The sequence below is a fragment of the Cupriavidus pampae genome (assembly GCF_914271485.1).
GTDB lineage: Bacteria > Pseudomonadota > Gammaproteobacteria > Burkholderiales > Burkholderiaceae > Cupriavidus > Cupriavidus pampae.
Window position 1 is genome coordinate 458,410 of the sequence record NZ_CAJZAG010000003.1, and the last position, 56,283, is coordinate 514,692.

Here is a 56,283-nt window from a genome sequence, read left to right on the forward strand (position 1 = left end):
CGTGGCGCTGGCCAAGATTGGCGCCAACGGCAAGATCGATACTGTGACCGCCGCGCAGCCCGTGATCGGCTTCGTGCAGACCAATGCGGGGCTGATGTTCGATGTCTCGCTCGACGGCTCGAAGATCAGCAAGCTGTCGATCTGACCCGCCAGCTACACCGCCAGCACCAACGGTGTTCCCCTCTCCCTCCGGGGAGAGGGCGGTTCTTCGAGCGCCAGCCGAAGGCCCCCTCCTTCGCAGTTCCGGCATAATCGCGCGAACGTCCCCCGGACCGGACCCCGAAGATGCCCGCACCCGTCATCGCCCCGCCTGAACCTGCTGAACCCGCGGCACCCGCCTCCCCCACGCCATCCACGCCGCATACCGGACGCGTCTATCGTTACTACGACCTGGTCATGGTGGCGTTCGTCACGGTGCTGCTGTGCTCGAATCTGATCGGCGCGGCCAAGGCGGCGCAGATGACGCTGCCGATTATCGGCACGGTCACGTTCGGCGCGGGCGTGTTGTTCTTCCCGATCTCGTACATCTTTGGCGACGTGCTCACGGAGGTCTACGGCTACGGCCGCGACCGTCGCGTGGTGTGGGCCGGCTTTGCCGCCCTGGCCTTCGCAACCTTCATGAGCCTCGTGGTGCTGAAGATGCCAGTGGCGCCATTCATGGCCGACTATCAGAAGAGCCTGCAGGACGTGTTCGGCAATACGTGGCGCATCGCGCTCGGCTCGCTGATCGCCTTCTGCTGCGGTAGCTTCACCAACAGCTTCGTGCTCGCCAAGATGAAGCTGTGGACCGGCGGTCGCTGGCTATGGTCGCGCACGATCGGCTCGACGCTCGCGGGGGAGCTGGTCGACTCGTCGCTGTTCTACGTTATTGCGTTCTATGGCATCTGGCCGCTGCACGAGGTCGTGCAGGTCGCGATCGCGCAGTATGTGCTGAAGACCGCGTGGGAAGTCGTGATGACACCAGTGACGTACAAGGTGGTCAACTTCCTGAAACGCGCGGAGAACGAGGATTGGTATGATCACCACACCGACTTCACGCCGTTCCGCCTGCGCGTCTGAACTGAGGGCGCCCTCAGGGCACGCGCCGATCCACCTCGTCGAGCGTCATCGCCGCCAGATGGCTCACATCGCCCCACTGCAACAGCGTCAGGTGCGCGCTGTCGCAACGCAGCCGGTTGACGCTCGCATTGAGGAGCTCGTGCTGGCGTGGCGCCTCGAGCGTCATGCCGGTGGCCTCGCGATACAGGCAATCGAGCACACCGCCATGCGCGACCAGCGCGATGCGTTCCCCCGGATGACGCCGCGACAGCGATAACGCGATTTCCACCGCGCGGTCCTGGAACTTGCGCAGCGACTCGCCGCGCTCGGGCGCGTAGTCGGGCACGCGCGCCTGCCAGCGCGCAAAATCCTCGGGCCGCTGCTCCGACACCTCGGCATAGGTCATGCCTTCGAGCACGCCATAGCAGCGCTCGCGCAAGCGCGGCTCGGCGCGCACGCTCAGGCCGAGCGCCTCGGCCAGCGGCGCCGCGGTCTGCATCGCGCGGCCCAGATCGCTCGAGTACACGGCATCGATCGGCTCGCCCGTGAGCGCCTCCGCCAACGCGCGCGCCTGCGCGCGGCCTGTATCGTTCAGCGGCACGTCGAGCTGCCCCTGCAGGCGCCGATCGCGGTTCCAGGCCGTCTCGCCATGACGAATCACGATCAGATGGGTAAAGGCCAGCGCATGGGGCCCGGTGCTTAACGACATGCCAGTTTCCTTGGGGGCGGCTTCTTGGGGTGGTGTTCCACTGCGGATGAGCGTATCGCGCGGATCAGCCAATCAGCTTCGGGTTCAGCGAGTAGGTGCCGGTATAGCTGGCATATCCGAGCACGTGACCCTGGATCGCATCCAGCACCTGCGCGCCGGTGAAGCGGCCCTCGATCGGCAGGCGATCGATGTCGAGCGCGTAGACCGTGAACACGTAGCGATGCGGAATGGTGTCGTTCCACGGCGGGCAGGGACCGTCGTAGCCGTAGTAGTCGCCCTTCATGTCCGGGTCGTTGGCGAACCGGCCCGTGTAGTCGTTGACCCCATGGCGCAGCCCGCCGGCGGTCGCGGTACCCGCCAGCGCCTCGGGGCCCGGCTTGCCGCGCGCGATCACGCCGTCGCTGTGCGTGCCGGCGGATATCGTGTTGAGGCCGGGCGGAATATCGATGAGCACCCAGTGATAGAAGTCCACGCGCGGCAGCGAGGCCGGCACCTCGCGGCCCTCCTGATTCACGTCGCCGGCCTGGCTCGGCATGTCGGGATCGTGCGCGATCAGCACGAACGAGAGCGTGCCATGCGGCACGTCGTCCCAGTGCAGATCGGGGTTGCGGTTGGTGGACAGCGTCACGTGCGTGGCCGCGTCGGGCACGCAGAAGGCGAACTCGCCGGGCATCGGCGCGTTGTCGGCAAAAGCCTTGCTCCAGAGTTTCATCGGGTGCTCCTTCCGAGTTTCAACGTTCACTACCAGCTTAGCCACGGACAGCGGCGCCCGGGGGCACACGCAGCCAGAATGTCACAGGGCCGTCGTTGATCAGGCTCACCTGCATCATCGCGCCGAACTCGCCGGTCTCGACCGTGGGATGCGCGACGCGTGCGCGGCCCACGAAATGCTCGTAGAGCCGCCGGCCGTCTTCGGGCGAGGCCGCCGGCGTGAAGCTCGGCCGCGTACCGCTATTGGTGTCCGCCGCGAGCGTGAATTGCGATACCACCAGCAGTCCGCCCGCGTTGCCCTGCCCGTCGATGTTCTGCACGGACAGGTTCATCTTGCCCGCCTCGTCGGAAAACACGCGATACGCGAGCAGCTTGGCGAGCAGACGCTCCGCCTGGCTCTCGGTGTCGCCGCGCTCGGCGCAGACCAGCGCCAGCAGGCCCGCGCCGATCTCGCCGGTAGTGCGATCGCCAACGGTGACACGCGCCTGCGAGACGCGCTGGATCAGCGCGATCATGCGAGCGTGACGCGCGCGAACCGGCGCTTGCCGACCTGTACCACGAACGTGCCGGCTTCGACCTTGGTGGCCTTGTCGCTCACGGTGGCGCCGTCGATCTTGACGCCACCCTGCTCGATATTGCGGTTGGCTTCCGACGTCGACGGCACCAGGTTCGCCTGCTTCAGCAGCTGCGCGATACCGAGCGGCGCGCCGGACAGCTGGACTTCCGGAATGTCGTCGGGAATGCCACCACGCGCGCGGTGGTTGAAGTCCTCGAGCGCGCGGTCGGCCGCCTCCGCGCTATGGAAACGCGTGACGATTTCCTGCGCGAGCGCCACCTTGCAGTCGCGCGGATTACGGCCCAGCGCGATCTCCTGCTTCATCAGGTCGATCTCGCTCAGCGGGCGGAACGACAGCAGCGTGAAGTACTGCCACATCAGATCGTCCGAGATGCTCATCAGCTTGCCGAACATGTCGTTCGGCGCCTCGGTCACGCCAATGTAGTTGTTCTTGGACTTCGACATCTTCTCCACGCCGTCGAGCCCAACGAGCAGCGGCATGGTCAGGATGCATTGCGGCTCCTGCCCGTACTCCTTCTGGAGCTCGCGGCCCACCAGCAGGTTGAACTTCTGGTCGGTGCCGCCGAGCTCGATATCGGCCTTGAGCGCGACCGAATCGTAGCCCTGCATCAGCGGGTAGAGGAACTCATGCACCGAAATCGGAATCCCAGACCGGAACCGTTTGGTGAAGTCGTCGCGCTCCATCATCCGCGCCACGGTGTACTTGGCGGCCAGCTGGATCATGCCGCGCGCGCCAAGCGGGTCGCACCACTCGCTGTTGTAGCGAATCTCGGTGCGGTCCGGGTCGAGCACGAGGCTCGCCTGGCGATAGTAGGTCTGGGCGTTGGCTTCGATCTGTTCGCGCGTGAGCGGCGGACGCGTGGAATTGCGCCCGGACGGATCGCCGATGGTCGAGGTGAAATCGCCGATCAGGAAGATGACCTGATGGCCGAGGTCCTGCAGCTGGCGCAGTTTGTTCAGCACCACGGTGTGGCCGATGTGGATATCGGGCGCGGTGGGGTCCAGTCCGAGCTTGATGCGCAGCGGCACGCCCGTCGCCTCGCTGCGCGCCAGCTTCTGCGCCCATTCGGCCTCGATCAGCAGTTCGTCGCAGCCGCGCTTGGAGATTTCCAGCGCCTGCATCACCGACGGTGTCAGGGGATATTTGGCCGCGACGGCCGGGGAAACATCAGTCATGACGTAAGTCGTTGAAATACATGGGAAAACCGCGCTGGCAACCAATTTTATCTCTGGTATAATCCGCGCTTTCGATGGTCGCCGATCAGGAGGTGCCCGGGGCATACCGCAGGCAGTGTCTGCAGCCACCGTGCACACATCACTGGTCAGGCGCCAAACCGCCATTGTAGGGTAGGCGGCAAACAATCAAGGCCGTGCCGCACCTCGGGGGAGGAAGGCAGACGACACACATCGTTGCGGACGCGTGCCCGATACAAAGAGTGAATTTTACGTGATGTGGTCCAGACTCCGCGAAGTTTTCGCGCGCGAGCTGGTGGTGCTCGTCGACCCCACCAATCCTCTGCATGCGCGCAGGCGCAAGCAGCTGACGGCCTCCGTCGGTACGATGTTCACGCTCGGCATGGCCGCGGCGATGGGCGTCGCGCCGCGCAATGCCTATGACGACCCCGATGCCCCGCGCGTCCAGGAATCGATGCGCCTGCCCGATCTGCGCCAGCAGCTCGCCCAACTGACCGACGCCGAGGCCGGCGTCTACATCCGACAGGAACACATGCAGCGCGGCGACACCATCGCCGCCCTGCTGCGCCGCCTTGGCGTGGACGATCCCGACGCGCAGGCCTTCATCGTCAAGAACCGCACCGCGCGCGCGCTGTTCGACCTCGCACCCGGCCAGATCGTGCAGGCCGAGGTCGATGAGGACAACCTGCTCGTGTCGCTGCAGGTCAACCTCGGCGGCGACGCCGCCGCCTCGCGCGAACTCGTGATCGAGCGCGTGGCCTCCGCCACCGCGGCAGGCGACTTCAGCTACAAGGCACGCGTCAACACCGTCGATAACGACCTGCGCTACGAGATGGCGTCGGGCGCGATCGACGGGCGCGGCTTCTTCAAGGCGATGGACGCGGCCAACGTGCCCGACGAAGTGGTCGCGCAGATGATCTCGATCTTCTCGGGCGTGATCGACTTCCACCACGACATTGCCAGCGGCGACCGCTTCCGCATCATCTTCGAGGCCGGCTTCCGCGACGGTACGTTCGTGCGCAATGGCCGCGTGATCGCGGTCGAGCTGATCAATCGGAATTCGCTGCATCAGGCGCTGTGGTTCGCGCCCGAGGGCGGCCCGGGCGGGTACTACACATTCGACGGCCGCAGCATGAAGCGTCCGTTCCTGCGTTCGCCGGTCGAGTTCTCGCGCGTGTCGTCGGGCTTCGGCGGCCGCGACCATCCACTGCATCACCAGTGGGCCCAGCACAAGGGCGTGGACTTCGCGGCGCCGATGGGCACCAAGGTGTTCGCGGCCGGCGACGGCACCGTGGACTTCGTGGGCCAGCAGAACGGCTACGGCAACATCGTCGTGCTCGAGCATGCGGGTGGCTACTCCACCTACTACGCGCATCTGTCGCGCTTCGCCACGCTGCGTCAGGGCCAGCATGTGTCGCAGGGCGAGGTCATCGGCTTTGTCGGGCAGACCGGCTGGGCCACGGGACCGCACCTGCACTACGAGTTCCGCTACAACGACGTGCCGCAGAATCCGCTGACCATCACCCTGATGGAAGCCCCGACGCTGACCGGCAAGTCGCGCCAGGAATTCCTGAGCTACACCAGCAGCATGCTGGGCCGCATCAACGCCCTGCGCACCTACAACGTCCTGACCGCCGCCAACTGATATGACCGCACCGTCCGTCGCCGTGCCCACCGATTGCTATATCGGCCTGATGTCGGGTACCAGCATGGACGGCGCGGACGGCGTGCTCGTGGACCTGTCCGGCCCGCGACCGGTCGTGCTCGCGGCCGCGCACGAACCCTTTCCGAGCGAACTGCGTGAAGCGTTTGGCGCGCTCCAGCAACCCGGCGACGACGAGATTCATCGCGAGGCCATGGCCGCGAACGCGCTGGCGCGCGTGTACGCAGCCTGCGTGGCAACGTTGCTGCGCATGACACCGGTCAGCGCCGATGCGGTGACCGCGATCGGTGCGCATGGCCAGACCGTGCGTCATCGCCCGGGGCAATACGACGGCATCGGCTACACGCGCCAGAGCCAGCATCCCGCGCTCCTGGCGGAGTTGAGTGGCATCGACGTGATCGCCGATTTCCGCAGTCGCGATATCGCCGCGGGAGGCCAGGGTGCTCCCCTCGTGCCCGCGCTGCATGCGGCCCTGTTTGGCGCGCCCGATGAAACGCGCGTGATCTGCAATATCGGCGGCATTTCCAACATCAGCATCGTTCCCGCGGCCGCGAGCGGCCGTCCGGTCTCGGGTTTCGATTGCGGACCCGGCAATGCGCTGCTCGACGACTGGATCCAACGTCATCGCGGCGTGCCGTACGACGAGGATGGCCGATGGGCCGCCAGCGGGCAGGTGGATACCGCGCTGCTGGCACGCTGCCTCGACGACCCCTACTTCCGCATGCCACCGCCCAAGAGCACGGGCCGTGACTTGTTCCACCGGCTTTGGCTGCAGGACTGCCTCGATGCCGGCGACCCGCGCGTGCCCGCGCCCGCCGACGTCCAGACCACACTGGCCGTGTTGACTGCTGAGGCCATCGCGCGCGACGTACGGCGCCATGCCGAGGACGCGCGCCGGCTGATCGTCTGCGGCGGCGGCGCGCGTAACGGCTTTGTGATGGCACAGCTGGCGCGGGCCTTGCCTGGCGTCGCGGTGCAGACCACCGACGATTTCGGCGTGCCGGTGTCGCAGGTGGAAGCGATTGCGTTTGCCTGGCTCGCGCGGCAGTGCGTGCATCGCGCGCCCGGCAATGTGCCCACCGTCACCGGCGCGGCCGGCCCGCGCGTATTGGGTGCGCTGTATCCGCGCTGAAGCGGAACCCGCAAGACATAAAAAAAGCGCACCGTGAGGTGCGCTTTTTTACTGCGGCAAGACCGAAGCGTCGATCAGACCGAGAACGACGAGCCGCAACCACAGGTGGTGCTGGCATTCGGGTTCTTGATCACGAACTGCGCGCCGTTGATGTCTTCCTTGTAGTCGATCTCTGCGCCCACCAGATACTGGTAGCTCATCGAATCGATCAGCAGCGTGACACCGTTCTTGACCATCTCGGTGTCGTCTTCATTCACGTCCTCGTCGAACGTGAAACCGTACTGGAAGCCGGAGCAACCACCGCCCTGCACGAACACGCGCAGCTTCAGGTCGGCGTTGCCCTCTTCCTCGATCAACTGCTTGACCTTGTCGGCTGCGCTGTCGGTAAAGACGAACGGTGCCGGCACGTCCTCGGTTACGGGTGCCTCTGCGACTGCGTTCATGGGGGGTTCTCCTAGTTAGATACGCCCGTATTCTAAGCGCTACGGGAATATCGTGCCGAAACCCCTCGCGTTCAAGGGGCACTGACACACGTTACGCTCAGGTTTGGCTTGGGTTTGGCTCAGGCTGCGGCCTGCTGACGTCCGCCAGCGTCTGTCGGCCCCTCGCCATCGGCGCTGCCGACAACGTCCTTGCCGTCCTTGCCGTCCTTGCCGTCCTTGCCGTCCTTGCGGTCTGCCTCGACCAACTCGGCGGCCACGGCGGCTACAGCGGTCGGGGCCGGCAGTGCCTTCGGCTCACCCTGGCTCAACGGCACCAGACGGCCTTCGACAAGTGCGCCCTGATGCATCTCCAGCGCCGCGTAATGCACTTCTCCATAGACTCGCGCATTCGGCTGGAGTTCGAGCAATTCCGCGGCGTGTACCGGACCGGTCACGCTGCCATTGAGGATCAGATGGCCCACGCGGACCTCGCCCTCGATCACGGCCTTCTCGCTCAGCACGAGCATGCTTGGCTTGCCCTTGATGCCGGTCACGTTGCCACGTACCCGGCCATCCAGTCGCAATCCCCCGGCAAACGTCACATCGCCCACGATCACGGCATCGGCGCCGATCAGCGTATCGATGGACAAACCTTTCTTCTTCGAGAACATGTTGTTTTCTCCTGAATGCTGCTTGCTGCCTTGCTGCTTGCTACGCTACTTACGGTGAGACAGACTGCGCCGCGCGGACCTGTCCGTTCTGGACAACGCGGACCGCCACCGCGCGAATCTCCGCATCCGGCGGCACCGCGAGGTCGCCTTCGATGCGCTGGTAATGCTGGAACCGCACCTGCGGCAGGCTGGGCCCACCCGACTGCGGCGCCGTTACCGTCAACGGCTTGCCCGCGCGCAGCGCCGTGATCGTGAACTCCAGGTTGCCCTGAAACTCCGGCTGCGGCACGAAGGCGCGCGACCCGCCCTGCATGACCAGCAGGCGGTAGTGCAGCGCATGCGGCTGCGTCTCGTCGCGCGTCACGCGAAAGCTGCGCACATGCACGCCTGACGTGTCGCCGGTAGCCGGCAGCAGCGTTTCGAAGAACCCGAGGTCCTCCTTGAGCTGCGCGCTCTCGGCTTCCGCCGCCTTGAGCTGTTCCGCGAGCCGTTCCTGCGCGGCACGGGCCATGCGCAGTTCGGCTTCGGCCGTATCGGCCCCCGCGCGCAAGCGATCTCGCTCGCCGGTCACGGCCTTCAGGGCATCGCGCAACTCCGCGTCCTGCACCGCCGGCTCTGGCGTGACCGCACCGCCCACGCTGGGACCTTGCGTCCCGCGCTGACCCGCATCGTAGGCCCAAACCGCGAGGCCAACACCGATGGCGAGCAACAGCACGGCACCCATCATCCAGCTACGCCACGAACGATGCGCGCGAATCACCGCACGCGAGCCGCGCAACCCTCTGCGTGGACGCAGCGGCCGGTATTTCATGCGATCTCCTGCAACTCTGCGCCGCAAATGTCTCGGCGGGCGAGCATTATCCCTCCAAAACCATGACAGGCGCGGGAATTGGCGACACTTTCAGCTGTTTCGGCGAAATTGCCACGTTCGGTCAGAAACGGAACGAAAAAAAAACCGCACGCCAGGCGTGCGGTTTTTTTCGGACCTCGCAGGACCCGGCAACCTGAGGTACCGGATCTCCGCGAAGGCGCATCAACGCTTCGAGAACTGCTTGCGACGACGTGCCTTGTGCAGACCGACCTTCTTACGCTCAACTTCACGAGCGTCGCGGGTCACGTAGCCTGCCTTCGACAGCGTCGACTTCAGCGTTGCGTCCCAGTCGATCAGCGCGCGGGTGATACCGTGGCGCACTGCACCGGCCTGGCCGGTTTCGCCACCACCATTCACGTTGACCTTGATGTCGAAGGTCTGCGCGTTGGCGGTCAGCTCGAGCGGCTGACGCACGATCATCAGGGACGTTTCGCGAGCGAAATATTCCTGAATGGGCTTGCCGTTCACGACGATATCGCCCTTGCCCGACTTGATGAAGACACGAGCCACAGCGCTCTTGCGGCGGCCAGTACCGTAATTCCAGTTACCGATCATGGATTTGGCCCCTTAGATGTCCAGCGTCTTAGGCTGCTGTGCTTCATGCGGATGATCAGCTTCGGCGTAAACCTTCAGCTTCTTGATCATCGCATAGCCCAGCGGGCCCTTCGGCAGCATGCCCTTGACAGCTTTTTCCAGGGCGCGGCCCGGGAAACGCTGCTGCATCTTGCCGAACGTCGTTTCGTAAATACCGCCGGGGTAACCCGAGTGGCGGTAATACTTCTTGTCCTGTTCCTTGGTACCCGTGACACGGATCTTGGCGGCGTTAACGATGATGATGTAATCGCCTGTGTCGACGTGCGGGGTGAACTCTGGCTTGTGCTTGCCGCGCAGTCGGCGTGCCACTTCGCTGGCAACACGGCCGAGGACCTTGTCCGTCGCGTCAATCACGTACCAGTCGCGCTTTACCTCATGAGGCTTGGCGGAAAAGGTCTTCATGATTTTTCCTGAATCGTAGAAATGCTGCCCAATGTGACGGTCGCCGTTTTAGCGTCCTATCAGTACCTGCTTGACCTGCTTTTTTTCCGTGGGCAACAGCCGGAAAAGTCGTCGATTATACTGCGGGCTTGCTTGGACGTACAAGCAACGAACGAAAAAAAACCCAAGCGGTTTGGCTTGGGTTTGAATCCACCAAAGGAGGAGGGTGGAGGAGACACTGGAAGATCGACTGCGCTGGGTTCGTTTCGTTTTCGCACACCAGAACGCTGTCGTTCAATGACTCGAATTATATAGCGAGGACTTGCGGGCGCAAGAGAATTTGCACTGTGGAATCAGATTTCGCATTATAGAATGCAGTAAGAGACACTCAATAATCAGTGAATTTCTTTGAAAACAAAGAGTTAGTAGACATCCACGATTGACGTTTCAACGCGACAGTAGAGGAAACCCTCCAAAAACCACGGGAAATCCCTGCCATCCGTCGGTGGGGGGAGATGATACGGCGTTGCGGAAGGCAAGATTCGCCCCCATATCTGAAGAACGACAAGGAACGAACACAATGGAATGCAAAGTGACATGGATGGGCCCGGAAGGCATGAGCTTCGTGGCCCAGACCGGTAGCGGGCATATCGTGGCGATGGACGGCGCGCCCGACGGCGGCGGCAACAACCTGGCGCCGCGGCCCATGGAAATGGTGCTCCTGGGCACCGGCGGCTGCACGGCTTATGACGTGGTGCTGATCCTGAAGCGCGGCCGTCAGGACGTGCGCGGGTGCAGCGTCAAGCTCGAAGCCGAGCGCGCGGGCGAAGACCCGAAAGTGTTCACGCGCATCAACTTCCATTTCGTGGTGACGGGCCGCAATCTGAACGCTGCCACAGTGGAACGCGCAATCACGCTGTCGCACGACAAGTACTGCTCGGCGTCGATCATGCTGGCGAAGACCGCCGAGATCACCCACACGATGGAAATCGTGGAGGGATAAGTAGAAGCAAAGCAGGCCGATAAGCCGGATTCTGTGCGCCTGGCCGCCTTGCGGCGAACCGGGCGTGACAACCATTCCTCTAGGCCGACCGTTACCGGCCGGCTCCAGCTCCCTACCCGCAGGCTCAGCGGGCCGCCTCAACGCCTGCCTATTTGGGATTGCTCCAGGTGGAGGTTACCGCGTTTCACCCTTCCCGCCGGGCGAACCCGATGGGAAGACTCGTCTCTGTGGCCCTATTCCGCACGTTGCCGTGGATGGCTGTTAGCCAACACCCTGCCCTGTGGAGTCCGGACTTTCCTCCCCTTGGCCCTTGCGAACCAAGCAGCGATTGTCTGGCCTGCTTTGCGGCCCGCAGTCTATCACTGAGAACGGCGTCCGGGGCGAAACACCGAGTGGTCCGCGTAGAACGCGGGGTCCGCATTGTCTTCGCACCAGCCCGGAATGCCCATCACGGGTAGCGGCGCGAAGCTGCGCCCGCCACGCAGCGTGTCGCGCGCTTCCCGCAGCGAGGCCGCCAGCGCGTGGTCGATCTCGTCGAGCGAACTATCGGCCGCCAGCCGCAGCGGCCAGGCATGAGCGGTGACCGCTTTGTACGGCGCCACGAGTTTTTCCAGCAGCGCATGACCGAACGGCACGACCGCGCAGCGCTTGCTCCACGCGTCGCGGCCGGCCACGAACAGCGCCTGCCACTGGAAGTCGCGCAACGCCGCGGCCAGCGCATCGTCCTCGTACAGAAACACCACCGCGTTCTCGTCGAAGAGCGTCGCGGCATCGCGCGCGCGCCCGCGTTCGCTGGCAACACCCGCGCGCGATAGTTCCTCCGCCTGCAGGCGGTTGAGCCATTGCTTGGTTTCAGGGAAATGCAGCCACACGAGCGCGTTGAAGGCGTCGTGGAGGTTGTCGCGCGTGGGAACTTCGCCAGTGGCGTAGATATGCGATTCGTAGGCGGTGTCGGCAGGCAGGTTCTCCTGCGACACGAAGCGCAGCGGCAGCCCGCGCGCATTGCGCAGGTCGGCCGCGGTTTGACTCAGGCTGGCATGGAGGTCGACATGAGGGTCGGCACCGATGGTCGCCCCCACCGCGGCAAACGGCTGGAACCAGGGCTGGCTCCAGTCGATGCCGCGCCAAGCCTTGTTCACGCTGCCGAAGTGGCCTTCCAGCGCATCGTCTCGCCGGCGCGCAGCGGCACGAGCGTGGTGTCGCCGTACGGCAGCTCGGCCGGCAGTTCCCAATCCTCGCGCGTCAGCGTCAGCGTGCCGGTGTTGCGCGGCAGGCCGTAGAACGCCGGGCCGTTGAAGCTCGCGAACGCTTCAAGCTTGTCCAGCGCGCCTACGTTATCGAATGCCTCCGCGTACAGCTCCATTGCATGCAGCGCGGTGTAGCAACCGGCGCAACCGCAGGCGTGCTCCTTCAGCCCGCGTGCGTGCGGCGCACTGTCGGTACCGAGGAAGAAACGCTCGCTGCCCGAAGTGGCGGCCTTGACCAGCGCCTCACGATGGATCTCGCGCTTGAGCACCGGCAGGCAATAGTAATGCGGGCGGATGCCGCCGATAAAGATGGCGTTGCGGTTGTACAGCAGGTGGTGCGCGGTAATGGTCGCGGCAGTCGGGCCTTCGGCGTCGCGCACGTACTCGGCGGCGTCCTTGGTGGTAATGTGTTCGAACACCACCTTGAGGCCCGGGAAATCGCGGCGCAGCGGCTTCATCACGCGCTCGATAAACACGGCTTCGCGATCGAAGAGGTCGATGTCGCCGTCAGTCACTTCACCGTGCACCAGCAGCGGCAGGCCCGCGCGCTCCATCGCTTCGAGCGTTTTCGCGCAGCGGCGGATATCGGTCACGCCCGCGTCGCTGTTGGTGGTCGCGCCGGCCGGATACAGCTTGACCGCATGCACGAAGCCGCTCGCGCGCGCCGCCACGATCTCCTCGGGCGGCAGGTTGTCGGTCAGATACAGCGTCATCAGCGGCTCGAACGTCATGCCCGCAGGCAGCGCCGCGAGGATGCGTGCGCGGTAGGCGCGGGCCTGCTCGACCGTGGTCACGGGCGGCCGGAGGTTCGGCATGATGATCGCACGCGCGAACTGGCGAGCGGTGTCGGGCAGCACGGCAGCGAGCGCCGCGCCGTCGCGCAGGTGCAGGTGCCAGTCGTCCGGGCGGGTGATGGTCAGCGTTTGGGTCATGGTCACAAAATCAGGATGGCGCGGTAATCGTTGACATTGGTGCGCGTGGGGCCGGTGACGACGAGGTCGTCGATCGCGTCGAAGAAGCCCCAGGCATCGTGCGCGTCGAGCTGACGGCGCGCAGGCGCGCCCGCGGCCTCGGCACGCGCGAGCGAGGTCGGATCGGCGATCGCGCCAGCGTTGTCCTCGGAGCCGTCGATGCCGTCGGTATCGGCGGCGAGCGCGTACACGCCCGCAGTGCCGCCAAGCTCCAGCGCCAGCGACAGCAGGAACTCGGAGCAACGGCCACCGCGCGCGCCAGCTGCCCCCGCGGGCAGCGTCACGGTGCATTCACCGCCCGAAATCAGCGCCACGGGGGCGGCGAACGGCGCATTGTACGCGCGAATTTCGCGCACCAGCGCGGCGTACACCTGCGCCACTTCACGCGCTTCGCCGGTCACCGTATCGCCGAGCAAGACCGGTTGGATCCCATGCTTGCGGAACACGGCGGCGCCAGCTTCAAGGCTGCCGTGCGCGGTGGCGATCATGCGATTGTCCACGCGGGCGAACAACGGATCGCCGGGTTTCGGCGTCTCGTCGATCTCGCCGCGCGCGCCGCGCTCGAGGTGCGCCTGCACCGTGGCGGGCACGGTCGCGCCGAAGCGTCGCAGAATCGCCAGCGCGTCGGCATAGGTGCTCGGGTCGGGCACGGTGGGCCCCGACGCGATCGCGCTCGGGTCGTCGCCAGCCACGTCGGAAACGATCAGCGTCGTCACCGGCGCGCGGCTTGCCTGCGCGAGGCGACCGCCCTGGATGCGCGAGATGTGCTTGCGCACGATGTTCATGTCGGTGATCGGCGCGCCGCAACGCAGCAGTTCGCGCGTGGTGGCCTTGAGATCGGCCATCGGAATGCCCGTGGCCGGCAGCGACAGCAGGCTCGAGCCGCCACCCGACACCAGCACGATCAATCGGTCGTTTTCGTTCAGTCCCTCGACGCGCGCGAGGATGTCGGCGGCGGCCTGCTCGCCGGCCTCGTCGGGCACCGGATGGCCGGCCTCGATCACGCGGATATGGTCGGTCGGCATGCCATGCGCGTAGCGCGTGACCACCACGCCCTCGAGCGTGGCGCGGCCCGCGCTTTGACCTCCATAAGCGCGCTCCACCGCCACCGCCATCGAGGCGGCCGCCTTGCCGGCGCCAACCACGAGCGTGCGCCCGCCCTGATGCGGAGGCGGCAGTTGCGCGGCGACGATTTCGAGCGGGTCCGCGGCGGCAACCGCAGCGCGGAAGGACTCCAGCAGCAAGGCACGGGCGTCGTCGCGCCGGGGATCGGACGCGGCATCAGACGCAAGGTTGCCTGCTGGGGCGCCGGACGGATCGCGAGCGGTATCGGGCGCGGGATCGCGCGGGTCTGGGCGGCTCACAGCGCCTCCGCGATCGCGCGGCCGAGATCCGCGGTGCTGGCCGTGCCGCCGATATCGCGCGTCAGCGGCGCATGCGCGGGACCAGCCGCCAGCACCTTCTCGATCGCGGCCAGCACGGCAGCGCCGGCTTCGGGGTGGCCCAGATGCTCGAGCATCATGCCGCCGCACCAGATCTGCCCGATCGGATTGGCAATGCCACGCCCCGCGATATCGGGCGCCGAGCCGTGCACCGGCTCGAACAGGCTGGGATAGGTGCGGTCTGGGTTGATATTGGCCGACGGCGCCACGCCGATCGTGCCCGTGCAGGCCGGGCCCAGGTCCGACAGGATGTCGCCGAACAGGTTACTGGCCACAACCACGTCGAACCAGTCCGGATGCTGCACGAAGTGCGCGGTCAGGATGTCGATGTGGTACTTGTCCACGTTGATGCCGGGGTAATTTGCCGCCATGGCCTCCACGCGCTCGTCCCAGTACGGCATCGTGATCGAGATGCCGTTGGACTTGGTGGCCGAAGTCAGGTGCTTCCTGGGCCGTTTCTGCGCCAGCTCGAACGCGAATTTCAAGATGCGGTCCACCCCGGTGCGGCTCATCACCGTTTCCTGCACGACGATCTCGCGCTCGGTGTTCGGGAACATGCGGCCGCCGATGCTCGAATACTCGCCCTCGGTGTTCTCGCGCACCACGTAGAAGTCGATATCGCCGGGCTTGCGGTCCGCCAGCGGACTCTTGATACCGGGCAGCAGCCGCACCGGGCGCAGGTTCACATACTGGTCGAACGAGCGGCGGAACTGCAGCAGCGAGCCCCACAGCGACACGTGATCGGCCATTTTCGCGGGCCAGCCGACTGCGCCAAAATAGATCGCGTCGTATTTCGTTAGCGTGTCGAACCAGTCGTCCGGCAGCATCTTGCCGTGCTTCTCGAAGTACGCGTAGCTCGAGAAATCGAAATGGTCCCACTGGAAATCGATGCCAAAGCGGCGTGCGACGGCATCCATCGCGCGAATGCCTTCCGGCATCACTTCGGTACCAATGCCGTCTCCGGGAATGACTGCGATCTTGTATTGGCTCATGGCGGGACGCTTTCGCGCGTGATAATGTTTCGCATTCTATTGCAAAGCGGCAGCCCCCTGCCGCACCGGTATCCGCCATGTGCCAGTTGCTAGGCATGAACTGCGCCACGCCGACCGACGTGACGTTCTCCTTTACGGGCTTCGCCTTGCGCGGTGGCCTGACCGACCATCATTCCGACGGCTTCGGCGTCGCGTTCTTCGAGGACAAGGCGTGTCGTCTGTTCATCGACAACCAGTCGGCGGGCACCTCGCCGGTGGCTGAACTGATCAAGCGCTATCCGATCAAGTCGAAGAACGTGATCTCCCACATCCGCAAGGCCACCCAGGGCACCGTGCGGCTGGAGAACTGCCATCCGTTCATGCGCGAGCTTTGGGGCCGCCACTGGATCTTCGCGCATAACGGCGACCTCAAGGAATTCAACCCGTTCCTGTCCGGCGTGTATCAGCCGGTGGGCGACACCGACAGCGAGCTGGCGTTCTGCACGCTGATGCAGGGCCTGCGCAAGCGCTTTCCGGGTTCGCAGCCGCCGCTGAACGAGCTCTGCCACGCGCTGGCGGACATCACGCGCGATATCACGCTGCATGGCGTGTTCAACTTCCTGCTCTGTAACGGGCAGGCGCTGTTCGCGCATTGCTCGACGTACCTGTACTACATCGTGCGCCAGTGGCCGTTCTCCGAGGCGCATCTGATCGATGCCGACCTGTCGATCGATTTCGCGCAGGTGACCACGCCCGACGACCGCGTCGCCGTGATCGCCACCGCGCCGCTGACCGACAACGAAACCTGGACGCGCTTTGCGCCGGGCGAGCTGATCATGTTCGAGAACGGCCTGCCGACGATGACGCTGACCGTGCCAATTCCGCCCGAAGTCCAGGCCAAGAACGCCGCCAATAGCGCCTGCACCTGAGCTGGCGCCCGCCTGACAGTTATCCGCACAGACCCCGGCAGGCCGCCTTGCGCGGCCTGCTTTGCGTTTTACGAAAATCAGGTCTGCGCCAGCCACCCCCCACACCCCCACTCCGCCTGACATACTGCGCGCTCGGATTTGAACGATCAGGAGACGCAGGCTATGGTGGACAAGAAAAAATCGCTGCGGCGATGGGTGATGGGCGCAGCCGCAATCATGACGGCGGCACTGGGCGTGCAGGCGGGTACGGCCAATGCGGCCTACCCCGACAAGGCCGTGACCATCGTGGTGCCCTGGCCCGCGGGCGGTCCTTCGGATATCGCCGCGCGGCCGCTGTCGAAGGGGCTCTCGGAAGCGCTGGGCCAGCCGTTCGTGATCGACAACCGTGCCGGCGCCGGTGGCAATATCGGCACCAACCTCGTGGCAAAGGCCAAGCCGGACGGCTACACGCTGATGATCACGGCCAGCGGCCCGATCGTGATCAACCAGCATCTGTACAAGAAGATGCCGTTCGACGCGAAGACCGACCTGAAGCCCATCACCAACCTGCTCAAGGTGCCGCAGGTCATCGTCGTGCATCCGTCGGTGCCCGTGAATAACCTGCAGGAGCTGCTCGCGTATATCCGCGCACAGAAGGGCAACTTCTCGTGGGCGTCGGCCGGCAATGGCACGACCCAGCATATGACGGGCGAGCTGCTCAAGAACATGACCAAGCTCGAGATGAACCATATCCCGTTCAAGGGCTCGGCACCGGCCATCAATGACCTCGTCGGCGGGCACGTGCCGATGCTGATCGACAGCACGATCGCCGTGGTGCCGATGATCAAGAGCGGCAAGGCCAAGGCCATCGCCGTCACCGGCAAGCAGCGCGCGTCGCAGCTGCCCGATGTGCCGACCGTCGAGGAGTCGGGCGTCAAGGATCTGAAGGGCTTTGAATCGTACGCGTGGTATGGCCTGTTCGCGCCCGCCAATACGCCCGCCGATGTGGTGAGCAAGCTGGAGAAGGCCTCGCTCGAATACATGCATTCGGCGGAGTTCAAGCACGTGCTCGAGAGCTCGAGCTCGCAATACGTTGGCAGCGATTCGGCCGCGTTTGCCGCGTTTATCAACGAGGACGCCAAGCGCTGGGCCAAGATCGCCCCGACGCTGAACCTCACGCTCGACTAAATTGCCCCGGCACCATCGATGACAACGACTCAAACCACTCCTTCCCGCAATGGCGGCCAGATCCTCGTGGAGGCGCTGCGGCGCAACCAGGTGGACACCATCTATTGCGTGCCCGGCGAAAGCTATCTGCCCGTGCTCGACGCGCTGGCCGATCACGACAGCATCCGCACCATCGTCACGCGCCATGAAGGCGCCGCCTCGAACATGGCGGACGGTTACGGCAAGCTGACCGGTCGCCCCGGCATCGCGTTCGTCACGCGCGGCCCCGGCGCCACGCACGCCGCTAACGGCGTGCACACGGCGATGCAGGACTCCACGCCGATGATCCTGTTCGTGGGCCAGGTGGCCAACCAGATCAAGGAGCGCGAAGGCTTTCAGGAAGTCGACTATCGCCGCGTGTTCGGCGGTCTGGCCAAGTGGGCGACCGAGATCGAGGACATCGCGCGCATTCCCGAGATCGTGAGCCGCGCGTTCAGCGTGGCGATGTCGGGCCGCAAGGGCCCGGTGGTGGTCGCGCTGCCCGAGGACGTGCTGTTCGGCGCCGCGGCGGTGGCCGATGTGCCGCCCGCCCGCATCAGCGAAGCCGCGCCCGACGCGGCGGCGCCGGCCGAACTGGCCGCGCTGCTGCGCGAAGCCCAGCGCCCGCTCGTGGTCGTCGGTGGTACCGGCTGGAATGCGACCGCTCAGGCCGCGCTGCGCGAGTTTGCCACGGCGTGGAACCTGCCCGTGGCCGCCTCGTTCCGCCGTCAGGACGTGCTCGACAATCGCGATGCGCATTACGTCGGCCAGCTTGGCCTCGGCGTATCGGCGGCCCTCGCGCGCACGGTCAGTGAGGCCGACCTGCTGATCGTGATCGGCAGCCGCCTGTCGGAGATCACGTCCGGCAACTACGAACTGATTCGTAGCCCGCGCCCCGCGCAGCGCCTGGTGCATGTGCATGCGGACCCCGAAGAGCTCGGCCGCGTGTTCCTTGCGGACCTGCCCATCAACGCATCCGTGGCCAACGCGGCAACGGCCTTCGCCGCGCTGCAGCCCGCTGGCGCAGCCCTGCCGTGGCATGGCTGGACCGAAGCGGCACGCGCCGCCTATGTCGCGCACAACACGCCGCTGGCGCGCGGCGCGTCGCAGCGCGGTGTGGAAATGTCGTCGGTGGTCGCGCATCTGTCGAACACGCTGCCCGACGATACGGTCATCAGCAATGGCGCCGGCAACTACACGGTGTGGGTGCATCGCTTCTATCGCTACAAGCAGCTCGGCACCGAACTGGCACCGACCAATGGCGCGATGGGCTACGGCCTGCCCGCGGCGATCGCGGCCAAGCTGGCGGCGCCCGAGCGCACGGTGGTGTGCTTTGCCGGCGACGGCTGCTTCATGATGTATCCGCAGGAGCTGGCCACGGCCATGCAGTTTGGCGCCGCGGTGATCGTAATCGTCGTCAACAACGGCATGCTCGGCACCATCCGCATGCATCAGGAGCGCGAGTACCCGGGCCGCATTTCGGGCACGCAGCTGGCCAACCCCGACTTTATTGCGCTGGCACGCGCATTCGGCGCGCATGCCGAACGCGTGGAGCACGAGTCGGACTTCCCGGCCGCGCTGGAGCGCGCGCGTGCGGCGGGTCGTGCGGCAGTGCTGGAACTGGTGACCGATCCGCAGCAGATCACGCCGGCGTTGCGGCTGGATCAATAAGGCGTGCCCCGGGCCACGCGCCGGTCTTGACGAGATCGGTCGCCACCTCGCGGATGGCGCTATTCAGCGCCCATAGCGTGGCCGGTTCCAGTTCGGTACGACCGAGCACGAGGCTGATACAGCGTTCGGCATCGGCGCCGGGCAGCGGGAAACCACGCAGGCGGCCCGCGGCGATATCGTCGGGGACCGCCGCAAGCGGCAGCACCGTGCAGCCGCAATTCTTGTGCACCAGCGACGCCGTGATGGCGTTGGAACCGTCGTTCTCCAGCGCCAGTTGCACGCTGTGTCCACGCCGCGCGGCCATGGCCTCGACGAACACGCGAATGCCATGATGCGTGCTCGGCAGGATCATCGGAATGCCCTGTAACCCGTGCGAATCGACGCGTTCCTGCGTCATCGCGAAGCCGGGCGGCGTCAGCAGATAGAGCCGCTCTAGCAGGAGCGGCTCGTAGCTTGTGCTGCCCGGGTATTCGGGCCGGTACAGGATCGCGATATCGACCGTGCCCGCCTGCAGTTCGGCGAGCACGTTGCTGGCCAGTCCTTCGGTGAACTGGAGGCGGCTATGCGGAAACTTGCGGTGCAGGACGTGATAGAGATCACCGAACACGGTGCGGGCGATGGTCGGCTGCGCCGCGATACGGATGCGCGACGGGCCCAGCCCCGCATTGCTCGACACTGCGGACTCGGCGGCCGCGAGCGTCTCCCTGATCTGACGCGCGTACGCCAGCAGCGCGGTGCCCTGCTCGGTCAACGACACGCCGCGACCGGTGCGATGGAACAGCCGCGTACCCAGCTGCTTTTCGAGCTGCGTGACGCGGCGGCTGATACTGGAGGCATCGACACCGCCGGCAAGCGCGGCGGCGGAGAAACTGCCGGAATCCGCAACGAGCGCGAAGATCGACAGATCGTCGGAATTCATTGGCATAAAGCGGTACTGCGGCCCTCACCCCGCGCGCCCAGACACTGCGCGCGAGGTGAGCGCAGGTTTAATGCTGCAGGATCTTCGACAGGAACTGCTTGGCGCGGTCCGAGCGGGCGTCGGTGTTGCCGAAGAACTCTTCCTTCGGGCAATCCTCGACGATCTTGCCGGCGTCCATGAAGATCACGCGGTTGGCCACCTTGCGCGCGAAGCCCATTTCGTGGGTCACGCACATCATGGTCATGCCTTCGTTGGCCAGCTGCACCATCACGTCCAGCACTTCGTTGACCATTTCCGGGTCAAGCGCCGAGGTCGGTTCGTCGAACAGCATGCAGATCGGGTCCATCGACAGCGCGCGCGCAATGGCCACGCGCTGCTGCTGGCCGCCCGACAGCTGGCCCGGGAACTTGGCCGCCTGGCTCTTCAGACCCACGCGCTCGAGGTACTTCAGGCCCTTGGCGGTCGCCTCGTCCTTCGAGCGGCCGAGCACCTTCATCTGCGCGATGGTCAGGTTCTCGGTGATCGACAGGTGCGGGAACAGCTCGAAGTTCTGGAACACCATGCCCACGCGCGAGCGCAGCTTCGGCAGATTGGTCTTCGGATTGCCCACCGAGGTGCCATCGACGAGGATGTCGCCCTTCTGGAACGGCTCGAGCGCGTTCACGGTCTTGATCAGTGTCGACTTGCCCGAACCCGACGGGCCGCACACCACCACCACTTCACCCTTGGCGACTTTGGTGGTGCAGTCGGTCAGCACCTGGAAAGCACCGTACCACTTGGAAACGTTATTGATTTCGATCATACAGCCACCTTTTTCTGGTAACGCTTGACCAGCAACGAAGCGGAGATGCAGATAACGAAGTACACGGCACCCGCGAACAGCAGCAGTTCGACGATCCGGCCGTCACGCTCGCCGATACCGTAAGCCTGGCCGAAGAAGTCCGCCAGCGCGCTCACGTAGACGAGCGAAGTATCCTGGAACAGGATGATGCCCTGCGTCAGCAGCAGCGGCACCATGTTGCGGAAGGCCTGCGGCAGAATCACCAGCCGCATGGTCTGGCCGTAGGTCATGCCGAGCGCCTGTGCCGCGAACATCTGCCCGCGCGACACGCTCTGGATACCCGCGCGGATGATTTCCGAGTAATACGCGGCCTCGAACAGCGCGAACGCAATCAGCGCGGATGTCATGCGCAAATCGGCGGCCGGCGACAGGTTGAATGCCTTCTGCAACAGTTGCGGGATGATCAGGAAGAACCATAACAGCACCATCACCAGCGGGATGGAGCGGAAGATGGTCACGTACCCCTGCGCAAACCAGTTGAACGGCTTGAACGAGGACAAGCGCATCATCGCGAGCACGGTGCCCCAGACGATGCCCACCACCACGGCGGTTACCGTGATCTTCAGCGAGACCATCATGCCCTCGCCGAGCACTTCCAGCGTGGTGAGATTGATCGAGCTGAAATCGAAGTCGTATGCCATCGTGTCCCCTTACTTGCCGCCGATGAAGCCGGGCACGCGCGTGCGCTTTTCCACCCAGCGCATGATCAGCATGACCGTCACGTTGATCAGCATGTACATCACCGTCACCGCGATAAACGACTCGTACGGCCGCGCCGTGTAGTCAACCAATTGACGCCCCTGCGCCGCGAGTTCCAGCAGACCGATCGTCGACGCCACCGCGGAGTTCTTGAAGATGTTCAGGAACTCGGAGGTCAGCGGCGGCACGATCACGCGGAACGCCATCGGCAGCAGCACATGCCGATAGGTCTGCGGCAGCGTGAAGCCCATGGCGAGGCCCGCGTTGCGCTGGCCGCGCGGCAGCGAATTGATACCCGAGCGCACCTGTTCGCAAACCCGGGCCGCCGTGAAGGTGCCCAGGCAGAGCATGGCCGCCAGGAACTGCTGCGTGAACGGGTTCATCTGCTTGATCGCATCACCGAACGGCAGCAGTTCGGGAATCACGAAGTACCAGATGAACAGCTGCACCAGCAGCGGGATATTGCGGAAGATCTCGACGTACCACGCCGCGATCCCCGACAGGAATTTGCTGGGCACGGTGCGCAGTACGCCGAGCACCGACCCGATGACGAGGGCGATGACCCACGAGGAGAGCCCGAGCGCGAGCGTGACCTTCAAACCGGAGATCATCCAGTCGAGGTACGTCTCGTTCTGCGCGGCCTGCTCGAGGAAGACTCCCCAATGCCAGTTGTAATCCATCTTGCGTCCTCAAAAAGAAACGGAAGGACTTCTCCTTCCGTTTCGCACTCATCTAACTGAAAAATCAGTCGAGCGCCTTGTCGTTCGGGTTCTTGAAGAGCGTCTTCATGTCTTCCGACAGCGGGAAGTCCAGGTTCAGGCCCTTCGGCGGGACCGGTTGCTGGAACCACTTGGCGTACATCGTGTTGATCGAGCCATCCTTCATCAGGCCGGTGATCACGTTGTCCGACAGCTTCTTGAACGGTGCGTCGTCCTTGCGGATCATACAACCGTAGGACTCGCGCGACTGCGGCTTGCCGACCACGATCCAGTCGTTGGGGTTCTTGGCCTTGGCGCGCTCGCCGTACAGCAGCGCGTCATCCATCATGAACGCCACGGCACGGCCGGACTCCAGCGTCAGGAACGACTGACCGTGGTCCTTCGTGCTGATGATGTTCATGCCCAGCTTCTGGTCATCGTTCATCTTGCGCAGCAGGCGCTCGGACGTCGTGCCAGCCGTCGTCACGACGTTCTTGCCCTTGAGGTCGGCCCAGTCCTTGATGCCGCCGTCCTTCTTCACCATGATGCGCGTGCCGATGATGAAGATGGAATTGGTGAACGACGCTTGCTTCTGACGCTCGAGGTTGTTCGTCGTCGAGCCGCATTCGATATCGATCGTGCCGTTTTGCAGCAGCGTGATACGGTTTTGCGACGTGATCGGGATTTCCTTGACCTGCAGGTTCGGCAGCTTCAGTTGATCCTTGACGGCTTCCACGATCTTCGTGTTGATGTCATAGGAATAACCGACCTGACGTACACCACCCAGGTTGTAATTGAACGGAATCGACGAATCCCGCACGCCCAGCGAGATCACACCCGTTTCCTTGATCTTCTGCAGCGTGCCCGAGAGCGGCTCTGCGGCTTGTGCGGCGCCGCTCAAAAGACCTGCCGCGACCATCAGGCCCGCCAGCTTGGCAAAATTCATAACATCTCCTTGACCATGAAGAGAAAGGCGGCACTCTAGCAAAAAACGCCCCGCCAGCGAAATAGTATTGCTTAGCCGCCTATATCCGGCAACGGGTTTTCCCCTAACTGGTGCAATTCTCGGCACGGCGTCGCACGGCCGCGTCGTATTGGGGCGAAATCGTTCAATCGCTTCAGACACCCGTCAAGCATGCAAAAAAACGCGGTCGCCGGTATTTGCCGGCAACCGCGTTTCCGCGTTATCCCTGCGCGCCATGTTGAAATATTGCATTGCAACAAATCAATGACGCCCTTTTTCGATCAGGGATACAGGCCGCGCATCTCGCGCGCCTGCAGGATTCGCGTGCAGGCCACGATAAACGCGGCCGTACGGAGCGTGACCTTGTTGTCCTGTGCGACCTGCCAGATCGCGCGGAAAGCCTCTTGCATGATTCGTACCAGCCGCTGGTTGATTTCCTCCTCGGTCCAGAAGAAGCTCGAGAAGTCCTGCACCCATTCGAAATAGGACACGGTCACGCCGCCAGCGTTGGCGATGACGTCCGGAGCGACCAGAATATTGCGGTCGCGCAGAATGTCGTCGGCCTCGGGCGTGGTCGGGCCGTTCGCGCCTTCGATCACGAGGCGGGCCTTGGTCAGCGACGCGCGCTTGGCGGTCAGTTGGCCCTCGAGCGCGGCCGGGATCAGGATGTCGCAGTCGACTTCCCAGAACTGGTCACCCGAAATTACCTCGGCGCGGTAGCCATCGATGGTGCCACCGTGCGACGCGTATTCGATCAGCGCGGGGACATCCAGGCCGTCCGGCTGGTACAGCGTGGTGCGATGGTCCTGCACAGCCACCACGATCGCGCCAGCCTCATGAAACAGCTTGGCGGCCACCGAGCCGACGTTGCCGAAGCCCTGCACGGCCACGCGCGCACCCTTGACGTCCATGCCGATGTTGCGCGCCGCTTCCGACCCGACCACGAACACGCCCCGGCCGGTGGCTTCGCGCCGGCCGAGCGAGCCGCCCAGCGAGATCGGCTTGCCGGTGACCACGCCGGTGGCGGTGCTGCCCTCGTTCATCGAGTAGGTGTCCATCATCCACGCCATGATCTGCTCATTGGTGTTGACGTCGGGCGCCGGGATGTCCTTGTTCGGGCCGATGATGATGTTGATCTCGCTCGTGTATCGGCGCGTGATGCGCTCGAGCTCGCCGTGCGACAGCGTGCGCGGATCGACGCGGATGCCGCCCTTGGCACCGCCGTACGGCACGTTGACGGCCGCGTTCTTGACCGACATCCACGCCGACAGCGCCATCACTTCCGACAGCGTCACGTCCTGGTGGAAACGCACGCCGCCCTTGCCCGGACCGCGCGAGGTGTTGTGCTGCACGCGATAGCCCTCGTAGTGGGCGATCGTGCCGTTGTCCAGCTCGATGGGCACATCGACGATCAGCGCGCGCTTGGGGCGCTTGAGCGTTTCCACCCACCGCGCGAGCGAGCCCAGGTAGGGCGTCACGCGTTCGACCTGCTTCAGGTAGATGCCCCAGGGGCCGAGATCTTCGGCATTGAGATAGGACGGGAGGATATGGGTGCCCGGTTTGATGATGGGCGACGGGGTTTGCGATAACGTTTGCGACGGTGCTGCGGAAGACATTGGCTGGTTTCCGTGTGAAGGTGATGCCAAGGATATCGGCGCCGCCCTTTCACAATCCAATGCCGTTTGCTCATTCGCCCCATCAGGGTTATGCAAGACACGCATAACCCTGACAACCTGGTGCAGGCTGCCTCAGTGCGGTGCGGCCTGCGTCATGAGCGTGCTCCAGATCTGGTCGACCAGTTGCCGCTTGCGACGGACCTGCCCGCCGCGCCGTTCGTGGTTGTTCTCGCCCGGCCGTTCGCGATAGAGCCGAATCTCCATGTCGATCGACTGCGGCAGCCCGCGCCCGCCCTCCGCGCGCACCAGCCGGCCCTGCTGTACGTCGTCGCGCACCGCGCTCTCGGGCAGGAAGGCCATGCCGTGACCGGCCAGCGCCATGACCTTGAGCGCCTCTGCCATATCGGTCTCGTAGCATTTGTCGAGCTTGAGCGTGTCCGCGGCTACCTCGGCCAGCAGCATATCGACCATGCGGCCGAGAAACGCATTGGGCGTGTAGCTCAGGAACGGAACCGGCTTCTTGTCCGTGCCCGGCAGGCGGAACAATGGGCGGCCGGTGGCATCGGGCACGCTGTATGGTGACAGCCGCTCTGTGCCGAGCACAAGCATGTCGTAGTGCGCCGGATCGAGCTGGATGGCCTGGCGCGGGTGGTGGTACACCATGACCAGATCGCAGCCGCCCTCCACCAGCGTGAGCACCGCGTCGTGCACGTTGAGCGCGCGCAGCCGGCACGGCAGCGTGCCGAGCTGACGCTCGAGCGCCTTGAGCCATTCCGGGAAGAACGTCAGCGACAAGGTGTGCGGCACCGCGAATTCGAGTACCTGCGCATTGGCCGAACGCTGCCCGCGCATCAGCGCGCGCGTCTCGCTGACCTGCGCGAGCATCGCCAGCGCCTGCTCGTAGAAAACCTTGCCGGCCGCCGTCAGGCTGGTCGGATAACTCGATCGGTCGATCAGCTCGGTGCCGACCCACGCCTCGAGCGATTGGATGCGGCGCGAGAACGCCGGCTGCGTGACGTGGCGCAATTCCGCCGAGCGCGAGAAGCTGTGCGTCTCCGCCAGGCTCACGAAGTCTTCAAGCCATTTGATTTCCATGGCCGCAATTATGCCGCGACTACCGATTTGCCCAATGTAGAAGAAATTTCTACCAATCGACGATGCGGCAGAACGGGATTACAATTTCAGAACGATTTGGATGTGATTACGCACGTACCGGCTCGCCCGATCCGCCTATGATGGGTATTCCGCTGTCGAACAGCAAAAAGAATCGGAGCCCGCCATGTCCCGCCTGCACACGCCGCACGCCCTGTCCGAAGCCGGCCGCATCGCCCCGCCGCCGGCGCTGATGCCTTTCGCGCAGAGCATGGAGGCGGCGCTGGCGCAAAGCGCCCGCCTCGTGACGGATGGCATCGTCGCCAGCCTGCCCGATGCGGACACGCTGCTGGCGGCGCTGCCACCGGGCGCGCTCGCCGGCGGCGCGGGGACCTACACGCGCCATCTGATTCATGCCGATCCGTTCGGCCGCTTCTCGGTGATGCTGCTGGTCTGGCGCCCCGGGCAGGCGAGCCCAGTTCATGGCCATCGCGCGTGGTGCGCGTATCGCGTGCTGCGCGGCACGATGACCGAGCGTCATTACCACTGGAATCCGGCCACACGGCACGCCGCCTTGGCTCATACCGTGACGCGCGAGGCGGGCGACACGTTCAGCGTGCCGGCCGGTCTGCGCCATATCCATCAGCTGTCGAACACCGGCGATGAAGTCGCCGTCTCGCTGCACGTCTACGGCGTGGAGCAGCACCAGATTGCCACCGGCGTGAACCTGCTGGTGGATACCGCCCCCACCTGACCCCCTTCCCCCCAACGCCCCAGCAACGTCCATGGATCGCTACGACCGCCAGATTCTCGCCCTGCTACAGGAAGACGCCACGATGCCGGTCGCCGAGATCGGCGAGAAGGTCGGGCTCACCTCCACACCCTGCTGGCGGCGCATTCAGAAGCTGGAGGAAGCCGGGCTGATTCGCCGGCGCGTGGCGCTGCTCGATCCGGCGAAGCTCAATGTCGGCGTGACGGTATTCGTCTCGGTTCGCACCAATCAGCACAACGCCAAATGGCTGAAGACCTTCCACGGGCTCGTGCAGTCGATTCCCGAGGTCACCGAGTTCTATCGCATGGCGGGCGATACCGACTATCTGCTGCGCGTGGTGGTGCCGGATATCGCCGCCTATGATGCGGTGTACAAGAAGCTGATTCACGGCGCCGAGCTTGCCGACGTGAGTTCGAGCTTTGCGATGGAGCAGATCAAGTACACCACCGCGCTGCCATTGGACTACGCGTAGCCCCGTGTAACTTACGCGTGAGCGACGCCTTCCTCGTCGTCGGTTTCGCCCTCGACCGCATTGCGCGCCTGGATGCGCCACATCTCGGCATATCGTCCGTTGAGGCGCATCAGGTCGGCATGCGTGCCGCGCTCGATCACGCGGCCCCGATCCATCACGAGGATCTGATCCGCATGCACGACCGTGGACAGCCGGTGCGCGATCAGCAGCGTGGTGCGGTTCTGTGCGAGCCGCATCAGTTCGGTCTGGATCGCCTGCTCGGTGCGCGAGTCCAGCGCGGACGTGGCCTCGTCGAACACCAGGATCGGCGGGTTCTTGAGCAGCGTGCGCGCGATCGCGACACGTTGTTTCTCGCCGCCTGACAGCTTGAGGCCGCGCTCGCCGACCGGCGTGTCGTAGCCCTGCGGCAACTCGCGAATAAACGTGTCGATCTGCGCCGCGCGCGCGGCCGCGATGACCTCTTCGCGCGACGCCTCGGGCCGGCCGTACGCCACGTTGTAGTAGATGCTGTCATTGAACAGCACGGTGTCCTGCGGCACGATGCCAATCGCGCGGCGCAGCGTGTCCTGGCGAATACCGCGCACGTCCTGCCCATCGATCTCGATGCCGCCGCTGTTGACGTCATAGAAGCGGTACAGCAGCCGCGCCAGCGTCGACTTGCCCGAACCGCTGTGCCCCACCACGGCAGTGGTGGTGCCCGCGGCGATCGTGAAGTCCACATCGTCGAGAATCACGCGATCGCTTTCGTAGCCAAAGCCGACATGGCGGAAGCGCACCGCGGCACCACGCACCTCGAGGGGCGGCGCATCAGGGGCATCCGCAATCTCCTGATGCGTGCCCAGCAGCACGAACATGCGGTCCATGTCGGTGGTGGCCTGCTTGATTTCCCGATAGATCACGCCGAGGAAATTCAGCGGGATATAGAGCTGGATCATCAGCGTGTTGACCAGCACGAGGTCGCCGAGCGTCAGCCGACCGGCCGCCACGCCAACCGTCGCGCGCCACAGGATCAGGATCAGCCCCGTCGCGATAATGGTCTGCTGGCCGAAGTTGAGGAACGACAGCGAGTTCTGCGAGCGCACCGCCGCGCTGCGGTACTTGAGCAGGTTCTCGTCGTAGCGGCGCGCCTCGTATTCCTCGTTGCCGAAGTACTTGACGGTCTCGAAGTTGAGCAGCGAGTCGATCGCCTTCTGGCTCGCGCGCGAGTCCAGCTCGTTCATGCGACGGCGGAAGTGCGTGCGCCACTCGGTCACGACGATCGTGAACACGATATAGCCAACCAGCGCGATGGCCGTGATGCCCGCGAACCAGATATCGTAGTGCAGCACGAGGAAGCCGATCACGAGCGCCATTTCCACCAGCGTCGGCAGGATGCTGTATAGCGAGTACGAGATCAGTTGCTGGATGCCACGCGTGCCACGCTCGATATCGCGGCTCATGCCGCCGGTCTGGCGGTCCAGATGGAAGCGCAATGACAGCCCGTGCAGATGACGGAAGACCTGCAGCGCAATCTCGCGCACCGCGCTCTGCGTAACCTTGGCGAACAGGATCTCGCGCAACTCCGTGAACAGCGTACTGGAGAGCCGCAGCACACCGTAGGCGACGATCAGTCCCACGGGCACCACCAACAACGCGCGCGCATCGCCCGGGCCCACGTCCATGGTGTCGATAAGCCGCTTCATCAGCACCGGCACGCCGAGGTTCGAGACCTTGGCCATGACGAGGCACGCGAGCGCGAAGATCACGCGCCACTTGTAGTGCCAGACGTAGGGCAACAGGTTGCGCACGGTCTGCCAATCGCTGCGCGGGGCGCCGCGGCTGGAAAACAGCGCGTTGGCCGATGCCGCGGGGGCGGGATCTTCGGGGATGGAGGGTGTCGTGGGTTGGCGGCGCATACGTTAGAATTCTGCTATGCCGCGATTGTCGCAGAGATCGCGATATGCGGCAGACACCCCCCCTCCCCTCCTTCCCTCCTCCTGACACGATGAATCAACCCGCGACCGTTTCCGCTCTGCCAGAGGGCAAGAATCCCGCATTGCGCGTGGTGCCGATGCCCGCCGATGCCAATGTGCATGGCGATGTGTTCGGTGGCTGGATCATGGCGCAGGTAGATATCGCCGGTTCGATTCCAGCAGTGGGGCGTGCGCAAGGGCGCGTCGCGACCGTCGCCGTGAACTCGTTCCTGTTCAAGCACCCGGTGTTCGTCGGCGATCTGGTGAGCTTCTACGCGGAGGTGTTGAAGACCGGACGCACATCGATCACGGTCTCGGTGGAAGTCTATGCGCAGCGCATGCGGCACACCAATGAGATCGTCAAGGTGACCGAGGCCACCCTGACGTACGTGGCAACCGATGAAAACCGGCAGCCACGGGTGCTGCCGGCCTGATTACTGAAACTTCGAGAAGTCGGGCTTGCGCTTCTCGAAGAAAGCCGTGAACGCTTCCTTCGCTTCCGGCGCGACCAGCATGCGCGCGAAGACGCTGGCCTCCTCGGCCATCTGGCTCTTCACCGCCGCGCCGTCATTGCCCTTCATCAGCCGCTTGGTCTCGCGCAGTGACGACGCGGGCAGTGCCGCGAGCTTCGCCGCCTGCCGCTGCACGTGCGCATCGAGTTCAGCCACCGGCAACACCTTCGTCACCAGACCCATCTCGAATGCCTCCTGCGCGCTGAACGGCTCGCCCAGCAACAGCTTTTCGGCGGCGCGCTGATAACCGACCAGACGCGGCAGCAACAGGCTCGATGCCGCTTCCGGGCACAGCCCGAGCTGCGTGAACGGCAGCGTCAGCTTGGCCGTGTCCGATGCGTAGACGAGGTCGCAGTGCAGCAGCAGCGTGGTGCCGATGCCGACGGCCGCGCCGCTGACCGACGCAATCACAGGTTTGCCAGCTTCGGCGATCGCATACAGGAACTGAAACACCGGTGCCGGCGCCCCGCCCTCACCCGCGCCTTTCTCCCCCCCTCCGGGCGGGCGCTTCATAAAGTCTTCGAGGTCGTTGCCGGCCGTGAAGATCTCCGGCTTGCCCTCGATGACGATCACGCGCACCGCGCTGTCCGCTTCGGCCGAGCGCAACGCGTCCGCCAGCGTCTGGTACATCGCCGCCGTGATCGCATTCTTCCGGTCGAGGCGATCGAAGGTGAGCGTCAGAATGCCGCGGTCGATCCGTGTGGCGATGCTCATCGTGAGCTCCCGTTCAGAGGCGTTCGAAGATACCGGCCGCGCCCATGCCCGTGCCAACGCACATGGTCACCATGCCGTACTTGAGGTTGTGGCGACGCAGCGCATGCACGACCGTCGCCGAGCGCACCGCGCCGGTTGCACCGAGCGGGTGGCCCAGTGCAATCGCGCCGCCCATGCGGTTGACCTTCGACGGATCGAGGTCGAGGTCACGCATGACCGCCAGCGCCTGCGCGGCAAACGCTTCGTTGAGTTCGATCCAGTCCATCTGATCCTGCGACAGCCCCGCCGCCTTCAGCGCCGCGGGAATCGCCACCTTGGGGCCGATGCCCATGATCTCGGGCGGCACACCGCGCACCGCGAACGACACGAAGCGCGCGAGGGGCACCAGGTTGAACTGCTTGAGGATCTTCTCCGACACCAGAATCAGCGCACCCGCGCCATCCGAGGTCTGCGAGCTGTTACCCGCGGTCACGCTGCCTTTGTTGGCGAACACCGCGCGCAGTTTCGCCAGCCCTTCCAGCGACGTATCCGGGCGCGGGCCTTCGTCGAGCGAGAGCGTGCGCGTCTTGATGCTGACCTGGCCCGAGGCAAGATCCGGAAATTTCTCGATGATCTCGATCGGCGTGATCTCGTCGGAGAACTCGCCGGCCTGCTGCGCGGCCATGGCCTTCTGGTGCGACGCCAGCGCGAACGCGTCCTGATCCTCGCGGCTGACCTTCCACTGATTGGCCACCTTCTCCGCGGTCAGGCCCATGCCGTACGCGATGCCGACGTTCTCGTCGCGCGTGAAGATCGACGGCGACATCGACGGCGAGTTGCCCATCATCGGCACCATGCTCATCGACTCGGTGCCGGCCGCGATCATCACGTCGGACTCGCCCACGCGAATGCGGTCGGCGGCCATCGCCACGGCGGACAGACCCGATGCGCAGAAGCGGTTCACGGTAATGCCGCCGACGGTATTCGGCAGGCCCGACAGCAGCGCGCCGATGCGCGCCACGTTGAGGCCCTGCTGCGCCTCCGGAATCGCGCAGCCGACGATCGCGTCTTCGATCAATGCCGGGTCGAGCGACGGCACCTGCGCCACCGCAGCCTTGAGCACGGTGGCCAGCAGGTCATCCGGACGCATGTTCTTGAATGCGCCCTTGGGCGCCTTGCCGATCGGCGAGCGGGTGGCCGCGACGATGTAAGCGTCTTGCAGTTGTTTCATGATGTCGGTTCCTCGCTTGCCTGTTAGTTACGCACCGGCTTGCCGGTCTGCAGCATGCCCATGATGCGTTCCTGCGTCTTGCCGGTGCCGAGCAGGTCGACGAACGCCTTGCGCTCGAGCGCAAGCAGCCAGTCCTCGCTGACCAGCGAGCCCGCCTCCACATCGCCGCCGCATACCACCTCGGCAATGCGGTTCGCGATCAGGAAGTCGTGCGCGGAGATAAAGTTGCCGTCGCGCATATTGACGAGCGAGGCCTGAATCGTCGCAATGCCCGAGCGTCCGGCCACCGGCACCAGCGCCGATAGCGGCGCGCGATACCCCGCATCGGCCAGCGCGCGCACTTCGCTCTGCGCCACATGCAGCAGTTCGTGCACGTTGAAGACGATCGGGTCCGACGCCTGCACGTAGCCGATCTTGCGTGCGTCGAGCGCCGACGTGGACACCTTCGCCGTTGCCGCGGCCTGGAAGCGGCCGGTGATGAAATTCAGGTAGTTCGTGCTGCCGGCCGCCTCGGCCGCGCGCGCCGCGGCGAGCACCGCTTCCTTGAGGCCACCGCCCGCGGGCACCAGACCCACGCCGACTTCGACCAGACCGATATACGACTCCATTGCCACTACGCGACGCGCGGCATGCAGCATGATTTCGCAGCCACCACCGAGCGCGATACCGGACACCGCCGTCACGACGGGCACCGCCGCGTACTTGACGCGCACCATGCCGTCCTGGAACTTCTTCACGAACGGCTCGATGCCCTTGGCACCGCCCATCATGAACGCGGGCATCGCGGCTTCCAGGTTCGCGCCGGCCGAGAACGGGCCACCCGGATTACCAAGCTGAAGCGACGTCGGCTGCCAGATCACGAGGCCCTTGTAGCCGGCTTCGGCGAGGTCGATCGCACGTGTCAGGCCGTCGATCACGTCGGGGCCCATCGTGTTCATCTTGCTCTTGTACGAGACGATCAGCACGTCATCGGCGCCCTCGCTGGTCCAGATGCGGACCGCGTCGTTCTCTTCGATCGTCTTGCCTGCCTTGCGTGGGTCGGCGGCATCGCTGCCACGCAGCGACGCACGGAACGCCTGCCGTGCGTACACGGGCAACTGAGGACGCGCGACGAATGCGCTGGTCGCGGGCGACCACGAACCCTGCGGCGTGTGCACGCCCTGCGCTTCGGCCACGGGGCCGCTGAACACCCATGCCGGCAGCGGCGCGTTGGCAAGCGCGCGGCCGCCGTCGATATCCTCCTTCACCCACTCGGCGACCTGCTTCCAGCCCGCGGCCTGCCAGTCCTCGAACGGGCCAGTGTTCCAGCCAAAGCCCCAGCGAATCGCGAGGTCCACATCGGCGGCCGAACCGGCGATCTGGTCGAGGTAGACCGCGATGTACTGGAACACATCGCGGAACACCGCCCACAGGAACTGCGCCTGCGGATTGGTCGACTCGCGCAGCAGCTTGATGCGTTCGCCCGGCTCCTTCTTGAGGATGCGCGCGACGATCTCGTCGGCCTTCTTGCCCGACTCGACATACTGACCCGTCTTGGCGTCGAGCACCTTGATGGCCTTGCCGTCCTTCTTGTAGAAGCCCGCGCCGGTCTTCTGGCCGAGCGCGCCCGCATCGACCAGGCCCTTGAGCACCGCGGGGGTCTGATACACCGGTGCGAACGGATCGTCGCGCAGGTTGTCCTGCATGGTCTTGATCACGTGCGCCATGGTGTCGAGGCCCACCACGTCGGCGGTGCGGAACGTGGCGGACTTGGCGCGGCCGAGCTTCGAGCCGGTCAGGTCATCGACCACGTCGAACGGAATGCCGTACTTCTCCGCTTCGGCGAACACCGCGAGAATCGAGAAGATGCCGACACGGTTCGCGATGAAGTTCGGCGTGTCCTTCGCGCGCACCACGCCCTTGCCGAGCGTGGTGGTCAGAAACGCCTCGAGCTGGTCGAGAATCGCGGGCCGCGTATGCGCGGTGGGGATCAGCTCCACCAGATGCATGTAGCGCGGCGGGTTGAAGAAGTGCACGCCGCAGAAGCGCGACTTGAGGTCCGCATTGTCACCGAGGCCATCAGCCAGCGCCCCGATCGACAGGCCCGAGGTATTGGTGGCGAAGATCGCGTTCGGCGCGATATGCGGCGCGACCTTCTTGTACAGATCGTGCTTCCAGTCCATGCGCTCGGCAATGGCCTCGATCACGAGGTCGCATTCCTTGAGCAGCGCGATATCGTCCTCGTAGTTCGCGGGACGAATCAGGCCAGCTTCGTCCTTGATGCCGAGCGGCGCCGGGGACAGCTTTTTCAGGTTCTCGATCGCACGCAGCGCGATGCCGTTCTTGGGGCCTTCCTTGGCCGGCAGGTCGAACAGCACCACGGGCACGCGCGCGTTGACGAGGTGCGCGGCGATCTGCGCGCCCATGACGCCGGCGCCGAGCACGGCAACCTTCTTGACGATGAAATTGGACATGCGCGCTCCAGTATTCGATGAGCGTTGAGGAATGTGGCACTGCGCCCCTCCCCACGCGGGAGAGGGGGAGAAACCATCAGAACAGATCGGCGTCGAGTGCCATCAGCGTGGCGGCGCCAGCGCGGGCCTTGCGGATTTCCGCGGCGGTCTCGGGCTGCAGCTTGGCGAAGTAGAAACGCGCGGTGGCGAGCTTCGACGCGTAGAACTTGTCGCCGCTACCTTGCTTCTCCAGCGCGATCTTCGCCATGCGTGCCCAGAAGTACGAGAACACCAGGTGACCGACCACGCGCAGATACGGCACCGCCGCCGCGCCAACCTCGTCGGCATTGCCCATCGCCTTCATGCCGATTTCCATCGTGAGCTTCTGCACCTTGTCGCCGAGGTCCGCCAGCGGATTGATGAACTCCTGCATCGCCTCGTTGGTGCCCTCTTCCTCGACAAAGGCCTGCACGATCTTGCCGAACGCCTTGAGCTTGGCGCCCATGTCGCCGAGGATCTTGCGGCCGAGCAGATCAAGCGCCTGGATCGTGTTGGTGCCTTCGTAGATCATGTTGATACGCGCGTCGCGCACGTACTGCTCCATGCCCCACTCGGCGATATAGCCATGACCGCCGAACACCTGCATGCCCTCGTTGGTCGAGGTGAATGCGTTGTCGGTCAGGAACGCCTTGATCACCGGCGTGAGCAGCGCGACGAGGTCGGCCGACTGCTTGCGCACCGACTCGTCCGGATGCGACAGTTCACGATCGATCTGCAGCGCGGTCCAGTACGCGAATGCGCGGCCGCCCTCGACGTAGGCCTTCTGCGTCAGCAGCATGCGGCGCACGTCCGGATGCACGATGATCGGATCGGCAGGCTGGTCCGGTGCCTTCGGTCCCGTCAGCGCGCGCATCTGCAGACGCTCCTTCGCATAGGCGAGCGAGTTCTGGTACGCCACCTCGGTCAGGCCCAGACCCTGCGCGCCCACGCCGAGGCGTGCCGCGTTCATCATCACGAACATCGCGTTGAGGCCCTTGTTCGGCTCGCCGACCAGCCAGCCCTGCGCGCCGTCCAGATTCATCACGCACGTCGCGTTGCCGTGGATGCCCATCTTGTGCTCGATGGCACCGCACTGGATGCCATTGCGCGCGCCGGGGTTGCCGCTCGCGTCGGGCACGAACTTCGGCACCACGAATAGCGAGATGCCCTTGGTACCTTGCGGCGCATCCGGCAGACGCGCGAGCACGAGGTGGATGATGTTGTCCGCGAGGTCATGCTCGCCCGCGGAGATGAAAATCTTGGTGCCCGTGATGCGATACGAGCCATCGGCCTGCGGCTCCGCCTTCGAACGCAGTATGCCGAGGTCGGTGCCGCAGTGTGGCTCGGTCAGGCACATGGTGCCGGTCCATTCGCCGGAGACCAGCTTGGGCAGGTAGGTCTGCTTGAGCTCGGGCGTGCCGTGCGCGTGCAGCGCCTCGTACGCGCCGTGCGACAGGCCCGGATACATCGTCCACGCCTGGCTCGCCGAGTTCAGCATCTCGTACAGCGCGTTGTTGACGACGATCGGCAAACCCTGTCCGCCGAACTCGGGATCGCAGGCCAGCGCGGGCCAGCCGGCCTCGACGTACTGTTGATATGCTTCACGGAAGCCCTTGGGCGCGCGGACCACGCCATCGCCCTCGTACGTGCAGCCCTCGCGGTCGCCGCTCTGGTTCAGCGGGAACACGACGTCGGCGCAGAACTTGCCGGCTTCTTCAATGACCTGGTTGATGGTGTCCGCGTCGACGTCCGCATGCTGCGGCATCGCCTTCAGTTCGGCATCCACGCCGAGCAGTTCATGGAGCACGAACTGCATGTCGCGCAACGGTGCGGTGTACTGGCCCATCAAAGACTCCTTGGAGGTTCACGATGTCGCCCGCCGCCAGCCCCGCGTGACGCGGAGCCCGTTGCACCGGACGACCTCAGGTTCGGTAGGACTGAATCAGCTTGTTGAGCGCAACCATGGCAAGTTCGGCACTGTCGGGCAGACGCAGGAAGCGGGCATCGTGATGCAGCCCCAGCTCGAGGCTGTACATCTCGAAAAGCATCAGGCGCGGGTCGCAGTCCGCGCGTAGATGGCCCTGGTCCTTCGCCTGATCGATCGCACGCAGCAGCGCGGCACGCCAGATCGTGACGCTCTTGACGAGCTCGTCACGCACCGGGCTTTCCGCGCGATCGTCGTATTCGACGGCCCCGCTGATGTAGATGCAACCCGTGGTCACTTCCTGGATCCGCTTCTCCATCCAGCGGCGCACCATCGACCACAGGCGCGGCAGACCGCGCGGCTCCTGCAGGGAAGGGTAGAACACCTCCTGCTCGAAGCGCCGGTGATACTCGCGCACCACTTCAACCTGCAGGTCCTCGCGCGATCCGAAATGCGCGAATACGCCGCTCTTGCTCATCTGCATGCGTTCCGCGAGCAGCCCGATGGTCAACCCCTCGAGCCCGTCGCGCGACGACAGTTCCAGTGCCGCATCGAGAATCGCCACGCGCGTCATCTCACCCTTGCGCAAGGGCGCGGGTGCTGCTGCGGCGGATTCAAGACGAACTGACTGGTGGCGCATGATTTCTCTCTCCGTTCCGTGGATGGCTTTGATTTCACGCAGTCTAAGCCAAAAAAGAACGGTCGTTCAGATTATTCGGGCGGGCCGCTTCGACATCAAGCATTTAATTAGACAGCGGTTTCTAAACGCCGGCCAATGGTGTAGAGCCCGCATGGTTTTTTCAACACAAACCCGTTTCAATATCGCCCGGTCACGCCCGCGATCACCACGCCGAGTCGCAGCACGAAGTAAGCGGCCCAGTTGGCGACGCGCCGCACGCGTGGCAGCCGCGCATGCGCTTCGGGTGCGATGCGGGCGCTGCGTTGCGCCATCGCGCGTTCGAGGTGCGCGCGCAGATCGGCCGCAAAGACGCGGTCGTACACGGACACGTTGGCTTCGCGCGCGAGCAGCAGGCTGAACGGATCCATATTGCTCGATCCGACCGTCGCCCAGCTTTCATCGACCACCGCCACCTTGGCGTGCAGGAAGCTCGCTTCGTACTCGTAGATCTCCACGCCCGCCGCCAGCAGCGTGGCATACAGCGCGTGCGTGGCGTAATGCTGGAGCCGGTATTCGACCACGCCCTGCAGCAGCAGCCGCACGCGCACGCCGCGCTTGCGGCAGGCCAGCAGCGCGCGCCGCATCTTGTGGCCAGGCAGGAAATACGCGTTGGCGATGATCACGTCCTCGCGCGCGGAACCCAGCGCGTACAGGTACTCGCGCTCGATCGTGCGGCGGTTGCGCAGGTTGTCGCGCAGCAGCAACGCGGCGGGCACGCCAGCGGGCTGGATGTCGCGGGGCGCGCCATTGGCCGCGACCGTCAGTGCCTCCACCGAGGCCAGCGCCTCCGCGGCCTCGCGGGTACCACGCCGCTGCGCGATGCGGAACCACAGGCGCGCCGACGCCAGCGCGATCTGCGTGACCAGCGGCCCGCGCACCCGCACCGTGAAGTCGTAGCGCGGACCCAGTTCAGGCAGATCGAGCGGGCCGTGGTTGTGGTCGCTGATGATGTTGATACCACCGACGAAGCCAACCGCCCCGGGGAGCTGCGCATCGATGACCGCGATCTTGCGATGGAGCCGGCGCAGATGGCGCCGCGCGAGCCGAAACCCGCGCACCGGGCGATAGATGTCGACCTGCACGCCACCGGCGCGCAAACGGTCGGCCAGCGCGGCGGGCATATCGCCCGCGCCAAAGCCATCGGCTACCAACCGCACCGCGACGCCCCGCTCCGCCGCGCGGATCAGCGCGTCGCCCACGGCGGCGCCGACCTCGTCGTCGGCATAGATATAGGTCTCCACCACCACGCTCGTGGTAGCCGCGTCGATGGCCGCGATCAGCGCGGGGAAGAACGCCTCCCCGTTGCGCAGCAGGTCGACGCAGTTGCCCGCCACGGTGCGGCCGCTGCGCGCGGCCCAGCGCAACAGGCCGACGCGACCCTCGAGCGGACGGTATGGTCGCGGGGGGCGGGATGGCCGTCGCGCGTCGTCATGACCGGGAGGACGGTCGAGACGATGGGGGCTCACACCAGCCGCATTGGCCGCGCCGGCAGGCTCTTGTTGCTTGTCGGGATGGTGCGGGTCGGGATGGTGCGGTGCGGTATCCGCGCGATCGATTGTCCGTGACATGTCTCGATTATCGACGAACCGGCGCCACAAGCACATCGGTGCATCATCTCTGCTATCGTCCGACTCATTCTGACGCACGGATGGGAACGCATTGTGAAGGTCTTCGGTATCGCCGGCACGTCGGGCAGTGGCAAGACAACGTTGCTGGAGCAGCTGATTCCGCGCTTCGTGGCGGCCGGCCTGCATGTGGCCGGCATCAAGCACACGCACCATGGCTTCGACCCCGACACGCCGGGCAAGGACTCCTGGCGCCTGCGCGCGTCGGGCTGCGAGAACGTGGTGCTGGTGGGGGCGCGCCATCTGACGCTGATGCGCAACTATCCGGCCGATCAACCGTCGCCAGAGATCGCCGAGGCGCTCGCCGTGCTGCCCGCCAAGACCGACCTCGTGCTGGTGGAAGGCTACAAGTGGAGCGACTTTCCGAAGCTCGAGGTGTTTCGTCCGGCCACGGGCAATGCGCCGCTATGGGAAGAGGTCCCCGCCGTAGTCGCCGTCGCCACCGATGCCCCTGAGGCCGTGCGCGCGCGCACATCGCTGCCGATCCTCGATCTGAACGACGTGGATGCCATCTTTCGCTGGATCCGCGACTATCGCTGAGCCGTCACGGCATCAGACTTCTGGAATGGCCACGTGCCGCGCGAGTTCGGCGACCAGCGGCACATGGTCCGATCGTTGCGCCCAATCCCGGCCCGTGAGCGCATGCGCGCGTTCGATGTCGAAGCCGCGCACGTAGATGCGGTCCAGCTGCCACCACGGCATATGGCTGGGGAACGTATGAATGCGTCCGGTCTTGGCCTGCGCCGCTTCCACGGCGCCGAGCGTATTGCAGATCTGCGCATCGAGCCGGTGATTCCAGTCGTTGAAATCGCCGGCGATGACCAGTGGCGCATCGGACGGCACCACGCTGCGCACACGCTCGACCAGCGCCTTGGCCTGGCGTACGCGGCTGCGCGCGAACAGGCCGAAGTGCACGCAGATCAGATGCGCCTCCACACCGTTGATATCGGCCACCGCATGCAGCAACCCACGCTGCTCGAAGCGATGGTCGGACACGTCGAGGTTCTCCGACATCAGGATCGGATGGCGCGACAGGATCGCGTTGCCATGGTGCCCGTGGTCGTACACCGCGTTGCGGCCGTAGACCGAATGCGGAAAGGCATCGGTGGCCAGGTAATTGAGCTGCGTGTGGTCGGGGTCGAACAACTCGGCGGCGATCAGACGGTCATTGCGGTCCTGCACTTCCTGCAGGAACACGATGTCGGCATCCATCGACTGCAGCCCGGTGCGAACGTTCTGAATGCGCGGTTTGCCTGAACCGGTCACGCCCTTGTGAATGTTGTAGGTCACCACGCGCAACTTCATCATGCCACTCCGGGTATCGGCTGGACGCCCGCCACGCGCCATGCGAGCTGGCGCACGGCCTCGGCATTGCTGCGCGAGAAACATCGTTCGGCCGCGGCCTCCCAATGCAGCCATTCATATTGCAGGTGCTCGCGCGGCGCCAGCGTCACGGGCACCGGATGGGGCACGCACAGGCCGAACCAATGCTCGGTATTGCGCACGATGCCCGGCGCATAGCGATGCCGCCACTGCGGATAGATTTCGTATTCGATGGTGTGATGCCAATCTGTAAGCGTGTGCTCACTGGCGATAAGGCCGGTTTCCTCGGCGACTTCGCGTGCGGCGGTCAGTGCCAGCGGCTCGTCCGTGGCATCGAGGCTGCCCGTCACCGACTGCCAGAAACCTGGCCGGTCGGCGCGTTCGATCAACAGCACCTGGAGATCTGGCGTATGAATAACGACCAGTACCGATTCGGGAATCTTGTAGGGCATGGAGGGGGTCTACAGAACAGACCCAAGCATAACGCAGCCACACAAGGTCGGCATCAGACGGCGGAGTGAGAAGGACGGTCGGTTGTCCTACCCGCGCTCGGGGAAGTGATCGGGTCGGTGATCGGGTCGATGGCCGGGTCTGTGACGGGCGCTGCCTCCGGCGCCACCGGCTGCCCTGCCCCTTGCGGCGTATGGCGAAGCCACGTGTCGAAGACTTCGGGCGAATCGCCGTGGCCCCACGCCGCGCGCAACTGCTGCATCAGCGGCGCCAGGCACTGCGTGTAGCGCTGCGATGCCACATGCGCATGCTCGGCCAGCGCATCGGCGCTCTCGCGCACCTGCGCCTCGAGCGCGGCGCGTTCCTCGCCGATTTCCTTCTCGCGCAGCCCCAGCGCGTTGTACTTCTGGATCAGGAAGCGTTGATAGTCGCCTGTCTCGCCGCCCTGCGCCGCCTGCGCATTCACCTGCTCGAAACGCATGACGATGCTGCCGGTCTCGCGTTCCACGTGGGCGGCCTCGGCCACCAGCGCCTTGGTCGCGTCCTGCAGCCGCAGGGCTTCGCGCCGGTGCGTCTGCAATCGCGAGGCCTCATCCTCGAACGTGCGCTGCGCGGTCAGGTACGCCTGCACCAACGGCTGCGGCGCCACCACCAGCAACGGGTCCGCGCCACCGGCGCCGCGACCGCTCATCAGCGCGTCCTCGGGCAGACGCAGATTGCCCATATCCTCGAGCCAGCGGCCGCGCGCCATCACGGTGGCCACGGTATCGAGCGCGAGCTTGCGCAACGCATCGGCACGCTGGGTTGTCACCGCGGCGACCGATCCTTCGTCATCGGCCAGCGCATTGGCCGCGGGCCGCGCCGACTGCGCCGCGTGGGCGATCTCGGGCACACACGCGGCCACGGTAGTCGCCACGGATTCCGACATCGCCTGCGCCGAGCGGCGTACCGCGCGGCGCAGCTCGAAGCGCGCCACCATCATCATCAGCACCCCTGCCACCAGCCAGGTCAGGATGGTTTCCGCATGCACCGCCAGAAACTGGCGGATCTGTTCGACATCGATGTTCACGGTTAAGTCCTCCCACGTCGCGGCGGTCTTCGGGTGGACCGCATCGCACGCTGCATTGGGGAGACATTGTTCCCGGGACCATCGTTCCGGAACGTAACAAATGGAAACGCATTGTTGTGCGGCCAACAAAAAAGCCGCCATGAAAGGCGGCTTCTTTGTTAGTACTGAAGACGTCGATCAGGCCGTCTTCGGCTCTTGGTTGCGCAGGCGGATATGCAGCTCGCGCAGTTGCTTCTCGTCGACGCTGCTCGGGGCCTGCGTCAGCAGATCCTGCGCGCGTTGCGTCTTCGGGAACGCGATCACGTCACGGATCGAGTCGGCGCCGGCCATCATCGTCACGATGCGGTCCAGGCCGAAGGCCAGGCCACCGTGCGGCGGCGCGCCATATTGCAGCGCGTCGAGCAGGTAACCAAACTTGGCGCGGGCTTCTTCCTCGTTGATGTTCAGCGCGCGGAACACCTTGCTCTGCACATCTTCGTTGTAGATCCGCACCGAACCGCCGCCCATTTCCCAGCCGTTCAGCACCATGTCGTAGGCCTTGGCGATGCACTTGCCCGGATCGGTTTCCAGGTATTGCAGGTGCTCGTCCTTCGGGCTCGTGAACGGGTGGTGCATGGCCACCCAGCGCGCGTCTTCCTCGTCGTACTCGAACATCGGGAAGTCGATCACCCACAGCGGCTTCCACACGTCCTCGAACAGGCCCGTGCTCTTGCCGAATTCGGAATGACCGATTTTCAGACGCAGCGCGCCGATCGAGTCGTTGACGACCTTGGCCTTGTCGGCGCCGAAGAAAATGATGTCGCCATCCTTGGCTTCGGTGCGCTTGAGGATCTCGGCGATCGCGGCGTCATGCAGGTTCTTGACGATCGGCGACTGCAGGCCATCGCGGCCCTTCGCCACTTCGTTCACCTTGATCCATGCCAGGCCCTTGGCGCCGTAGATGCCAACGAACTGCGTGTAGGCATCGATCTCGCCGCGCGAGATCGCACCGCCACCCGGCACGCGCAGACCGACCACACGGCCGTTGTCGCTGTTGGCGGGACCCGAGAACACCTTGAAGTCCACGTCCTTCATCACCTCGGTCAGCTCGGTGAATTCGAGCTTGACGCGCAGATCGGGCTTGTCCGAACCGAAGCGGGCCATCGCCTCGCGGAACTCCATCACCGGGAACGCGGCGTCGAGGTCGACGTTGATCGCGTTCTTGAACACCGTGCGCATCATGTCCTCGAACAGGTCGCGGATCTCCTGCTCGGTCAGGAACGACGTCTCGCAGTCGATCTGCGTGAATTCGGGCTGGCGATCAGCGCGCAGGTCTTCGTCGCGGAAGCACTTGGTGATCTGGTAGTAACGGTCGAAGCCCGAGACCATCAGCATCTGCTTGAAGATCTGCGGCGACTGCGGCAGCGCGAAGAAGTGGCCCGGGTTCACACGCGACGGCACCAGATAGTCGCGCGCGCCTTCGGGCGTGCTCTTGCCGAGCATCGGCGTCTCGATGTCGATAAAGCCTTGCGCGTCCAGATACTTGCGCACTTCCATCGCCACCTTGTAGCGCAGGCGCAGGTTGTACTGCATCTGCGGACGGCGCAGGTCCAGCACGCGGTGCGTGAGGCGCGTGGTTTCCGACAGGTTGTCGTCGTCGAGCTGGAACGGCGGCGTCACCGACGGGTTCAGCACGCTCAGCTCATGGCACAGCACCTCGATCTTGCCCGAGGTCAGGTTTGCGTTCTCGGTGCCGGCCGGGCGCGGACGCACCTTGCCGGTCACGCGGATGCAGAACTCGTTGCGGATTTCCTCGGCCACCTTGAACATTTCGGGGCGGTCCGGATCGCACACCACCTGCACCAGGCCCTCGCGATCGCGGAGGTCGATGAAGATCACGCCGCCATGGTCGCGGCGGCGCTGCACCCAGCCGGTGAGGGCCACTTCCTGGCCCGTCAGTTGTTCGGTCACCAGACCGCAGTAGTGAGTACGCATGGAGGACATAGGAGAAATTCCCGGGTAAGTCGCGGGCGCTGTGCGGCCCGCTCGAATTCAATGAGTATCGGTGGGATCGGCAGCCGTGACCGCCTCGGCGTCGCCAGCGGCGGCGCTCGTGATGGCTGCGGCAGCCACGGCAGCGGTGACCGCCACGGCTTCGACTTCCTCGGTAGCGCGTTCGTCCGCCTCGCTCTTGCGCGGCAGATCGGTCGGCGCCACCACGCCCATCGAGACGATGTACTTCAGCGCGGCATCGACGGTCATGTCGAGCTCGATCGTATCGGCCTTGGGCATCATCAGGAAGAAGCCCGAGGTCGGATTCGGCGTGGTCGGCACGTAGACGCTCACGTACTCGCCCTGCAGATGATTCTGCACGTCTCCGCCGGGCCGTCCGGTCAGAAACGCGATGGTCCAGGAGCCCTCGCGCGGATACTGCACGAGCAGCGCCTTGCGAAACGCGTTGCCCGACGAGGACAGCAGCGTGTCGGACACCTGCTTGACGCTGGTGTAGATGGGGCCCACCACCGGAATGCGGCCCAGCAACATTTCCCACCAGCGCACGAGGCGCTGGCCGATAAAGTTGTGCGTGGCCACGCCCACGAGCAGGATGAACAGCAGCGTGAGAATCGCGCCCAGGCCCGGAATGCGGCGGCCGAACAGGTTCTCCGGCTGCCACGACAGCGGCAGCAGGGCCATGCTCTGATCCATCGTGCCGATGATCAGGTTCAGCACCCAGAGCGTGATGCCGAGCGGCACCAGCACGAGCAGCCCGGTCAGAAACCAGGTCTTGAAGGCGGAAGTCTTCTTGGTGGCCACGATGGTCCGATGTCAGTGGGCGGCGCCACCCGACGACGACGCGGGCTTCGCGGCACCGCTGTCGCCGCCCGAGGAGGACGAAGACGACGAGGTGGACGCGGGGGCCGACGTCGGAGCGGACGACGAGGATGACGATGAAGACGAGGACGAGGGCGAGGACGACGACGTGGTATCCGACCCGGACGCGCCGGCGGCCGGCGCACTCGCGCCGCCGCTACCGCCGCGGAAGTCGGTCACATACCAGCCGGAGCCCTTGAGCTGGAATCCGGCGGCGGTGAGTTGTTTCTTGAAGCTGCCGGCGGTGCCGCAGGACGGGCAGTCCGTGAGCGGCGCATCGCTCATTTTTTGCAGCACATCTTTCCCGTGGCCGCAGGCTTCGCAACGGTAGGCATAGATCGGCATGGTGATTTTTTCGCGAGAAAACTGAAATTCAGCGGAACAAAACCTCGGATTATAAACCGTCGCTGGGTCTCGACCGTGGAGAAAAGCCGCCAAATACCGGCGCTAACACCAGAACCGTTAAAAGTTATGCCGTGTGCACTTTCTCCACGCGCGGATGATCGTCGATCCATTGCGGCAGCAGCGAGCCGAAAATCATGCCGCCAAGCGAGAACAGCAGGCCCACCAGTTGCGGCGGTACCGCGGCATCGGCGAACCCGATTTCGCACACGATCCACGAGCCCAGCCCCAGCAGGATCGCGGCCAGCCCGCCCTGACGCGTGGCCGGTTTCCAGAACAGCCCGAAAGCGAGCGGCACGAACGACGACACCAGCGTGACCTTGTACGCGTTCTCGACCATATGGAAGATCGACAGGTGCGAATTGAGCGCGAACAGCGTCACCAGCGTCGTAAACACCAGCACCACGGCCTGCATCACGCGCAGGAACTTGCGGTCGTCCAGATGGCGGAAGTACGGGCGCAGGATGTTTTCGGCAAACGTCACCGACGGCGCCAGCAGCGTGGCCGACGCGCAACTCTTGATGGCGGACAGCAGCGCGCCGAAGAACATCACCTGCGCGAACAGCGGCGCGTGGTTCAGGATCAGTTGCGGCAGGATCAGCTGCGAATCGGTGTCGATGTACTTCTCCACCATCGCTGGGTCGATCATCGTGGCCGAGTACGCCAGGAACATCGGGATGAACGCGAAGCAGAAATACAACACGCCGCCCAGTACCGACGCGCGGCCCGCGATGTTCTCGGTGCGCGACGAGGTCACGCGCTGGAAGACGTCCTGCTGCGGAATCGAGCCCAGCATCATCGTAAACAGTGCCGCGGCAAACCCGACGATCTGCAGGATGTCGAGCGATGGCAGGAATTCGAACTTGCCGGCCGCCGCCGCGTGCGACACCACGGTAACCACGCCGCCGGCCTGGCTGCTGACCTCCATGCCGATATAGAGCATGCCGACCACGATGATGATCATCTGGATGAAGTCGGTCACCGCCACCGCCCACATGCCGCCGAACAGCGTGTACACGAGCACGCTGGCCGCGCCGATCATCATGCCGGCCTCCTGCGACAGGGCGCCGTCGGACACCACGAAGAACACCAGCCCGAGCGCCTTGATCTGCGCCGCCACCCAGCCCAGGTACGACACCACGATGCATAACGTGGTCAGCACCTCGGCCACGCGGCCGTAGCGGTTGTGATAGTAGTCGCCGATCGTCAGCAGGTTCATCCGGTACAGCGGCCGGGCGAAGAACAGACCAACGAGGATCAGGCACAGCGACGAGCCGAACGGGTCGGACACCACGCCCGACAACCCCTCGCGCAGGAACACCGCCGGGATGCCGAGCACGGTCTCGGAGCCGAACCACGTGGCAAAGACGGTTGCGGTGACGATATGGAACGGCAGGCTGCGGCCGGCGACCGCGAAGTCCTTGGTGTTGCGCACGCGCAGTGCGGCCCACAGACCGATCCCGACCGAGATGACCCAATAGATGATGACGAACCAGATCAGCATGCCGCCGCCCTATAACCCGCCTTGAAAAACGCGGATTATAACGGCATGGCGCGCGCCGGCCAGCGGGGATTTGTCAGAAGTGCCCGCTCGAGGACAGGATCTGCATAATCACCACACCGGCCATGAAACCGCCGACCAGCATCAGCGCGGCCGCGAAGATGCGATTGGTGCGGCGCTGCTCGGCCACGAGCATCGCCAGCAGCTTCTCGGTTTCCCCATTCGAGTGCAACGCGCGGCGCTCGAGGAACTGGTGCGCCAGGCGCGGGAAGTCCGGCAGCATCTTGGCCCACTGCGGCGCTTCCACCTTGATGCGCTCCCAGGCGCCCTGCCAGCCCACCTGCTCGTGCATCCATCGTTCGAGGAACGGCTTGGCGGTTTTCCACAGATCGAGGTCGGGGTCGAGCTGTCGGCCGAGGCCTTCGATATTGAGCAGCGTCTTCTGCAGCAGCACCAGCTGCGGCTGGATTTCCACGTTGAAGCGTCGCGAGGTCTGGAACAGCCGCATCAGCACGAGGCCGAGCGAGATCTGATGCAGCGGCTTGTCGAAATACGGCTCGCAGCATGCGCGCACGGCGCTTTCCAGTTCCTCGACACGCGTCTCCGCCGGCACCCAGCCCGACTCCACGTGCAGCAGCGCCACGCGGTGGTAGTCGCGGCGGAAGAACGCGATAAAGTTCTGCGCCAGGTAATTCTTGTCGAATTCCGACAGCGCGCCGACGATACCGAAGTCCAGCGCGATATAGCGGCCGAACGATTCGGGCGCGACAGACACCAGAATATTGCCGGGGTGCATGTCCGCGTGGAAGAAGCCATCGCGGAACACCTGCGTGAAGAAGATCTCCACGCCCTCCTCGGCCAGCTTGTGCATATCGACACCGGCAGCCCGGAGCGCTTCCGTGCGCGAGATGGGAATGCCGTACATGCGTTCCATCACGAACACGCAGTTCGTGCACCAGTCCCAGAACACTTCCGGCACCAGCAGCAGGTTGGTGTCCTGGAAATTGCGGCGCAGCTGGCTTGCGTTGGCGGCCTCGATCATCAGGTCGAGTTCGTCATGCAGATACTTGTCGAATTCGGCGACCACCTCGCGCGGCTTCAGGCGGCGACCGTCGGCCCACACGCGCTCCAGCCACGTGGCCATGTCGCGCATCAGCGCCAGATCGCTGTCGATCACCGGCAGCATGCCCGGCCGCAACACCTTGACGGCCACTTCGCGGCCATGGCTCGGGCCGCCGCGCAGCGTGGCGAAGTGCACCTGCGCAATCGAGGCGCTGGCCACCGGCTGCTGCTCGAAATGCTGGAACAGTTCCGTGAGCGGTTTGCCGAGCGAACGCTCGATGATGGCCACCGCCACCGCAGAGTCGAACGGCGGCACCTGATCCTGCAGCAACGCCAGCTCGTCCGCGATATCGGTCGGCATCAGGTCCCGCCGGGTGGACAGCACCTGGCCAAACTTGACGAAGATCGGACCCAGCGCGGTCAGGGCCATCCGCAGACGCTCGCCGCGCGGTTGTTCGAGGCGGCGGCCGATCGTGATCACGCGCACGAGGAACTTGATTTTGCGATCGTTGAAGCCGGACAGCACGAGTTCGTCGAGACCGTAATACAGCACGACGAAGATGATCTTGCAGAGACGCAGAAGGCGGGTCATTCGGGGGTGTGGAATCCGGAAACCGGGCCGCGTGGGCCGTTAGTGTGCGAGTGCAAAGGTGCGAGTGCGAGGTTGCGAGTTTAAACGACGTGGGTGACCGTACTTCAGCGCGGTGGCACGCCGGGCACGTCAGACGCATTGCCAGCGCTGCCCGGATTGGCGCGGCCAAGCCGCTCGAGCCGTTTCTCGAGCCGGGCCAGGTCGTCCCGCAGCCGCGACACGTCGCCGCCAAACTGTTCCAGCGCAGTGTGGCGTACCAGGGTCGGCTGCTCGTCGAGCAGGTATTCGGTGACGTTGTCCATGAGCGCGCGACCCACGCGGGTGGCGCCCTCGTGCACCTGTCGTGCGCCATCGACGGCACGCTGTGCCACGCTGTCCGCGAGCGGGCCGCCCACGACGCCGCGCAGCGCGCGCGAAAGATCCTCGGCGGCATCCCAGCGCAGGTGACGCGCCAGCGTGGACACCACGTTGGCGAACTCGGCGTCGCCGTCGATGCGCACATGCCGCATCGCGGCCGCCTGCCCACCCTCGGCCACATCGGCCACGACCAGCGGCCATTGCTGCAGCGGCACACGCAGCGTCACCGCCGGGGCATCGCTATCGGCCGCACGCTCGATGCCACCCTGCTCGGTCACCTTGAGTGACAACGCGAACGCCGCGGCGTCGAAGCGGATCACGCGGCCCGCGGACGGCACCAGCAGGGCGCAGGCCCAGGGCTCCTGTTCGATCAGGTGATTGAGCGCGGCGACGACCGGCGCGGCCAGTGGAGTAGGCAGAGCGTTCATGGCGGGCTTGAAATGCGGACAAATAAAATGGCCCACGCGAGCGTGGGCCTTCATTCTAAGCCAATTGCCCACCGCGTCACTTCAACGCGGTGGCAGGCGGCATCAGGCGCCTTGTTGAATACCAGCCAGCAGCCAGCCACCACCGTTGGCCGGCTTGGCCAGGTTCCATACCTCGGCGAACGGCTGGGCGGCCTCGCCCACGCGCTCGCGGATCATGCCCGAGAAGCGCACGCTGGCCACATGCTGGGTCGGCGTGGTCTCGATGCCGAGCAGCTGCGCTTCGAGCGTGACCACGTCGGTCTTGTTGACCTCCGCGCCGCGCTCCGACAGATCCACTCGGATCTCGCCAAACATCTCCGGCGTGGTGAACTCGCGGATATCGTCGAGGTTGCCGGCATCCCACGCGGCCTGCAGACGCACATAGTGCACCTTGGCGTTACGCAGGAAGTTTTCGGTATCGAAGTCCGCCGGCACGCCCCACGGCTGCTGGGAGGCAGCGACCGCACCAGCCGCCACTCCACCCGTCGCACCGGCCAGCCCGGCCACGGCCGCAGGCTGTTCGGCCTGACGGAACGTCGGCTCGGACACCTTCGGCTGACCGAAAGCCGGCTCGCGGTTCATGCCGCCGTTGCCACCGTTGCCACCCATGCCCGCAAAGGCCGGCTCACGGCGCTGCGCGCCACCGCCACGGAACTTGCGGATCAGCCAGATCGCGGCGAACGCGACCAGCGCGATCAGGATCAGGTTACCGAGCATCCCGGCCATGGCTTCGCCCAGACCGAAATGGGAGAGCAGATAGCCCAGACCCAGACCGGCGGCGAGACCACCCAGCATGCCGCCCCAGTTGCGCTTGGGCGCGGCCGCTGCCGCACCACCCGCGGCGCCGGCCGTGGCCGGTGCGGCCTGGCTAGGCGCAGCCTGCTGCTGTGCAGGTGGCGATTGCGGCGCTTGCTGATGCTGCTGCGACACCGACGACGATTGCTTGCCCACACTGCGCGAGCCGCCAAGCCGCTTGGCATTGGCGTCCAGCGCGACCCCAAGCGCCAGCGTCATCATCAGCGACGCGGCAATAAACTTTCCGCGAAAAGTAGACATATCTAGTGATCCCCTGTCAGATCCGGCCATATTCGTCTAAGTGAGGCCGAAGCCCAGACAATTCAATGGCCATGCATGGCGAGTTAGTACTTTCTCCCGACGTGGAGCGCCACCACTCCGGCCGTCAGATTGAAGTATTCGACCTGTTCCAGGCCTGCTTGTTCCATTAAGCGTACAAGCGAAGGCTGGTCTGGATGCATTCTGATCGATTCCGCGAGATAGCGATAGCTAGGGGCATCCCCTGCCACACGCTCGCCGAGCCACGGGAGCACCTTGAACGAGTAGACATCGTAGGCCTTCTCGAGCGGTTTCCACACCTTCGAGAATTCCAGCACCATGACCTTGCCGCCCGGCTTGGTGACGCGACGCATCTCCGCCAGCGCGCGGTCCTTGTGGGTCATGTTGCGCAGCCCGAAGGCCACGGTGACGACGTCGAAGTAGTTGTCCGGAAACGGAATCTTCTCGGCATCGCACAGTGCCACCGGAGTGACCACGCCCTTGTCGAGCAGGCGGTCGCGGCCCACGCGCAGCATCGATTCGTTGATGTCGGTCAGCCAGACCTGGCCGGTCGGGCCGGCCGCCTTGGCGAATGCGCGCGCGAGGTCGCCCGTGCCGCCCGCGATGTCCAGCACCTTCTGCCCCGGCCGCACGTTGGCCTGGGCGATCGTGAACATCTTCCAGAGCCGGTGCATGCCACCGGACATCAGGTCGTTCATCACGTCGTACCGGCTGGCCACCGAATGGAAGACGCCGGCCACCTTGCCGGCCTTCGCCGTCTCCTCGACCTTCTCAAACCCGAAGTGGGTCTCGCTCATGTTCCAGAACTCCAGCTATTCAATGATGATGGCCGCAGGCATGACCGCCCGGCGCGGCCATCGGTGCATCGCGGTCGAGGCCGGCGGCCTCGAGACGCTTCAGGTAATCGTTCCACACGGTGTCCTGCTGATCGCCCAGGCGGTGCAGCAGGTCCCACGAGTAGATGCCGGTCTCGTGACCGTCGTCGAAGCGGATCAGGATCGCATAGTTGCCCACCGGCTCCACGGCGGCGACGCCGACGTGGCGCTTGCCGGTCTGCAGCGTCTCCTGGCCCGGGCCGTGCCCCTGCACTTCGGCCGAGGGCGAGCACACACGCAGCAACTCGAACGGCAGCCGGTAGGTGCGGCCGTTGTCGAAGCCGATTTCAAGCACGCGCGACTGCGTGTGAACGGTAAGCGCGGTGGGGTGCGGGGTATCTTTCTCTAGTCCGGCCATATAGTGGGGATCAAGCTTCCTGTACGACCCGATAGCTTACTCCACCCCCAATGGCTTGCCCATCCCGCGGCCCCGCGCCACTTTCATCTTGGCCTTCACGATAGCCAGGTGCGCCGTCTACCGGCACATAACGCAGGCGCCGGTCGTGGAACGCCGCCACCGTGCTGCGGTGCGCGATGCTGACGATGGTCGCGTTCGGCAACGTGTCCACCATCAGGCGATACATCGCGCCCTCGGTTTCCTCGTCGAGCGCGCTCGTGGCCTCGTCGAGGAACAGGTAATCGGGCCTCTGCAGCAGCGCGCGCGCGAACGCGAGCCGTTGCTGCTCGCCCGGCGACAGGCGCAGCGACCAGTTGTCGAAGGTATCCAGATGATCAGCCAGCATGGCGAGGCGGGCCTCGCGCAGCACGCGGCGCAGCGTCTCGCGATCATGCACGGTGCCCGCGTCCGGATACGACAGCGCGTCCGCGAGCGTGCCGATCGGCAGATAGCTGCGCTGCGGCAGGAACAGCAGACGCGCGTCGGGACGCGCGACACGACCGCTGCCATACGGCCAGATGCCCGCCAGCGCTCGGAACAGCACGCTCTTGCCGCAACCCGACGGCCCGCTGACGAGCCAGCGTTCGCCGCGGCCGATGGTCAGCGAGAACGGCGCCACCAGCGGGCGCTCGACCGGATGCGCAACCGGGCCGACGCCTTCTTCGTCGACGCTGCCGCCACCGCGCACCGGCAAGGCCAGCGCAAGCGCTTCGATCGCCATCGCGTCGCCCTGCCCGTCCACCACTTCGATGTCCTGACGTTTTTCCTGCGGCGCCCCCGGCGCGCCATGCATTGCGGCTTCCGCGCGTTCGGCCAGCCGCATCGCGCATTGGAAGTCGATCAGACGGTTGGCGGCGGCCTTCCAGCCCACCAGCGTCGCATAACTGTCAACGAACCACGACAGCGCGCCCTGCACCTGACCGAAGGCCGAACCGATCTGCATCAGGCCGCCGAGCGTGAGCTTGTTGGCGAAGTAGCGCGGCGCGGCGACGAGAATCGGGAAGATGATCGCGAACTGCGCGTAGCCCGACGTGACAAACGTGAGCCGCCGCGTATAGCGCATCAACTGGTTCCAGTTCGCGCGAATGCGTTCGAAGCGCGCGCGCAGGCCGGCCTGCTCGGTGGGCTCGCCCTTGTACAGCGCAACCGGCTCGCTGTTCTCGCGCAGCCGCACGAGCATGAAACGGAAATTTGCCTCGTATTGTTCCTGCTGGAACGACAGGCCGATCAGCGGGCGCCCCACGAAGTGCGCGATCACCGAGCCGATCACCGCGTAGCCCACCGCGAACCACACCATGTACCCGGGGATCTCGATCGGCGTGCCGCCGAGCGCGAGCGTGATCGGACCCGAGACGGCCCACAGGATGCCCACGAACGAGATCAGCGTGACCACCGAGTTCAGCAGGCCCATCGACAGCGTCAGCGCGCCGTCGGTGAACTGGCGCAGGTCGTCGGCGATCCGCTGGTCGGGGTTGTCGGTCGAATGCGTCTGCTCGATGCGGTAGTACGCCTGATGGCCGAGCCAGCGGTCCATGAAGGTGCCGGTCATCCACGTCCGCCAGCGCATCTGCAGCATCATCTGGTAGTACTGGCGCGAGATCGCCAGCACGATAAAGCAGCCCGCGATCCACGAGAAGCGGATCAGCAGCGTCTTGAACGAGACGAAGTCGCGTTGCTCCAGCGCGTTGTAGAACACACGGTTCCACTCGTTGAGCAGCACGTTGATATAGACGATGGCCAGGTTCAGCGCGACCACCAGTGCCAGCAGGCCGAGGCCGGCCTTGCGGTCGTCGGACTTCCAGTACGGCTTGATCAGGTCCCAGGTGGCCGCAAGGCGCAGCTGGCTCTGGTTCCTCAAGGCCTGGGCGGGTACGGCAGGGCCCGGCACGGTGGCGGAGGATGGCGTGACGTTCGACATGAGCGGGCAGGCCTCGTTGTTATTGGTGAGATCGTTGAGATCGTGCGTGGAGCTCGACCATCGCAGTGTGACAGGTAGCGGCAACGAAGGTTGCCCCGCGGTCGCTCCACGGGACTCCCTGGCTTTACCTTACGCGCGAAGACTTAAATGGCGCTTAACCGCTTGCCCCGAGCTTTGTCGCGGGGCACGGTTGCCTATTCCCCATCGTCGGGCACCGACAGCGCGGTGCGCAGCGCCGGCAGCCGGCTGGCGAGCTCGGCAATGCGCGTGGCGTCCGCCGCGCGCTGCGGCGCGGCCCAGATGGCTTCCGGGAAGTGGGTATCCCAGAGATAGCGCGGGATGATGTGCCAGTGCAGGTGCGGCACCATGTTGCCGAACGCGGCCAGATTCACCTTGTCGGGCGTCATGACCTCGCGCACCACGCGCTCCACGCGCGCGACCAGGCGCATCAGCCACGCCTGGTCGGCGTCGTCGAGGTCCGAGAGCTCGGCCACATGATCGTTCCACACGATGCGGCAGAACCCCGGAAACCGGTCATGCTCGACCAGAATCAGCCGGGCGCGGTCTCCCATCCAGACCAGCTCGCCGCCATCGGCTGCGCACAGGGGGCAGTTCGGGATATGGGTCCGGGTAGGGTGGGCCAGGGTCATGGGCGTTGAACATGCCTTATACGAGGACGCGCTCGATACCGCCGGCGTTGGCGCGCTGCACATACTCCGGCAGCCAGTTCTCGCCCAGCAGGTGCTTGGCCATCTCCACCACGATGTAGTCGGCCGACATCGAGGCATCCTCGTTGTAACGCGACAGGCCCTGCAGGCACGACGGGCAGCTGGTCAGGATCTTGACGTCGCCCTCGAAGCCCTCGGTGCGCAGCTTGTCGGCGCCCTTGCGCATCTCTTCTTCCTTGCGGAAGCGGATCTGCGTCGAGACGTCCGGACGCGACACCGCGAGCGTGCCCGATTCCCCGCAGCAGCGCTCGTTCTTCTCGATCTTGCCGCCGCCCTCGTTGCCGCCCATCAGCTCGTTGACGAGCTTGGTCGGGTCCATGGTCTTGATCGGCGTATGGCACGGATCGTGGTACATGTAGCGCGTGCCGGTCACACCCTCGAGCTTCACGCCCTTCTCGAGCAGATACTCGTGGATATCGATGATGCGGCAGCCCGGGAAGATCTTGTCGAACTCGTATCCGGCCAGCTGGTCGTAGCACGTGCCGCAGCTCACCACGACGGTCTTGATGTCGAGGTAGTTGAGCGTATTGGCCACGCGATGGAACAGCACGCGGTTGTCGCTGACCATCTTCTCGGCCTTGTCGAACTGGCCGTTGCCGCGCTGCGGATAACCGCAGCACAGGTAACCTGGCGGCAACACGGTCTGCACGCCGACGTGCCACAGCATTGCCTGCGTGGCCAATCCCACCTGCGAGAACAGCCGCTCCGAACCGCAGCCCGGGAAGTAGAACACCGCCTCCGTATCCGACGACGTGGTCTTCGGATTGCGGATGATCGGCACGATCTCGTTGTCTTCGATATCGAGCAGCGCGCGCGCGGTCTTCTTGGGCAGGTTGCCCGGCATCTTCTTGTTGATGAAGTGGATCACCTGCTCCTGCACGGGCGGCTTGCCGACCGTCGCGGGCGGATGCTGCGTCTGCTTGCGCGCGAACTTCTTCAACACCTCGTTGCCGAGGCGCTGCGCCTTGTAGCCGAGCCCGATCATTGCCGAGCGCGTCAGGTTGATGGTCTGCGGATTGGTCGCGTTCAGGAAGAACATCGAGGCTGCGGTGCCAGGGTTGAACTTCTTCTGGCCCATCTTGCGCAGCAGATTGCGCATGTTCATCGACACGTCGCCGAAGTCGATCTTCACCGGGCACGGCGTCGCGCACTTGTGGCACACGGTGCAATGGTCGGCCACGTCCGAGAACTCGTCCCAGTGCTTGATCGACACGCCTCGGCGCGTCTGCTCTTCGTACAGGAACGCTTCGATCAGCAGCGATGTCGCGAGGATCTTGTTGCGCGGGCTGTACAGCAGGTTCGCGCGCGGCACGTGCGTGGCGCAAACCGGCTTGCACTTGCCGCAACGCAGGCAGTCCTTCACGCTCTCGGCGATCGCGCCGATATCGCTCTGCTGCATGATGATGGACTCGTGTCCCATCAGGCCGAACGACGGCGTGTACGCATTGCGGAGGTCGGCGCCCGGCAGCAGCTTGCCCTTGTTGAAACGTCCCTGCGGGTCGACGCGCTGCTTGTAGGCGCGGAAGTCGCCAATCTCGTCCTCGGTCAGGAACTCGAGCTTGGTGATGCCGATGCCGTGCTCGCCCGAGATCACGCCGTCCAGCGAACGCGCGAGCGCCATGATGCGGGCCACCGCGCGGTGCGCGTCCTGCAGCATGTCGTAGTCGTCCGAATTGACCGGGAGGTTCGTGTGCACGTTGCCGTCGCCGGCGTGCATGTGCAGCGCCACGAAGACGCGGCCGCGCAGCACCTGCTTGTGGATCTTCTGCGCCTCGTCGAGGATCGGCTTGAACTCGCCGCCGTTGAAGATCTTGCGCAGCTCGGCGCGAATCTCCGCCTTCCACGACACGCGAATGGTGCGGTCCTGCAGCAGGTGGAACACGGTGGCATCGGGCTGCTGTTCCAGGCGTTGCTCGAACGCCGGACCGAGCAAGCCAAGGCCGTGAGCGATCAGCGACGCGCGCGCGTCGCCGAGCGGCGTGTCCATGTGGTCCTGCAGATAAAGCCAGCGCGCGCGGATCTCGCGCAGCAGCGTCAGCGCGTGCTGCACGCGGTCCTCGAGCAGCTCGGCGCTCGGAATCTCGTTGGCGTCGTCGCTGCGGCCCAGCGGCAGGTTGCCGCGCGCGAAGAATTGCTCGAGCGCATCGGTGAGCTTGAGCTTGTTCTTGATCGACAGTTCGATATTGATGCGTTCGATGCCGTCCGTGTATTCGCCCATGCGCGGCAGCGGAATCACGACGTCTTCGTTGATCTTGAACGCATTGGTATGGCGCGCGATCGCGGCCGTGCGCGAACGGTCGAGCCAGAACTTCTTGCGCGCCTCGGGGCTCACCGCGACGAAGCCTTCGCCGCTCTTGCCGTTAGCCATGCGGATCACTTCCGACGTGGCATGCGCGACCGAGTCCTCGTCGTCGCCGACGATATCGCCGATCAGCACCATCTTCGGGAACGCATTGCGCTTGCTCTTGGTGGCGTAGCCCACCGCGCGCAGATAGCGCTCGTCCAGATGCTCGAGGCCGGCCAGGATGGCGCCGCCCGCGCGCTTCGATTCGCTATCGAGGAAGTTCTTGATCTCGACGATGCTCGGAATGCCATCGCGCGGCTGGCCGAAGAACTCCAGGCAGACCGTGCGGATGTGCTTCGGCATGCGATGCAGGATCCAGCGCGCGCTCGTGA

General features: G+C 65.0%; 54 protein-coding genes and 1 other RNA gene (2 of these 55 cut by a window edge). 12 read left to right on the forward strand and 43 right to left on the reverse strand.

The window, feature by feature from the left end; genetic code table 11:
* Both LDO41_RS09740 and LDO41_RS09745 read left to right on the forward strand, forming a co-directional pair.
* Positions 1-145: the final stretch of a BPSL1445 family SYLF domain-containing lipoprotein gene (locus LDO41_RS09740; RefSeq protein WP_223985703.1), read on the forward strand. The gene continues 449 nt to the left of window position 1, outside the view; the window shows 145 of its 594 coding nt (coding positions 450-594); its start codon lies beyond the left edge, outside the window; its stop codon occupies positions 143-145.
* 251 nt (positions 146-396) lie between these two features.
* Positions 397-1,059, forward strand: a complete 663-nt coding sequence (locus LDO41_RS09745; RefSeq protein WP_223986979.1) for a queuosine precursor transporter — start codon at positions 397-399, stop codon at positions 1,057-1,059.
* 13 nt (positions 1,060-1,072) lie between these two features.
* Here the strand turns inward: LDO41_RS09745 and LDO41_RS09750 are convergent, their stop codons facing one another.
* The 4 genes from LDO41_RS09750 to tyrS all read right to left on the reverse strand — a co-directional run bounded on the left by LDO41_RS09750 (position 1,073) and on the right by tyrS (position 4,211).
* Complete coding sequence (locus tag LDO41_RS09750) at positions 1,073-1,747, reverse strand: histidine phosphatase family protein (RefSeq protein WP_223985706.1); 675 nt, start codon at positions 1,745-1,747, stop codon at positions 1,073-1,075.
* Positions 1,748-1,811: 64 nt separating this feature from the next.
* A complete protein-coding gene (locus LDO41_RS09755) occupies positions 1,812-2,459 on the reverse strand; it encodes a YbhB/YbcL family Raf kinase inhibitor-like protein (protein ID WP_223985709.1) in 648 nt (215 codons plus the stop codon).
* A 37-nt stretch (positions 2,460-2,496) separates the two neighbouring features.
* A complete protein-coding gene (dtd, locus tag LDO41_RS09760; RefSeq protein ID WP_223985727.1) occupies positions 2,497-2,973 on the reverse strand; it encodes a D-aminoacyl-tRNA deacylase in 477 nt (158 codons plus the stop codon).
* A complete protein-coding gene (gene tyrS, locus LDO41_RS09765; RefSeq protein WP_223985730.1) occupies positions 2,970-4,211 on the reverse strand; it encodes a tyrosine--tRNA ligase in 1,242 nt (413 codons plus the stop codon). Before tyrS ends, dtd begins: the two co-directional genes overlap by 4 nt.
* Positions 4,212-4,485: 274 nt before the next feature.
* Here tyrS and LDO41_RS09770 point away from each other — a divergent pair, with 274 nt between their 5' ends.
* On the forward strand, positions 4,486-5,874 hold the full coding sequence (locus tag LDO41_RS09770) for a M23 family metallopeptidase (RefSeq protein WP_223985732.1): 1,389 nt from the start codon (positions 4,486-4,488) through the stop codon (positions 5,872-5,874).
* Position 5,875: 1 nt separating this feature from the next.
* Positions 5,876-7,024: an anhydro-N-acetylmuramic acid kinase gene (locus LDO41_RS09775; protein ID WP_223985735.1), complete on the forward strand. Its 1,149-nt coding sequence runs from the start codon at positions 5,876-5,878 to the stop codon at positions 7,022-7,024.
* Positions 7,025-7,098: 74 nt separating this feature from the next.
* Here the strand turns inward: LDO41_RS09775 and erpA are convergent, their stop codons facing one another.
* From erpA to rplM, 5 genes are all read right to left on the reverse strand, one after another.
* On the reverse strand, positions 7,099-7,467 hold the full coding sequence (erpA, locus tag LDO41_RS09780) for an iron-sulfur cluster insertion protein ErpA (protein ID WP_223985737.1): 369 nt from the start codon (positions 7,465-7,467) through the stop codon (positions 7,099-7,101).
* Positions 7,468-7,586: 119 nt separating this feature from the next.
* Positions 7,587-8,117 carry a bactofilin family protein gene (locus LDO41_RS09785; RefSeq protein WP_223985755.1) on the reverse strand — a complete coding sequence of 177 codons (531 nt, stop codon included), beginning with the start codon at positions 8,115-8,117 and terminating at the stop codon, positions 7,587-7,589.
* Between the two features lie 49 nt (positions 8,118-8,166).
* Positions 8,167-8,928, reverse strand: coding sequence for a DUF6776 family protein (locus LDO41_RS09790; RefSeq protein WP_223985758.1), 762 nt, complete (start codon positions 8,926-8,928; stop codon positions 8,167-8,169).
* 222 nt (positions 8,929-9,150) lie between these two features.
* Positions 9,151-9,543 carry a 30S ribosomal protein S9 gene (rpsI, locus tag LDO41_RS09795; protein WP_223985761.1) on the reverse strand — a complete coding sequence of 131 codons (393 nt, stop codon included), beginning with the start codon at positions 9,541-9,543 and terminating at the stop codon, positions 9,151-9,153.
* 12 nt (positions 9,544-9,555) lie between these two features.
* On the reverse strand, positions 9,556-9,984 hold the full coding sequence (gene rplM, locus LDO41_RS09800) for a 50S ribosomal protein L13 (protein ID WP_223985778.1): 429 nt from the start codon (positions 9,982-9,984) through the stop codon (positions 9,556-9,558).
* A gap of 559 nt (positions 9,985-10,543) precedes the next feature.
* Between rplM and LDO41_RS09805 the strand changes: the two genes are divergently transcribed.
* The gene (locus LDO41_RS09805; RefSeq protein WP_223985781.1) at positions 10,544-10,966 is read left to right on the forward strand and encodes an OsmC family protein; all 423 of its coding nucleotides are present in this window, start codon (positions 10,544-10,546) and stop codon (positions 10,964-10,966) included.
* Positions 10,967-10,970: 4 nt separating this feature from the next.
* Here the strand turns inward: LDO41_RS09805 and rnpB are convergent.
* The 5 genes from rnpB to LDO41_RS09830 all read right to left on the reverse strand — a co-directional run bounded on the left by rnpB (position 10,971) and on the right by LDO41_RS09830 (position 15,618).
* Positions 10,971-11,310: RNase P RNA component class A (rnpB, locus tag LDO41_RS09810), an RNA gene on the reverse strand.
* A 15-nt stretch (positions 11,311-11,325) separates the two neighbouring features.
* A complete protein-coding gene (locus tag LDO41_RS09815) occupies positions 11,326-12,105 on the reverse strand; it encodes a DUF3025 domain-containing protein (RefSeq protein ID WP_223985800.1) in 780 nt (259 codons plus the stop codon).
* On the reverse strand, positions 12,102-13,145 hold the full coding sequence (gene pyrC, locus LDO41_RS09820; RefSeq protein ID WP_223985803.1) for a dihydroorotase: 1,044 nt from the start codon (positions 13,143-13,145) through the stop codon (positions 12,102-12,104). Before pyrC ends, LDO41_RS09815 begins: the two co-directional genes overlap by 4 nt.
* A 2-nt stretch (positions 13,146-13,147) precedes the next feature.
* Entirely contained in the window at positions 13,148-14,428 is a 1,281-nt protein-coding gene (locus LDO41_RS09825) for a glycerate kinase type-2 family protein (RefSeq protein ID WP_223986992.1), read from the reverse strand.
* Between the two features lie 116 nt (positions 14,429-14,544).
* On the reverse strand, positions 14,545-15,618 hold the full coding sequence (locus LDO41_RS09830; protein WP_223985819.1) for a tartrate dehydrogenase: 1,074 nt from the start codon (positions 15,616-15,618) through the stop codon (positions 14,545-14,547).
* A gap of 77 nt (positions 15,619-15,695) precedes the next feature.
* Here LDO41_RS09830 and LDO41_RS09835 point away from each other — a divergent pair, with 77 nt between their 5' ends.
* From LDO41_RS09835 to LDO41_RS09845, 3 genes are all read left to right on the forward strand, one after another.
* Positions 15,696-16,526, forward strand: a complete 831-nt coding sequence (locus LDO41_RS09835; protein WP_223985822.1) for a class II glutamine amidotransferase — start codon at positions 15,696-15,698, stop codon at positions 16,524-16,526.
* Between the two features lie 162 nt (positions 16,527-16,688).
* Positions 16,689-17,693 (forward strand): Bug family tripartite tricarboxylate transporter substrate binding protein, encoded by a 1,005-nt coding sequence (locus tag LDO41_RS09840; RefSeq protein ID WP_223985825.1) that lies wholly within the window; start codon positions 16,689-16,691, stop codon positions 17,691-17,693.
* Positions 17,694-17,711: 18 nt separating this feature from the next.
* On the forward strand, positions 17,712-19,382 hold the full coding sequence (locus tag LDO41_RS09845) for a thiamine pyrophosphate-binding protein (protein ID WP_223985828.1): 1,671 nt from the start codon (positions 17,712-17,714) through the stop codon (positions 19,380-19,382).
* Here the strand turns inward: LDO41_RS09845 and LDO41_RS09850 are convergent.
* From LDO41_RS09850 to LDO41_RS09880, 7 genes are all read right to left on the reverse strand, one after another.
* Positions 19,354-20,307, reverse strand: a complete 954-nt coding sequence (locus LDO41_RS09850; protein ID WP_223985830.1) for a LysR family transcriptional regulator — start codon at positions 20,305-20,307, stop codon at positions 19,354-19,356. The two genes, LDO41_RS09845 and LDO41_RS09850, sit on opposite strands and share 29 nt — an antisense overlap.
* A gap of 61 nt (positions 20,308-20,368) precedes the next feature.
* Positions 20,369-21,103, reverse strand: a complete 735-nt coding sequence (locus LDO41_RS09855; RefSeq protein WP_223985844.1) for an amino acid ABC transporter ATP-binding protein — start codon at positions 21,101-21,103, stop codon at positions 20,369-20,371.
* Positions 21,100-21,783: a glutamate/aspartate ABC transporter permease GltK gene (gltK, locus tag LDO41_RS09860; RefSeq protein ID WP_223985847.1), complete on the reverse strand. Its 684-nt coding sequence runs from the start codon at positions 21,781-21,783 to the stop codon at positions 21,100-21,102. Before gltK ends, LDO41_RS09855 begins: the two co-directional genes overlap by 4 nt.
* A 9-nt stretch (positions 21,784-21,792) precedes the next feature.
* On the reverse strand, positions 21,793-22,521 hold the full coding sequence (locus LDO41_RS09865) for an amino acid ABC transporter permease (RefSeq protein WP_223985850.1): 729 nt from the start codon (positions 22,519-22,521) through the stop codon (positions 21,793-21,795).
* Positions 22,522-22,585: 64 nt separating this feature from the next.
* A complete protein-coding gene (locus LDO41_RS09870; RefSeq protein WP_223985853.1) occupies positions 22,586-23,485 on the reverse strand; it encodes a glutamate/aspartate ABC transporter substrate-binding protein in 900 nt (299 codons plus the stop codon).
* 299 nt (positions 23,486-23,784) lie between these two features.
* On the reverse strand, positions 23,785-25,119 hold the full coding sequence (locus LDO41_RS09875; protein ID WP_223985856.1) for a Glu/Leu/Phe/Val family dehydrogenase: 1,335 nt from the start codon (positions 25,117-25,119) through the stop codon (positions 23,785-23,787).
* Between the two features lie 132 nt (positions 25,120-25,251).
* Positions 25,252-26,214 (reverse strand): LysR family transcriptional regulator, encoded by a 963-nt coding sequence (locus LDO41_RS09880; protein WP_223985859.1) that lies wholly within the window; start codon positions 26,212-26,214, stop codon positions 25,252-25,254.
* A gap of 184 nt (positions 26,215-26,398) precedes the next feature.
* Here LDO41_RS09880 and LDO41_RS09885 point away from each other — a divergent pair, with 184 nt between their 5' ends.
* On the forward strand, positions 26,399-26,965 hold the full coding sequence (locus tag LDO41_RS09885) for a cysteine dioxygenase family protein (protein WP_377741903.1): 567 nt from the start codon (positions 26,399-26,401) through the stop codon (positions 26,963-26,965).
* 31 nt (positions 26,966-26,996) lie between these two features.
* Entirely contained in the window at positions 26,997-27,455 is a 459-nt protein-coding gene (locus tag LDO41_RS09890; RefSeq protein ID WP_223985861.1) for an Lrp/AsnC family transcriptional regulator, read from the forward strand.
* An 11-nt stretch (positions 27,456-27,466) separates the two neighbouring features.
* Here the strand turns inward: LDO41_RS09890 and LDO41_RS09895 are convergent, their stop codons facing one another.
* Entirely contained in the window at positions 27,467-29,350 is a 1,884-nt protein-coding gene (locus LDO41_RS09895) for an ABCB family ABC transporter ATP-binding protein/permease (protein WP_223985865.1), read from the reverse strand.
* Positions 29,351-29,439: 89 nt separating this feature from the next.
* Between LDO41_RS09895 and LDO41_RS09900 the strand changes: the two genes are divergently transcribed.
* Entirely contained in the window at positions 29,440-29,841 is a 402-nt protein-coding gene (locus LDO41_RS09900) for an acyl-CoA thioesterase (protein ID WP_223985868.1), read from the forward strand.
* On the opposite strand, the gene LDO41_RS09905 is transcribed toward LDO41_RS09900, so the two are convergent.
* The 6 genes from LDO41_RS09905 to clsB form a co-directional block, all read right to left on the reverse strand.
* Positions 29,842-30,633, reverse strand: coding sequence for an enoyl-CoA hydratase (locus LDO41_RS09905; protein WP_223985871.1), 792 nt, complete (start codon positions 30,631-30,633; stop codon positions 29,842-29,844).
* A gap of 13 nt (positions 30,634-30,646) precedes the next feature.
* Positions 30,647-31,846 (reverse strand): acetyl-CoA C-acyltransferase, encoded by a 1,200-nt coding sequence (locus tag LDO41_RS09910; RefSeq protein ID WP_223986998.1) that lies wholly within the window; start codon positions 31,844-31,846, stop codon positions 30,647-30,649.
* A 20-nt stretch (positions 31,847-31,866) separates the two neighbouring features.
* Positions 31,867-34,296, reverse strand: coding sequence for a 3-hydroxyacyl-CoA dehydrogenase/enoyl-CoA hydratase family protein (locus tag LDO41_RS09915; RefSeq protein ID WP_223985874.1), 2,430 nt, complete (start codon positions 34,294-34,296; stop codon positions 31,867-31,869).
* A gap of 76 nt (positions 34,297-34,372) precedes the next feature.
* Positions 34,373-36,160 (reverse strand): acyl-CoA dehydrogenase C-terminal domain-containing protein, encoded by a 1,788-nt coding sequence (locus LDO41_RS09920; RefSeq protein WP_223985876.1) that lies wholly within the window; start codon positions 36,158-36,160, stop codon positions 34,373-34,375.
* A 76-nt stretch (positions 36,161-36,236) separates the two neighbouring features.
* Positions 36,237-36,827: a TetR/AcrR family transcriptional regulator gene (locus tag LDO41_RS09925; protein WP_223987002.1), complete on the reverse strand. Its 591-nt coding sequence runs from the start codon at positions 36,825-36,827 to the stop codon at positions 36,237-36,239.
* Positions 36,828-37,054: 227 nt separating this feature from the next.
* Positions 37,055-38,485: a cardiolipin synthase ClsB gene (gene clsB, locus LDO41_RS09930; protein ID WP_223985879.1), complete on the reverse strand. Its 1,431-nt coding sequence runs from the start codon at positions 38,483-38,485 to the stop codon at positions 37,055-37,057.
* A 93-nt stretch (positions 38,486-38,578) separates the two neighbouring features.
* Here clsB and mobB point away from each other — a divergent pair, with 93 nt between their 5' ends.
* Positions 38,579-39,082 carry a molybdopterin-guanine dinucleotide biosynthesis protein B gene (gene mobB / locus LDO41_RS09935; RefSeq protein ID WP_223985881.1) on the forward strand — a complete coding sequence of 168 codons (504 nt, stop codon included), beginning with the start codon at positions 38,579-38,581 and terminating at the stop codon, positions 39,080-39,082.
* Between the two features lie 12 nt (positions 39,083-39,094).
* Here the strand turns inward: mobB and LDO41_RS09940 are convergent, their stop codons facing one another.
* The 15 genes from LDO41_RS09940 to LDO41_RS10010 form a co-directional block, all read right to left on the reverse strand.
* Positions 39,095-39,850, reverse strand: coding sequence for an endonuclease/exonuclease/phosphatase family protein (locus tag LDO41_RS09940; protein ID WP_223985912.1), 756 nt, complete (start codon positions 39,848-39,850; stop codon positions 39,095-39,097).
* Positions 39,847-40,317 (reverse strand): dihydroneopterin triphosphate diphosphatase, encoded by a 471-nt coding sequence (nudB, locus tag LDO41_RS09945; protein ID WP_223985915.1) that lies wholly within the window; start codon positions 40,315-40,317, stop codon positions 39,847-39,849. The genes LDO41_RS09940 and nudB overlap by 4 nt, the downstream gene beginning before the upstream one ends.
* 53 nt (positions 40,318-40,370) lie before the next feature.
* The gene (locus tag LDO41_RS09950) at positions 40,371-41,384 is read right to left on the reverse strand and encodes a hypothetical protein (RefSeq protein WP_223985917.1); all 1,014 of its coding nucleotides are present in this window, start codon (positions 41,382-41,384) and stop codon (positions 40,371-40,373) included.
* A gap of 177 nt (positions 41,385-41,561) precedes the next feature.
* Positions 41,562-43,367: an aspartate--tRNA ligase gene (gene aspS / locus LDO41_RS09955; protein ID WP_223985932.1), complete on the reverse strand. Its 1,806-nt coding sequence runs from the start codon at positions 43,365-43,367 to the stop codon at positions 41,562-41,564.
* Between the two features lie 48 nt (positions 43,368-43,415).
* Entirely contained in the window at positions 43,416-44,177 is a 762-nt protein-coding gene (locus tag LDO41_RS09960) for a DUF502 domain-containing protein (RefSeq protein WP_223985935.1), read from the reverse strand.
* Between the two features lie 12 nt (positions 44,178-44,189).
* Positions 44,190-44,579 (reverse strand): FmdB family zinc ribbon protein, encoded by a 390-nt coding sequence (locus tag LDO41_RS09965; protein ID WP_223985938.1) that lies wholly within the window; start codon positions 44,577-44,579, stop codon positions 44,190-44,192.
* Between the two features lie 124 nt (positions 44,580-44,703).
* Complete coding sequence (locus LDO41_RS09970) at positions 44,704-46,140, reverse strand: sodium:solute symporter family protein (RefSeq protein ID WP_223985941.1); 1,437 nt, start codon at positions 46,138-46,140, stop codon at positions 44,704-44,706.
* A gap of 73 nt (positions 46,141-46,213) precedes the next feature.
* The gene (gene ubiB / locus LDO41_RS09975; RefSeq protein WP_223985958.1) at positions 46,214-47,791 is read right to left on the reverse strand and encodes a ubiquinone biosynthesis regulatory protein kinase UbiB; all 1,578 of its coding nucleotides are present in this window, start codon (positions 47,789-47,791) and stop codon (positions 46,214-46,216) included.
* Positions 47,792-47,895: 104 nt separating this feature from the next.
* Positions 47,896-48,576, reverse strand: coding sequence for a ubiquinone biosynthesis accessory factor UbiJ (locus LDO41_RS09980; protein WP_223985960.1), 681 nt, complete (start codon positions 48,574-48,576; stop codon positions 47,896-47,898).
* 102 nt (positions 48,577-48,678) lie between these two features.
* Positions 48,679-49,671 carry a Tim44 domain-containing protein gene (locus tag LDO41_RS09985; RefSeq protein WP_223985963.1) on the reverse strand — a complete coding sequence of 331 codons (993 nt, stop codon included), beginning with the start codon at positions 49,669-49,671 and terminating at the stop codon, positions 48,679-48,681.
* An 83-nt stretch (positions 49,672-49,754) separates the two neighbouring features.
* Complete coding sequence (ubiE, locus tag LDO41_RS09990) at positions 49,755-50,486, reverse strand: bifunctional demethylmenaquinone methyltransferase/2-methoxy-6-polyprenyl-1,4-benzoquinol methylase UbiE (protein WP_223985966.1); 732 nt, start codon at positions 50,484-50,486, stop codon at positions 49,755-49,757.
* A gap of 19 nt (positions 50,487-50,505) precedes the next feature.
* Positions 50,506-50,922, reverse strand: a complete 417-nt coding sequence (locus LDO41_RS09995) for a gamma-butyrobetaine hydroxylase-like domain-containing protein (protein WP_223985969.1) — start codon at positions 50,920-50,922, stop codon at positions 50,506-50,508.
* A gap of 10 nt (positions 50,923-50,932) precedes the next feature.
* A complete protein-coding gene (locus LDO41_RS10000) occupies positions 50,933-52,879 on the reverse strand; it encodes an ABC transporter ATP-binding protein/permease (RefSeq protein ID WP_223985985.1) in 1,947 nt (648 codons plus the stop codon).
* A 194-nt stretch (positions 52,880-53,073) separates the two neighbouring features.
* The gene (locus LDO41_RS10005) at positions 53,074-53,529 is read right to left on the reverse strand and encodes an HIT family protein (protein ID WP_223985988.1); all 456 of its coding nucleotides are present in this window, start codon (positions 53,527-53,529) and stop codon (positions 53,074-53,076) included.
* Positions 53,530-53,545: 16 nt separating this feature from the next.
* On the reverse strand, positions 53,546-56,283 hold the 3' portion of the coding sequence (locus tag LDO41_RS10010) for a DUF3683 domain-containing protein (protein WP_223985991.1). The gene runs 1,237 nt beyond the window's last position; 2,738 of the gene's 3,975 nt are visible here — the last part of the coding sequence; its start codon lies beyond the right edge, outside the window; it ends in the stop codon at positions 53,546-53,548.

What these genes read in the sequence shown, in the direction of transcription:
- LDO41_RS09745 (WP_223986979.1), top strand. Translation starts at nt 397, where the DNA reads ATGGTGGCGTTCGTCACGGTGCTGCTGTGCTCGAATCTGATCGGCGCG.
- LDO41_RS09750 (WP_223985706.1), bottom strand. Translation starts at nt 1,747, where the DNA reads ATGTCGTTAAGCACCGGGCCCCATGCGCTGGCCTTTACCCATCTGATC.
- LDO41_RS09755 (WP_223985709.1), bottom strand. Translation starts at nt 2,459, where the DNA reads ATGAAACTCTGGAGCAAGGCTTTTGCCGACAACGCGCCGATGCCCGGC.
- dtd (WP_223985727.1), bottom strand. Translation starts at nt 2,973, where the DNA reads ATGATCGCGCTGATCCAGCGCGTCTCGCAGGCGCGTGTCACCGTTGGC.
- tyrS (WP_223985730.1), bottom strand. Translation starts at nt 4,211, where the DNA reads ATGACTGATGTTTCCCCGGCCGTCGCGGCCAAATATCCCCTGACACCG.
- LDO41_RS09770 (WP_223985732.1), top strand. Translation starts at nt 4,486, where the DNA reads ATGTGGTCCAGACTCCGCGAAGTTTTCGCGCGCGAGCTGGTGGTGCTC.
- LDO41_RS09775 (WP_223985735.1), top strand. Translation starts at nt 5,876, where the DNA reads ATGACCGCACCGTCCGTCGCCGTGCCCACCGATTGCTATATCGGCCTG.
- erpA (WP_223985737.1), bottom strand. Translation starts at nt 7,467, where the DNA reads ATGAACGCAGTCGCAGAGGCACCCGTAACCGAGGACGTGCCGGCACCG.
- LDO41_RS09785 (WP_223985755.1), bottom strand. Translation starts at nt 8,117, where the DNA reads ATGTTCTCGAAGAAGAAAGGTTTGTCCATCGATACGCTGATCGGCGCC.
- LDO41_RS09790 (WP_223985758.1), bottom strand. Translation starts at nt 8,928, where the DNA reads ATGAAATACCGGCCGCTGCGTCCACGCAGAGGGTTGCGCGGCTCGCGT.
- rpsI (WP_223985761.1), bottom strand. Translation starts at nt 9,543, where the DNA reads ATGATCGGTAACTGGAATTACGGTACTGGCCGCCGCAAGAGCGCTGTG.
- rplM (WP_223985778.1), bottom strand. Translation starts at nt 9,984, where the DNA reads ATGAAGACCTTTTCCGCCAAGCCTCATGAGGTAAAGCGCGACTGGTAC.
- LDO41_RS09805 (WP_223985781.1), top strand. Translation starts at nt 10,544, where the DNA reads ATGGAATGCAAAGTGACATGGATGGGCCCGGAAGGCATGAGCTTCGTG.
- pyrC (WP_223985803.1), bottom strand. Translation starts at nt 13,145, where the DNA reads ATGACCCAAACGCTGACCATCACCCGCCCGGACGACTGGCACCTGCAC.
- LDO41_RS09830 (WP_223985819.1), bottom strand. Translation starts at nt 15,618, where the DNA reads ATGAGCCAATACAAGATCGCAGTCATTCCCGGAGACGGCATTGGTACC.
- LDO41_RS09835 (WP_223985822.1), top strand. Translation starts at nt 15,696, where the DNA reads ATGTGCCAGTTGCTAGGCATGAACTGCGCCACGCCGACCGACGTGACG.
- LDO41_RS09840 (WP_223985825.1), top strand. Translation starts at nt 16,689, where the DNA reads ATGGTGGACAAGAAAAAATCGCTGCGGCGATGGGTGATGGGCGCAGCC.
- LDO41_RS09845 (WP_223985828.1), top strand. Translation starts at nt 17,712, where the DNA reads ATGACAACGACTCAAACCACTCCTTCCCGCAATGGCGGCCAGATCCTC.
- LDO41_RS09850 (WP_223985830.1), bottom strand. Translation starts at nt 20,307, where the DNA reads ATGCCAATGAATTCCGACGATCTGTCGATCTTCGCGCTCGTTGCGGAT.
- LDO41_RS09855 (WP_223985844.1), bottom strand. Translation starts at nt 21,103, where the DNA reads ATGATCGAAATCAATAACGTTTCCAAGTGGTACGGTGCTTTCCAGGTG.
- gltK (WP_223985847.1), bottom strand. Translation starts at nt 21,783, where the DNA reads ATGGCATACGACTTCGATTTCAGCTCGATCAATCTCACCACGCTGGAA.
- LDO41_RS09865 (WP_223985850.1), bottom strand. Translation starts at nt 22,521, where the DNA reads ATGGATTACAACTGGCATTGGGGAGTCTTCCTCGAGCAGGCCGCGCAG.
- LDO41_RS09870 (WP_223985853.1), bottom strand. Translation starts at nt 23,485, where the DNA reads ATGAATTTTGCCAAGCTGGCGGGCCTGATGGTCGCGGCAGGTCTTTTG.
- LDO41_RS09875 (WP_223985856.1), bottom strand. Translation starts at nt 25,119, where the DNA reads ATGTCTTCCGCAGCACCGTCGCAAACGTTATCGCAAACCCCGTCGCCC.
- LDO41_RS09880 (WP_223985859.1), bottom strand. Translation starts at nt 26,214, where the DNA reads ATGGAAATCAAATGGCTTGAAGACTTCGTGAGCCTGGCGGAGACGCAC.
- LDO41_RS09885 (WP_377741903.1), top strand. Translation starts at nt 26,399, where the DNA reads ATGTCCCGCCTGCACACGCCGCACGCCCTGTCCGAAGCCGGCCGCATC.
- LDO41_RS09890 (WP_223985861.1), top strand. Translation starts at nt 26,997, where the DNA reads ATGGATCGCTACGACCGCCAGATTCTCGCCCTGCTACAGGAAGACGCC.
- LDO41_RS09895 (WP_223985865.1), bottom strand. Translation starts at nt 29,350, where the DNA reads ATGCGCCGCCAACCCACGACACCCTCCATCCCCGAAGATCCCGCCCCC.
- LDO41_RS09900 (WP_223985868.1), top strand. Translation starts at nt 29,440, where the DNA reads ATGAATCAACCCGCGACCGTTTCCGCTCTGCCAGAGGGCAAGAATCCC.
- LDO41_RS09905 (WP_223985871.1), bottom strand. Translation starts at nt 30,633, where the DNA reads ATGAGCATCGCCACACGGATCGACCGCGGCATTCTGACGCTCACCTTC.
- LDO41_RS09915 (WP_223985874.1), bottom strand. Translation starts at nt 34,296, where the DNA reads ATGTCCAATTTCATCGTCAAGAAGGTTGCCGTGCTCGGCGCCGGCGTC.
- LDO41_RS09920 (WP_223985876.1), bottom strand. Translation starts at nt 36,160, where the DNA reads ATGGGCCAGTACACCGCACCGTTGCGCGACATGCAGTTCGTGCTCCAT.
- clsB (WP_223985879.1), bottom strand. Translation starts at nt 38,485, where the DNA reads ATGTCACGGACAATCGATCGCGCGGATACCGCACCGCACCATCCCGAC.
- LDO41_RS09940 (WP_223985912.1), bottom strand. Translation starts at nt 39,850, where the DNA reads ATGATGAAGTTGCGCGTGGTGACCTACAACATTCACAAGGGCGTGACC.
- nudB (WP_223985915.1), bottom strand. Translation starts at nt 40,317, where the DNA reads ATGCCCTACAAGATTCCCGAATCGGTACTGGTCGTTATTCATACGCCA.
- aspS (WP_223985932.1), bottom strand. Translation starts at nt 43,367, where the DNA reads ATGTCCTCCATGCGTACTCACTACTGCGGTCTGGTGACCGAACAACTG.
- LDO41_RS09965 (WP_223985938.1), bottom strand. Translation starts at nt 44,579, where the DNA reads ATGCCGATCTATGCCTACCGTTGCGAAGCCTGCGGCCACGGGAAAGAT.
- LDO41_RS09970 (WP_223985941.1), bottom strand. Translation starts at nt 46,140, where the DNA reads ATGCTGATCTGGTTCGTCATCATCTATTGGGTCATCTCGGTCGGGATC.
- ubiB (WP_223985958.1), bottom strand. Translation starts at nt 47,791, where the DNA reads ATGACCCGCCTTCTGCGTCTCTGCAAGATCATCTTCGTCGTGCTGTAT.
- LDO41_RS09980 (WP_223985960.1), bottom strand. Translation starts at nt 48,576, where the DNA reads ATGAACGCTCTGCCTACTCCACTGGCCGCGCCGGTCGTCGCCGCGCTC.
- LDO41_RS09985 (WP_223985963.1), bottom strand. Translation starts at nt 49,671, where the DNA reads ATGTCTACTTTTCGCGGAAAGTTTATTGCCGCGTCGCTGATGATGACG.
- ubiE (WP_223985966.1), bottom strand. Translation starts at nt 50,486, where the DNA reads ATGAGCGAGACCCACTTCGGGTTTGAGAAGGTCGAGGAGACGGCGAAG.
- LDO41_RS09995 (WP_223985969.1), bottom strand. Translation starts at nt 50,922, where the DNA reads ATGGCCGGACTAGAGAAAGATACCCCGCACCCCACCGCGCTTACCGTT.
- LDO41_RS10000 (WP_223985985.1), bottom strand. Translation starts at nt 52,879, where the DNA reads ATGTCGAACGTCACGCCATCCTCCGCCACCGTGCCGGGCCCTGCCGTA.
- LDO41_RS10005 (WP_223985988.1), bottom strand. Translation starts at nt 53,529, where the DNA reads ATGACCCTGGCCCACCCTACCCGGACCCATATCCCGAACTGCCCCCTG.